Origin of the sequence: Phytopseudomonas dryadis, assembly GCF_004327355.1 — a bacterium.
In the GTDB taxonomy this organism is placed as follows: Bacteria; Pseudomonadota; Gammaproteobacteria; order Pseudomonadales; family Pseudomonadaceae; genus Aquipseudomonas; species Aquipseudomonas dryadis.
In genome coordinates this window covers 110,957-167,366 of sequence record NZ_QJUM01000009.1, presented here as the reverse complement: position 1 = coordinate 167,366, position 56,410 = coordinate 110,957, and the positions used below count along the sequence as shown (strand labels likewise).

The 56,410-nt window shown below is 64.7% G+C and carries 53 protein-coding genes and 1 tRNA gene (2 of these 54 cut by a window edge); 17 read left to right on the top strand and 37 right to left on the bottom strand.

The window, feature by feature from the left end:
* The 4 genes from DNK34_RS10015 to DNK34_RS10000 form a co-directional block, all read right to left on the bottom strand.
* Positions 1–1,745: the 5' portion of a DNA internalization-related competence protein ComEC/Rec2 gene (locus tag DNK34_RS10015; RefSeq protein WP_207401580.1), read on the bottom strand. 478 nt of this gene lie to the left of the window's left edge; only the first 1,745 of its 2,223 coding nucleotides appear in the window; it begins with the start codon at positions 1,743–1,745; its stop codon lies beyond the left edge, outside the window.
* Between the two features lie 84 nt (positions 1,746–1,829).
* Positions 1,830–3,074, bottom strand: a complete 1,245-nt coding sequence (locus DNK34_RS10010; RefSeq protein WP_131173721.1) for a lipoprotein-releasing ABC transporter permease subunit — start codon at positions 3,072–3,074, stop codon at positions 1,830–1,832.
* A gap of 1 nt (position 3,075) precedes the next feature.
* Positions 3,076–3,780: a lipoprotein-releasing ABC transporter ATP-binding protein LolD gene (gene lolD / locus DNK34_RS10005; protein ID WP_131173722.1), complete on the bottom strand. Its 705-nt coding sequence runs from the start codon at positions 3,778–3,780 to the stop codon at positions 3,076–3,078.
* Positions 3,773–5,023 (bottom strand): lipoprotein-releasing ABC transporter permease subunit, encoded by a 1,251-nt coding sequence (locus DNK34_RS10000; RefSeq protein WP_131173723.1) that lies wholly within the window; start codon positions 5,021–5,023, stop codon positions 3,773–3,775. Before DNK34_RS10000 ends, lolD begins: the two co-directional genes overlap by 8 nt.
* Before the next feature lie 95 nt (positions 5,024–5,118).
* Between DNK34_RS10000 and DNK34_RS09995 the strand changes: the two genes are divergently transcribed.
* Genes DNK34_RS09995 through DNK34_RS09985 form a run of 3 tightly spaced genes read left to right on the top strand, consistent with a single transcriptional unit; the run spans position 5,119 to position 6,715 of the window.
* Entirely contained in the window at positions 5,119–5,697 is a 579-nt protein-coding gene (locus tag DNK34_RS09995) for a PilZ domain-containing protein (protein WP_131173724.1), read from the top strand.
* On the top strand, positions 5,694–5,999 hold the full coding sequence (locus tag DNK34_RS09990; protein ID WP_131173725.1) for a phosphodiesterase: 306 nt from the start codon (positions 5,694–5,696) through the stop codon (positions 5,997–5,999). The genes DNK34_RS09995 and DNK34_RS09990 overlap by 4 nt, the downstream gene beginning before the upstream one ends.
* Positions 5,996–6,715 (top strand): glycerophosphodiester phosphodiesterase, encoded by a 720-nt coding sequence (locus tag DNK34_RS09985; RefSeq protein ID WP_131173726.1) that lies wholly within the window; start codon positions 5,996–5,998, stop codon positions 6,713–6,715. Before DNK34_RS09990 ends, DNK34_RS09985 begins: the two co-directional genes overlap by 4 nt.
* 603 nt (positions 6,716–7,318) lie before the next feature.
* On the opposite strand, the gene sthA is transcribed toward DNK34_RS09985, so the two are convergent.
* The 10 genes from sthA to DNK34_RS09935 all read right to left on the bottom strand — a co-directional run bounded on the left by sthA (position 7,319) and on the right by DNK34_RS09935 (position 18,068).
* Positions 7,319–8,713, bottom strand: coding sequence for a Si-specific NAD(P)(+) transhydrogenase (sthA, locus tag DNK34_RS09980; protein ID WP_131173727.1), 1,395 nt, complete (start codon positions 8,711–8,713; stop codon positions 7,319–7,321).
* A gap of 126 nt (positions 8,714–8,839) precedes the next feature.
* Complete coding sequence (gene nqrM, locus DNK34_RS09975) at positions 8,840–9,073, bottom strand: (Na+)-NQR maturation NqrM (RefSeq protein WP_131173728.1); 234 nt, start codon at positions 9,071–9,073, stop codon at positions 8,840–8,842.
* Positions 9,070–10,104 (bottom strand): FAD:protein FMN transferase, encoded by a 1,035-nt coding sequence (locus tag DNK34_RS09970; protein WP_131173729.1) that lies wholly within the window; start codon positions 10,102–10,104, stop codon positions 9,070–9,072. The genes nqrM and DNK34_RS09970 overlap by 4 nt, the downstream gene beginning before the upstream one ends.
* Positions 10,101–11,324, bottom strand: a complete 1,224-nt coding sequence (gene nqrF / locus DNK34_RS09965; RefSeq protein WP_131173730.1) for an NADH:ubiquinone reductase (Na(+)-transporting) subunit F — start codon at positions 11,322–11,324, stop codon at positions 10,101–10,103. Before nqrF ends, DNK34_RS09970 begins: the two co-directional genes overlap by 4 nt.
* Before the next feature lie 10 nt (positions 11,325–11,334).
* Entirely contained in the window at positions 11,335–11,943 is a 609-nt protein-coding gene (nqrE, locus tag DNK34_RS09960) for an NADH:ubiquinone reductase (Na(+)-transporting) subunit E (protein WP_131173731.1), read from the bottom strand.
* Complete coding sequence (locus tag DNK34_RS09955) at positions 11,943–12,611, bottom strand: NADH:ubiquinone reductase (Na(+)-transporting) subunit D (RefSeq protein WP_131173732.1); 669 nt, start codon at positions 12,609–12,611, stop codon at positions 11,943–11,945. The genes nqrE and DNK34_RS09955 overlap by 1 nt, the downstream gene beginning before the upstream one ends.
* A 3-nt stretch (positions 12,612–12,614) precedes the next feature.
* Complete coding sequence (locus tag DNK34_RS09950; RefSeq protein ID WP_131173733.1) at positions 12,615–13,400, bottom strand: Na(+)-translocating NADH-quinone reductase subunit C; 786 nt, start codon at positions 13,398–13,400, stop codon at positions 12,615–12,617.
* The gene (locus DNK34_RS09945; RefSeq protein ID WP_131173734.1) at positions 13,393–14,604 is read right to left on the bottom strand and encodes an NADH:ubiquinone reductase (Na(+)-transporting) subunit B; all 1,212 of its coding nucleotides are present in this window, start codon (positions 14,602–14,604) and stop codon (positions 13,393–13,395) included. The genes DNK34_RS09950 and DNK34_RS09945 overlap by 8 nt, the downstream gene beginning before the upstream one ends.
* A 2-nt stretch (positions 14,605–14,606) precedes the next feature.
* Positions 14,607–15,944, bottom strand: a complete 1,338-nt coding sequence (locus DNK34_RS09940; RefSeq protein WP_131173735.1) for a Na(+)-translocating NADH-quinone reductase subunit A — start codon at positions 15,942–15,944, stop codon at positions 14,607–14,609.
* 675 nt (positions 15,945–16,619) lie between these two features.
* On the bottom strand, positions 16,620–18,068 hold the full coding sequence (locus tag DNK34_RS09935) for a glyceraldehyde-3-phosphate dehydrogenase (protein ID WP_131173736.1): 1,449 nt from the start codon (positions 18,066–18,068) through the stop codon (positions 16,620–16,622).
* Positions 18,069–18,220: 152 nt separating this feature from the next.
* On the opposite strand from DNK34_RS09935, the gene mfd reads away from it, so the two are divergent.
* The gene (mfd, locus tag DNK34_RS09930; RefSeq protein WP_131173737.1) at positions 18,221–21,664 is read left to right on the top strand and encodes a transcription-repair coupling factor; all 3,444 of its coding nucleotides are present in this window, start codon (positions 18,221–18,223) and stop codon (positions 21,662–21,664) included.
* 142 nt (positions 21,665–21,806) lie between these two features.
* Here mfd and nagZ read toward each other — a convergent pair whose 3' ends face one another.
* From nagZ to DNK34_RS09915, 3 genes are read right to left on the bottom strand one after another with little or no spacing between them, the layout of a single operon-like run.
* Positions 21,807–22,817 carry a beta-N-acetylhexosaminidase gene (gene nagZ / locus DNK34_RS09925; protein WP_131173738.1) on the bottom strand — a complete coding sequence of 337 codons (1,011 nt, stop codon included), beginning with the start codon at positions 22,815–22,817 and terminating at the stop codon, positions 21,807–21,809.
* A gap of 12 nt (positions 22,818–22,829) precedes the next feature.
* Positions 22,830–23,354: a L,D-transpeptidase gene (locus tag DNK34_RS09920; protein WP_131173739.1), complete on the bottom strand. Its 525-nt coding sequence runs from the start codon at positions 23,352–23,354 to the stop codon at positions 22,830–22,832.
* 33 nt (positions 23,355–23,387) lie between these two features.
* Positions 23,388–24,092, bottom strand: a complete 705-nt coding sequence (locus tag DNK34_RS09915; protein ID WP_131173740.1) for a TetR/AcrR family transcriptional regulator — start codon at positions 24,090–24,092, stop codon at positions 23,388–23,390.
* A gap of 237 nt (positions 24,093–24,329) precedes the next feature.
* Here DNK34_RS09915 and lexA point away from each other — a divergent pair, with 237 nt between their 5' ends.
* Complete coding sequence (gene lexA, locus DNK34_RS09905; protein ID WP_131173742.1) at positions 24,330–24,935, top strand: transcriptional repressor LexA; 606 nt, start codon at positions 24,330–24,332, stop codon at positions 24,933–24,935.
* A gap of 11 nt (positions 24,936–24,946) precedes the next feature.
* Complete coding sequence (gene sulA, locus DNK34_RS09900) at positions 24,947–25,408, top strand: SOS-induced cell division inhibitor SulA (protein WP_131173743.1); 462 nt, start codon at positions 24,947–24,949, stop codon at positions 25,406–25,408.
* A gap of 375 nt (positions 25,409–25,783) precedes the next feature.
* Here sulA and DNK34_RS09895 read toward each other — a convergent pair whose 3' ends face one another.
* From DNK34_RS09895 to fadB, 6 genes are all read right to left on the bottom strand, one after another.
* Positions 25,784–26,017 carry a hypothetical protein gene (locus DNK34_RS09895; protein ID WP_131173744.1) on the bottom strand — a complete coding sequence of 78 codons (234 nt, stop codon included), beginning with the start codon at positions 26,015–26,017 and terminating at the stop codon, positions 25,784–25,786.
* A gap of 108 nt (positions 26,018–26,125) precedes the next feature.
* A complete protein-coding gene (locus DNK34_RS09890; RefSeq protein WP_131173745.1) occupies positions 26,126–26,647 on the bottom strand; it encodes a DUF6586 family protein in 522 nt (173 codons plus the stop codon).
* Between the two features lie 53 nt (positions 26,648–26,700).
* Entirely contained in the window at positions 26,701–29,307 is a 2,607-nt protein-coding gene (gene topA, locus DNK34_RS09885) for a type I DNA topoisomerase (protein ID WP_131173746.1), read from the bottom strand.
* Positions 29,308–29,549: 242 nt separating this feature from the next.
* Positions 29,550–29,786 (bottom strand): DUF1653 domain-containing protein, encoded by a 237-nt coding sequence (locus DNK34_RS09880; protein ID WP_131173747.1) that lies wholly within the window; start codon positions 29,784–29,786, stop codon positions 29,550–29,552.
* Between the two features lie 154 nt (positions 29,787–29,940).
* Entirely contained in the window at positions 29,941–31,116 is a 1,176-nt protein-coding gene (fadA, locus tag DNK34_RS09875) for an acetyl-CoA C-acyltransferase FadA (RefSeq protein ID WP_131173748.1), read from the bottom strand.
* Between the two features lie 30 nt (positions 31,117–31,146).
* Entirely contained in the window at positions 31,147–33,294 is a 2,148-nt protein-coding gene (gene fadB, locus DNK34_RS09870) for a fatty acid oxidation complex subunit alpha FadB (RefSeq protein WP_131173749.1), read from the bottom strand.
* Between the two features lie 444 nt (positions 33,295–33,738).
* Here fadB and DNK34_RS09865 point away from each other — a divergent pair, with 444 nt between their 5' ends.
* Positions 33,739–34,551 carry a hypothetical protein gene (locus DNK34_RS09865; protein ID WP_131173750.1) on the top strand — a complete coding sequence of 271 codons (813 nt, stop codon included), beginning with the start codon at positions 33,739–33,741 and terminating at the stop codon, positions 34,549–34,551.
* Between the two features lie 134 nt (positions 34,552–34,685).
* Here the strand turns inward: DNK34_RS09865 and DNK34_RS09860 are convergent, their stop codons facing one another.
* On the bottom strand, positions 34,686–35,123 hold the full coding sequence (locus DNK34_RS09860) for a hypothetical protein (RefSeq protein ID WP_131173751.1): 438 nt from the start codon (positions 35,121–35,123) through the stop codon (positions 34,686–34,688).
* Positions 35,124–35,209: 86 nt separating this feature from the next.
* Between DNK34_RS09860 and DNK34_RS09855 the strand changes: the two genes are divergently transcribed.
* Positions 35,210–35,650 (top strand): universal stress protein, encoded by a 441-nt coding sequence (locus DNK34_RS09855; RefSeq protein ID WP_131173752.1) that lies wholly within the window; start codon positions 35,210–35,212, stop codon positions 35,648–35,650.
* Positions 35,651–35,713: 63 nt separating this feature from the next.
* Here DNK34_RS09855 and DNK34_RS09850 read toward each other — a convergent pair whose 3' ends face one another.
* Entirely contained in the window at positions 35,714–36,403 is a 690-nt protein-coding gene (locus DNK34_RS09850; RefSeq protein WP_131173753.1) for a DUF6901 family protein, read from the bottom strand.
* A gap of 109 nt (positions 36,404–36,512) precedes the next feature.
* On the bottom strand, positions 36,513–38,438 hold the full coding sequence (locus DNK34_RS09845) for an ATP-binding cassette domain-containing protein (protein ID WP_131173754.1): 1,926 nt from the start codon (positions 38,436–38,438) through the stop codon (positions 36,513–36,515).
* 375 nt (positions 38,439–38,813) lie between these two features.
* Here DNK34_RS09845 and DNK34_RS09840 point away from each other — a divergent pair, with 375 nt between their 5' ends.
* Positions 38,814–40,739: a transglycosylase SLT domain-containing protein gene (locus DNK34_RS09840; RefSeq protein ID WP_131173755.1), complete on the top strand. Its 1,926-nt coding sequence runs from the start codon at positions 38,814–38,816 to the stop codon at positions 40,737–40,739.
* Positions 40,740–41,022: 283 nt separating this feature from the next.
* On the opposite strand, the gene DNK34_RS09835 is transcribed toward DNK34_RS09840, so the two are convergent.
* The 5 genes from DNK34_RS09835 to moaB form a co-directional block, all read right to left on the bottom strand.
* Positions 41,023–41,823: an MOSC domain-containing protein gene (locus tag DNK34_RS09835; RefSeq protein ID WP_131173756.1), complete on the bottom strand. Its 801-nt coding sequence runs from the start codon at positions 41,821–41,823 to the stop codon at positions 41,023–41,025.
* 76 nt (positions 41,824–41,899) lie between these two features.
* Positions 41,900–42,829 carry a chemotaxis protein CheV gene (locus tag DNK34_RS09830; protein WP_131173757.1) on the bottom strand — a complete coding sequence of 310 codons (930 nt, stop codon included), beginning with the start codon at positions 42,827–42,829 and terminating at the stop codon, positions 41,900–41,902.
* Positions 42,830–42,904: 75 nt separating this feature from the next.
* Positions 42,905–43,831, bottom strand: coding sequence for a lipid kinase YegS (gene yegS, locus DNK34_RS09825; protein WP_131173758.1), 927 nt, complete (start codon positions 43,829–43,831; stop codon positions 42,905–42,907).
* Positions 43,832–44,074: 243 nt separating this feature from the next.
* Positions 44,075–45,283 carry a molybdopterin molybdotransferase MoeA gene (locus tag DNK34_RS09820; protein ID WP_131173759.1) on the bottom strand — a complete coding sequence of 403 codons (1,209 nt, stop codon included), beginning with the start codon at positions 45,281–45,283 and terminating at the stop codon, positions 44,075–44,077.
* Positions 45,280–45,819 (bottom strand): molybdenum cofactor biosynthesis protein B, encoded by a 540-nt coding sequence (gene moaB / locus DNK34_RS09815; protein ID WP_131173760.1) that lies wholly within the window; start codon positions 45,817–45,819, stop codon positions 45,280–45,282. The genes DNK34_RS09820 and moaB overlap by 4 nt, the downstream gene beginning before the upstream one ends.
* 69 nt (positions 45,820–45,888) lie before the next feature.
* Here moaB and mobA point away from each other — a divergent pair, with 69 nt between their 5' ends.
* The 4 genes from mobA (at position 45,889) to DNK34_RS09795 (ending at position 48,014) form a co-directional block, all read left to right on the top strand.
* Complete coding sequence (mobA, locus tag DNK34_RS09810; protein ID WP_131173761.1) at positions 45,889–46,512, top strand: molybdenum cofactor guanylyltransferase MobA; 624 nt, start codon at positions 45,889–45,891, stop codon at positions 46,510–46,512.
* Positions 46,513–46,569: 57 nt separating this feature from the next.
* The gene (locus DNK34_RS09805; protein ID WP_131173762.1) at positions 46,570–46,791 is read left to right on the top strand and encodes a YgdI/YgdR family lipoprotein; all 222 of its coding nucleotides are present in this window, start codon (positions 46,570–46,572) and stop codon (positions 46,789–46,791) included.
* Positions 46,792–46,910: 119 nt separating this feature from the next.
* A tRNA-Pro gene (locus DNK34_RS09800) sits at positions 46,911–46,987 on the top strand.
* A gap of 343 nt (positions 46,988–47,330) precedes the next feature.
* Positions 47,331–48,014 carry a LuxR C-terminal-related transcriptional regulator gene (locus tag DNK34_RS09795; protein WP_278248864.1) on the top strand — a complete coding sequence of 228 codons (684 nt, stop codon included), beginning with the start codon at positions 47,331–47,333 and terminating at the stop codon, positions 48,012–48,014.
* Between the two features lie 10 nt (positions 48,015–48,024).
* Here the strand turns inward: DNK34_RS09795 and DNK34_RS09790 are convergent, their stop codons facing one another.
* The 4 genes from DNK34_RS09790 to DNK34_RS09775 all read right to left on the bottom strand — a co-directional run bounded on the left by DNK34_RS09790 (position 48,025) and on the right by DNK34_RS09775 (position 52,331).
* On the bottom strand, positions 48,025–49,656 hold the full coding sequence (locus tag DNK34_RS09790; RefSeq protein ID WP_131173763.1) for an ATP-binding response regulator: 1,632 nt from the start codon (positions 49,654–49,656) through the stop codon (positions 48,025–48,027).
* Between the two features lie 50 nt (positions 49,657–49,706).
* Positions 49,707–50,591, bottom strand: a complete 885-nt coding sequence (locus tag DNK34_RS09785; RefSeq protein WP_131173764.1) for a chemotaxis protein CheV — start codon at positions 50,589–50,591, stop codon at positions 49,707–49,709.
* 302 nt (positions 50,592–50,893) lie between these two features.
* Complete coding sequence (locus DNK34_RS09780) at positions 50,894–51,136, bottom strand: glutaredoxin family protein (RefSeq protein WP_131173765.1); 243 nt, start codon at positions 51,134–51,136, stop codon at positions 50,894–50,896.
* Positions 51,137–51,197: 61 nt separating this feature from the next.
* On the bottom strand, positions 51,198–52,331 hold the full coding sequence (locus tag DNK34_RS09775; RefSeq protein WP_131173766.1) for a DUF5610 domain-containing protein: 1,134 nt from the start codon (positions 52,329–52,331) through the stop codon (positions 51,198–51,200).
* A gap of 566 nt (positions 52,332–52,897) precedes the next feature.
* On the opposite strand from DNK34_RS09775, the gene DNK34_RS09770 reads away from it, so the two are divergent.
* From DNK34_RS09770 to DNK34_RS09755, 4 genes are read left to right on the top strand one after another with little or no spacing between them, the layout of a single operon-like run.
* Positions 52,898–53,227, top strand: coding sequence for an ElaB/YgaM/YqjD family protein (locus tag DNK34_RS09770; protein WP_131173767.1), 330 nt, complete (start codon positions 52,898–52,900; stop codon positions 53,225–53,227).
* A gap of 12 nt (positions 53,228–53,239) precedes the next feature.
* The gene (locus tag DNK34_RS09765) at positions 53,240–53,623 is read left to right on the top strand and encodes a phage holin family protein (RefSeq protein WP_131173768.1); all 384 of its coding nucleotides are present in this window, start codon (positions 53,240–53,242) and stop codon (positions 53,621–53,623) included.
* Between the two features lie 50 nt (positions 53,624–53,673).
* Complete coding sequence (locus tag DNK34_RS09760) at positions 53,674–53,991, top strand: hypothetical protein (protein WP_242675162.1); 318 nt, start codon at positions 53,674–53,676, stop codon at positions 53,989–53,991.
* 59 nt (positions 53,992–54,050) lie between these two features.
* The gene (locus tag DNK34_RS09755; protein WP_131173770.1) at positions 54,051–55,211 is read left to right on the top strand and encodes an EAL domain-containing protein; all 1,161 of its coding nucleotides are present in this window, start codon (positions 54,051–54,053) and stop codon (positions 55,209–55,211) included.
* 303 nt (positions 55,212–55,514) lie between these two features.
* Here DNK34_RS09755 and DNK34_RS09750 read toward each other — a convergent pair whose 3' ends face one another.
* Together DNK34_RS09750 and DNK34_RS09745 are read right to left on the bottom strand one after the other, a co-directional pair.
* Entirely contained in the window at positions 55,515–56,039 is a 525-nt protein-coding gene (locus DNK34_RS09750) for a DUF2937 family protein (RefSeq protein WP_131173771.1), read from the bottom strand.
* A 43-nt stretch (positions 56,040–56,082) separates the two neighbouring features.
* Positions 56,083–56,410: the 3' portion of a class II glutamine amidotransferase gene (locus DNK34_RS09745; protein WP_131173772.1), read on the bottom strand. It continues 449 nt past the right edge of the window; 328 of the gene's 777 nt are visible here — the last part of the coding sequence; its start codon lies beyond the right edge, outside the window — the gene reads right to left on this strand; it ends in the stop codon at positions 56,083–56,085.

Below are 56,410 nucleotides of genomic sequence, written 5' to 3'. Positions count from 1 at the left end.
AGCGCGTGTGCTTCGCCGCTGAGCACACGGCTCACCGGCAGGCCACGGGCCACGGCCTCGGCGCCGCCGGAATGGTCGTTGTCCGCATGACTGAGCAGCAACAGATCCAGCCTGCGCACGTCGAGGGCGCGCAGCGACGGCAGCACCACCCGCTCGCCGCTGTCGAAGTCGCCAACCCGGGGGCCGGCGTCGTACAGCAGCGCGTGCCGCCGGGTGAGCACCAGCATCGACAGGCCCTGGCCGACATCCAGCATCCATACCTGCGCCCGCTGTTCGGCGGGTCGCTGCGGCACGGTGAACAGCAGGGGCAACAACAGGATCAAACCCAGCGCGCGCAGCGGCACGCCGCCGGGCAGCAGGATCAGCACGCTACCGAGCGCCACCAGCAACCAGGCCCAGAACGGCAGCGCACTGGGCAACCAGGCCGGCAGCCAGGTGGCCATCAGCGCCAGCAGGCGGAACAGCCACTCCAGGGCGAACCCCGCCCACCACAGCAAGGCCTCGCCCAGCCAGGGCACCGGCAACAACAAGGTGCCGAGCAGCGCCGGCGGCACCACGGCGAAGCCGACCCAGGGTACCGCGATCAGATTCGCCAGCGGGCTGCTGGCGCTGATCGGCAAGCCCAGGCCCAGCAACATCGGCAGCAGCCCGAGCGCCATGGCCCATTGCGCCCGGCCGAGGCTGCGCCACCAGGCCCAGGCGCCCAGGCGACCGGCGAAGATCAGCAACAGCAGGCCCACCGCGCCGAAGGACAGCCAGAACCCCGGTTGCAGGCTGGCCAGGGGCTCCAGCAGCAGAACCGCGACCAGCGCCGCCAGCAACGGCAGGCTGAGACCGAGATGGCGGAAACGCCAACGCCACAGCAGTACCAGGCCGATCATCGCGCAGGCCCGCTGCACCGGCACCTCGAAACCGGCCAGCAGGCCATAGCCGAGCGCCCCGGCGAACGCCAGCAGGCAGGCCACCGGCAGCCAGGGCACGGCCCGCGGCCACCAGCCCAGGCGGGCCAGCCAGAACACCAGGCCGTAGAGCAGCCCGGCCAGCAGCGACACGTGCTGCCCGGAGATCACCAGCAGGTGCACCGTGCCGGTATCCTGCAGAATCCGCCAGTCGGCCACCGACAGGCCCGAGCCATCGCCGAGTACCAGCGCCGCCAGGGCGCCGGCCCGGCCGTGGGCATCCCTGGCCAGCATGTGCTGGCGCAGGCGGTCACGCCAGGCCGCCGCCCCGCCCGCCTCGCTCAGCCGGTGCCCGGACTTGATGGTACCGACGCCACCGATGCGCTGCGCCAGCAGCCAGGCCTCGTAATCGAAGGATTGCGGATTGACCAGCCCGTGGGGCCGCTTGAGATTGACCGCCAGGCGCCAGGTTTCGCCAGCCTGCAACGCCGGGCCGCCGTACCAGGACAAGCGCAGGCGCTGCGGCAAGACGGCGCGCCGCGAATGCGCCTGCTCCAGTTCGAACCGGGTGACGCCTTCACGCACATCCGGCAGGCCCACCACCCGCCCCTGCAGCCACAGCGTGCGGCCATCGAGTTCGGCAGCCAGGCGATCGTCCAGCGCCCACTGCGCGGACAGGCAGGCCCAGCTGAAACCGAGCAGCGCCAGGCCGAGCGGATAGCTGCGCAGCGGCAGCAAGGCCAGGCCGAGCAGCGCCAGCGGTGGCAACAGCCAGGCCGGCGGCAATGCCGGCAGAAAGCGCAATAGCAGCAGCCCTGCCGCCAGCGCCAACATCCCTGTGCGCATGCTTCTCCCTCGCGCCCATCCATGGGCTCGTGCGCGTTACCCCGGTAACGGCCTTTCAAGACTAGCAGCCAATTGCCAGGCCGTTTACTCGTAACGCAGGGCCTCGGCCGGCTGGGTGCGCGAGGCGCGCCAGGACGGGTACAGGGTGGCGAGGAAACTCAGGGTGAAGGCCGCGCTGCAGATCAGCACCACGTCGCCCATCTGCAGTTCCGAGGGCAGGTTGCTGATGAAGTAGACATCGGAGCTGAACACATGCTGCCCGCTGACACGCTCGAACCAGCCGACCAGTTGGCTGACGTTCAGCGCCGCCAGTATGCCGAGCACACCACCGATGACCGTGCCGATCACCCCGATCACCGTGCCCTGCACCATGAAGACGGCCATGATCTGCCGCGGCGTGGCGCCCAGGGTCCGGAGGATGGCGATATCCGCGCCCTTGTCGGCGACCACCATGATCAGCGTGGCGATGATGTTGAACGCGGCCACCGCGACGATCAGCAGCAACAGCAGGCCGATCATGGTCTTTTCCATCTTCATCGCACTGAACAGGCTGCCCTGGGTCAGCGTCCAGTCACTGGCGCGGTAGCCATCGCCCAGTTTCGCCGCCAGCGCGGCGCCGACCTGGGGCGCCTGGTACAGATCCGTCAGCTTGAGCCGCACACTCTGCACCTGCCCCGGCTGCAACCGCTGGATCTGCGCTGCATCGGCGACATTGATCAGGGCCAGGGAACTGTCCAGGTCGGCGCCGACCTTGAACACCCCGACCACGTTGAGGCGCTGCATGCGCGGCGTGATGCCGCCCGGCACCGAACTGACCTCGGGCACGATCAGCGCCAGCTTGTCGCCGACCCGCAGCTGGAAGCGCCGCGCGGTGATCTCGCCGATGACCACGCCGAACTCGCCTTCGCGCAGGTCGCTCAGGCGGCCCTGCACCATGTGCTCGCCGATGATGGAGACCTTGGGCTCCAACTGCGGATCGATACCGTGCAACTGGATCGGCTGCATCGACCCCCGGTAGGAGAGCATGCCCTCGAGTTCGGCGAACGGCACCGCCGCTTCCACCTGCGGCTCTTCGAGCGCCACCTTGGCCAGCGCCTGCCAGTCATCCAGGGCCGGCACGCCGGCGATGCTGGCGTGGGGCACCATGCCGAGAATGCGCGAGCTCATCTCGCGGTGGAAGCCGTTCATCACCGAGAGCACCACGATCATCGCCAGCACGCCCATGGCCAGGCCGATCATCGAGGTCAGCGAAATGAACGAGATGAAGTGGTTGCGCCGCTTGGCACGGGTGTAGCGCAAGCCGATGAAGACGCTCAGTGGCCGGAACATATCAGGCGCCCACCAGCTTGCCGTCTTCCAGGCTCAGCACCCGATCCATCTGCCGCGCCAGTTGCAGGTCGTGGGTCACCACCAGGAAAGCGGTCTGCGAGGCGCTGCTCAGCTCCTTCATCAGATCCTGGATGCCCTGGGCGGTATGGGTATCGAGGTTGCCGGTGGGCTCGTCGAGCAGCACCAGGCCCGGCCGGTTGACCAGGGCACGGGCAATGGCCACCCGCTGGCGCTCGCCCCCGGACAGCTCCGCCGGCTTGTGCGCCAGGCGATGGCCGAGCCCGACGCGCTCGAGCAGTTCGGTGGCACGCTGGCGGGCCTCGCTGATGGCGGTACGGCCGATCAGCAGCGGCATGCACACGTTCTCCAGCGCGGTGAACTCGGGCAACAGGTGATGGAACTGGTAGACGAAGCCCAGCGCACGGTTACGCAACAGGCCGCGCTGCTTCTCGTTGAGCGCCGACAGCTCCTCGCCGGCGAGCCAGACGCTGCCGCTGCTGGGCGTATCCAGACCGCCAAGCATGTTCAGCAGCGTGCTCTTGCCCGAGCCGGAGCTGCCGACGATGGCCACCCGCTCGCCCGGGTGCAGCTCCAGCTGCAGGCCATCGAGCACCACCACCGACTGCGGGCCCTCCTCGTAGCGCTTGCCCAGGTTGCGACAGCTGAGCACGGCGCGCCCCTGCGCCTGCATGACCGGATCACTCATAACGTAATGCCTCCGCGGGCTGGGTGCGCGCCGCGCGCCAGGCCGGATAAAGAGTGGCGAAGAAACTCAGGATCAACGCCGCCGCGCAGACCTGCAGCACGTCGGCGAGCATCAGCTGCGACGGCAGGTAGTCGATGAAATACACATCGGCGTTGAGGAACTTGATGCCCAGCAGGCGCTCGACGCCGGCGATGATGGCGCTGATGTTCAGCGCCGCGAGTATGCCCAGCACGGCGCCGATGGCGGTCCCGATCACGCCGATCACCGTGCCCTGGACCATGAAGATGGCCATGATCTGCTGCGGCGTGGTGCCGAGGGTGCGCAGAATGGCGATATCGCCCTTCTTGTCGGTGACCACCATCACCAGGGTGGAAATGATGTTGAACGCGGCCACCGCGACGATCAGCAGCAACAGCAGGCCGATCATCGCCTTTTCCATGCGGATGGCCTGGTACAGGTTGCCGTGGGTACGCGTCCAGTCGCGGGCCTGGTACTCGCGCTCGCCGAAGGTCTGCACCAGTTGCCAGGCGGTGCGCGGCGCCTGGAACAGGTCGGCGAACTTGAGGCGGATGCCCTGCACCTGATCGGCCTGATGGCGCTGCAGGCGGGCCAGATCCTGGACATGGGTCATGGCCACGAAGCCGTCGATCTCGCCGGCGCCGACATGGAAGATACCGACCACGGTGAAGCGCTTGAGCCGCGGGAACATCCCCGCCGGGGTGACGGTGACTTCCGGGGCGACGAAGGTGACCTTGTCGCCGATGCCGACACCGAGCTTCTCGGCCGCCTTGTCGCCGATGACGATACCGAAGGTGCCGGGCTGCAGATCGCTCAGGCTGCCTTCGCGGAAGAAATCGCCGATGATCGACACCTTGGGCTCCTCGACGGGGTCCACGGCGTTGATCAGCACCTTCTGCACCTTGCCGTCGTTGGTCAGCAGGCCCTGCATCTGGCTGAAAGGCGCGACCGCGACCACCTGGGGATTCTCCAGGGCCCGCTCGGCGAGAGCGCGCCAGTCGCTGATCGGCGTGGCGCTCTCGACCGTGGCATGGGGCACCATGCCCAGTACGCGGGTGCGCATTTCATGGTCGAAGCCGTTCATCACCGACAACACCAGGATCATCACCAGCACGCCCAGCGCCAGCCCGATCATCGAAGTCAGGGAAATGAACGAAACGAAGTGGTTGCGGCGTTTGGCCCGCGTGTAGCGCGTGCCAATGAAAATGGACAGGGGTCTGAACATGTAGGGGGCTTGTTCGAGGGAAAGAGGAACGTCCTTGTGGCGGGGTCTGGCGAGCAGCCTTACACTCTGACCATCACTGCTGCCATGGGTTCGCCATGCCGACTCAAGATGAAAACGATCGCCGCGAATACTACCGTATCGACGACACGATCGCACTGGATTTCACCCCCCTGGCAGGCGCCGAAGCCCTGGCCAGCGATGAGCTTCACGACGGCTCGCCGCTGTTCAACCTGCTCAGCGAACTGCATGTGATGGATTTCGAATCGCAGCACCTGCTGCGCCACATCAGCGAACGCGACCGCACGCTGGCCAACTACCTGAAGGTGGTCAACAAACGCATCGACCTGCTCGGCCAGGCCATGGCCCAGAGCCTGCTGCGCGATATCGGCCCACCCAAGCGGGTCAGCCTGTCCGAGGGCGGGATCAGTTTCCAGACCGCTCAGCCACTGGCGGTGGACAGCCATCTGGCGCTGAAGATGGTGCTCATGCCCCAGGCCCTGGGCCTGTTGCTGCGCGCCAGGGTCATGCATTGCCGGGAGTTGCAGGGCCAGTTCGAGATCGGCGCCGAATTCGAAGCGCTGACTGACGCACAGCGCCAGTTGCTCGCCCGGCATATCCTGCAACGCCAGGCGCTGGAGCGCCGTCAGGCTCGAGAGGAGTCACCGCTACCATGAACGCACGACGACTGCTGCCGCTGCTCCTGCTGCTGCCCCTGGCAGCCCGGGCCGATACCCTGCAGATCCCCATCGGCGCCCAGGGCGCGGGGCACGACCTGCTGCCCCAGCACGGGCAATCCAAGCGTTCGGTACTGGAACGCTTCGGCCTCGCCGACGAGGAACACCCCGCCGTGGGCAAGCCGCCGATCACCCGCTGGGATTATCGCGAGTTCAGCGTGTACTTCGAGTACGACCACGTGCTCGACAGCGTGCGCCATCACCAACCCCGTACAGCCACCCCGAGCAAGGAGCAGCCGTGACCCTGATATACGGCCACCGTGGCGCCAAAGGCGAAGCGCCGGAAAACACCCTGGTCAGTTTCCAGCAGTGCCTGGCGCATGGCGTGCGCCGCTGCGAGCTGGATCTGCACCTGTCTCGCGATGGCGAACTGATGGTCATCCACGACCCGACCCTCAAGCGCACCGCCGGCCACCGCGGCAAGGTGGTCGAGCACGACGCCAGCGAACTGGTCGGCTACGACGCGCGCCGCGGCGGCCCCGGCTGGCGCCACCCCTGCCCCATCCCGCGCCTGGCCGAGCTGTTCGAGCAATGCGCGTTCGAGCACTGGCAACTGGAGGTCAAGAGCGCCTCACGGGTTCGCGCCGCCCGCACCGTGGAAGCCATCGCCACGCTGGCCGAACGTTTCGGCCTGGTCGACAAGGTCGCCATCACCTCCAGCTCGCGCGAAGTCCTGAGCGCCGCGCAACAGCTGACGCCGCATATTTCCCGGGGCCTGGTGGCCGAATACGCCTGGCTGGACCCGCTCAAGGTCGCACACAACTACGGCTGCGACCTGCTGGCCCTGAACTGGACGCTGTGCACCCCGGAACGCCTGCTCAAGGCGCAGAAGGCCGGCCTGCACGTATCGGTGTGGACGGTCAACGAGCCAGCGCTGATGCGCCGCCTGGCCGACTTCGGCGTGGACAGCATCATCACCGACTTCCCCGGTATCGCAGTGAGCACACTGCAAGGTTAGGGTCTGGAATTCCGTAGATACCGTCTCGGTCCTTGGCCTGCAGGAGCCCGCTCGCAGTCAGGATTGACCAGCAGCAGCGTCGCCCCCGGCGTGGGCATGCCGCAGAAATCGCGGTATGCCCACGATTCGCCGCGAGGGCGCGGCTCCCACATGAATGTGGCCGTTCTGCGCGCCTGTTGCTGAATCCCGTGCAGGGCGGATCAGCCACAGGTGGAATCCGCCGAACGTCTCGGCAGGAACGCTATCCTTGCGTAGCCCGGGTCGAGCGCAGCGACACCCGGGAAACCGCACCCTGGGTATCGCTGCGCTCAACGCCAGGCTACAGGGCAAGCCATACTCTGTAGGGTGCAGATGCCGCCCATAAAAAATGGCCGGGAGCCATTTTTAACGTCGCTTGCGACGGCCCGAAGGGGGTTGCCAGGGATGGCAGGCCATAAAAAAGCCGATCCGCCAGGGATCGGCTTTGCGCTTGCCTCTACTTGCCGCTCGAGGCTTGCAGCTGCTTTGGGCCTGTCTAGAGGCTCTCCCGGTTTGGCCAGCGCCATTCCCGGGAGTCGCCGAAAGGGTCTCCCCCGACCGGCTCAGGCCACCGGCCGGAGTCGCTCAAAAAAGTCGGTTGAGCCCATCGAACGCCGCGACCCGATAGGCTTCGGCCATGGTCGGGTAGTTGAAGGTGGTGTTGACGAAGTACTTGATGCTGTTCGCCTCGCCCTTCTGGTTCATGATCGCCTGGCCGATGTGCACGATCTCCGAGGCCTGGTAGCCGAAGCAGTGCACGCCCAGCACTTCCAGGGTCTCGCGGTGGAACAGGATCTTCAGCATGCCCACCGGCTCGTGGGAAATCTGCGCCCGCGCCATGCTCTTGAAGAAGGCCTTGCCCACTTCGTAGGGAATCTTCGCCTTGGTCAGCTCGCTTTCGTTCTGGCCGATCGAGCTGATCTCCGGAATGGTGTAGATGCCGGTCGGCACGTCATCGACGAAGCGCCAGGTGTCGTTGTCGACGATCTTGCCCGAGGCCGAACGGCCCTGGTCGTAAGCGGCGCTGGCCAGGCTCGGCCAGCCGATCACGTCGCCGGCGGCATAGATATTGGCCACCTCGGTACGGTAGTTCTCGTCGACCGTCACCTGACCACGGCTGTTGACCTTGATGCCGATGTTCTCCAGGCCGAGCTTGTCGGTATTGCCGGTGCGGCCGTTGCACCAGAGCAAGGCATCGGCCTTGATCTTCTTGCCGGACTTGAGGTGCAGGATCACCCCGTTGTCCAGCCCCTCGATGCGCTCGTAGTCTTCGTTGTGACGGATCAGCACGTTGTTGGTACGCAGGTGGTAGCTCAGGGCATCGGAGATTTCCGAGTCCAGGAAGCTGAGCAACTGGTCACGGTTGTCGATCAGGTCGACCAGCACGCCCAGGCCGCTGAAGATCGATGCGTACTCGCTACCGATCACCCCGGCGCCGTAGATGATCAGCCGGCGTGGCGTATGGCTGAGGGTGAGGATGGTGTCGCTGTCGTAGACCCGTGGGTGGTTGAAATCGATATCCGCCGGACGGTACGGCCGCGACCCGGTGGCGATGACCACCTGCTTGGCCGACAGGGTTTCCACCACGCCGTTGGGGCAGACCACTTCGACGGTCTGCTCGTCGGCGAAACTGCCGGTGCCGAAGAACACGTCGATGCGGTTGCGCGCGTAGTAGCTGGTGCGCGAGGTCACCTGCTTGGCGATCACCCGCTCGGCGCTTTTCAGCACGTCGGGAAAGGAGAACCAGCGCGGCTCGCCGATCTGGCGGAACATGGGGTTGGTGTTGAACTGCATGATCTGCCGCACCGAGTGGCGCAGCGCCTTGGACGGGATGGTACCCAGGTGGGTGCAGTTACCGCCGACTTCGCGGCGATCATCCACCACCGCCACCTTGCGCCCGGCCTTGGCCGCGTTCATCGCCGCCCCCTCCCCCGCAGGACCGGAACCCAACACCACTACATCGTAGTTGTAGACCGCCATGTTCACTCCTCAGATCACACCGGAACGCTTATCGAACGTTCTCGGCAGAACCAGGCCGAACGGGCGGCCTGATACGCAACATTTCGCAACAGCGCATAGCCTACCGGGCCAGACCGCAAATGGCGATCAGCGCTTGCTCGCGTCGAAGGTCTGTACGCCAGGGGCGCCCTTGCCTTCGGCCTCTCGCGTCACCTCTTCACAGACCTCACGGTCACCGCCGCAGATCGAACACTCCTTCTCGATGCCCAGACTGGCGATGCCGCCACAGGAACCGGCGATCGGCTTGCGGCCCATCATCACGCCCACGGCCATCAGGCCGACGACCGTCAGCATGATCAGGAAAACCATTACGAATGTCATTGTTTGCCTCCCGCAGCGAACAGCTGCTCGAAAGTGGCGGTACTGCGTGTGACGAAACCGTCACCCTCACGGGTCACGAAGAACGCCGCTATGCCTTCACGCTCTGCGTACTCATAGCCCTTCTCGGGGCCGAGCACCAGCAGCACGGTGGACAGGCCGTCGGCCATCAGCGTCGATGGCGCGGCCACGGTGACCGCCGCCAGGGTGTGCTGAATCGGCGCGGCGGTCTGCGGATCGAGGGTATGGGAGTAACGTACGCCCTGCTCCTCGAAATAATTGCGGTAGTCACCCGAGGTGGAAATGCCGTAACCATCCAGCTCGATGACGCGGGCAATGGCCCGCTGATCATCGCGGGGCGCCTCGAGGGCGATGCGCCAGGGCTGGCCATCGGGCTTGCGCCCTACCGCCTTGAGTTCGCCGGTGGCCTCCACCAGATAACTGCGCACTCCCAGTTGGACAAGACGCTCGATGATTCGATCAACCGTATAGCCGGCAGCGATGCTGTTGAAGTCGACCTGCAGATCGAGATCCTTGCACAGGCGATCGCCATCGACATGCAGATGCTCCTGACCGATGCGCCCGCGCACCTCTTTCAAGGCCTCGGCATCCGGCACCTGGCGCTCGCCGTTACCGCGCGGGCCGAAGCCCCACAGATCGAGCAAGGGCTCCAGGGTCAGGTCGAAAGCCCCGCCGCTGTCGCGGTGCAGCTCATCGCCGGTCCGCACCAGTTTCAACACGCCTTGCGGCATGGGCATGCAGGTGCCCGCTGGCGCGCGGTTGAACCGCTCGATCAGCGAGTCGTCACGGTAGGTGGACATCTGCTGGTCGATCTCGGCGAGGATCGCCTCGGTCTCGGCCTTGAGCGCCGCCTTGTCCGGCACGGACCCTGTCTTGACGTACTTGACCGAATAGGTGCTGCCCTGGGCCGGGCCGCCGAATTCCTCGACGCTTTCGGAAAAGCCGCAGCCCGCCAGTGCCGCCGCCAGAACGGCGACAAGGGCGGGCTGCAGCAATGGGGCTCCGTGGATCATCCGCCGAAGTCGTCGAGAAGGATGTTCTCCTGCTCCACACCCAGGTCGGTGAGCATCTTGATCACCGCGGCATTCATCATGGGCGGACCGCACATGTAGAACTCGCAGTCCTCCGGGGCCGGGTGGTCCTTGAGGTAGTTCTCGTACAGCACGTTGTGGATGAAGCCCTTGAGCCCCGTCCAGTTGTCTTCCGGCTGCGGGTCGGACAACGCCAGGTGCCATTCGAAGTTCGGATTCTCCGCCTGCAGCTGATCGTACTCCTCGACATAGAAGGCCTCGCGCATGGAACGCGCGCCGTACCAGAAGCTGATCTTGCGCTTGGACTTCAGGCGCTTGAGCTGGTCGAAGATGTGCGAACGCATCGGCGCCATGCCCGCGCCACCGCCGATGAAGACCATCTCGGCGTCGGTATCCTTGGCGAAGAACTCGCCGAACGGCCCGTATACCGTGACCTTGTCGCCCGGCTTGAGGCTGAACACCCAGGACGACATCTTGCCCGGCGGCAGATGATCCTTGCCCGGTGGCGGCGAGGCGATACGGATGTTGAACTTCACCAGGCCGACTTCCTCGGGATAGTTGGCCATGGAATAGGCCCGGATCACCGTCTCGTCGACCTTGGACACGTACTTCCACTGGTTGAACTTGTCCCAGTCGCCGCGGTACTCCTCCTGGATGTCGAAGTCCTTGTAGTGCACGGTGTGCGGCGGGCACTCCAGCTGCACGTAGCCGCCGGCGCGGAAGTCGACGTTCTCGCCTTCCGGCAGCTTGAGGGTGAGCTCCTTGATGAAGGTGGCGACGTTGGGATTGGACTGCACCGTGCACTCCCACTTCTTCACGCCGAAGACTTCTTCCGGCACTTCGATCTTCATGTCCTGCTTGACCGGGGTCTGGCAGGACAGGCGCCAGCCCTCGCGGGCCTCGCGGCGGTTGAAGTGGGTTTCCTCGGTGGACAGCATCTCGCCGCCGCCGCTCTCGACGATGCACTTGCACTGGGCACAGGTGCCGCCGCCACCGCAGGCGGACGAGAGGAAGATCTCGTTCTCGGCCAGGGTCTGCAACAGCTTGCCGCCAGCCGGTACGGTGATGGTGCGCTCGCCGTTGATCTCGATGTTCACGTCGCCGGCGGAAACCAGGCGCGCGCGCGCCATCAGGATGACCGCCACCAGGGCGATGATCACCCCAGTGAACATGGTCACTGCAACAACAATTTCAAAAGCCATTGGCAACCCCTTACAGCTGTACGCCGGAGAACGACATGAAGCCCAGCGACATCAGGCCGACCGTGATGAACGTCAGACCCAGACCGCGCAGACCGGCGGGCGGATCGCTGTACTTGAGCTTCTCGCGGATGGCCGCCAGGAGCACGATGGCCAGTGCCCAGGAAACCCCGGCGCCGGCACCGTAGACCACGCTCTCGGTGAAGTTGTAGTCACGCTCGACCATGAACAGGGTGCCGCCGAAGATGGCGCAGTGCACGGTGATCAGCGGCAGGAAGATACCCAGCGCGTTGTAGAGCGCGGGCAGGTACTTGTCGAGGATCATCTCCATGATCTGCACCACCGCGGCGATCAGACCGATGTAGCAGATCAGGCCGAGGAAGCTCAGGTCGGTATCCGGCATGCCGGCCCAGGCCAGTGCGCCCTCCTTGAGCAGGTAGACGTACAGCAGGTTGTTCAGCGGCACGGTGATGACCATCACCACGATCACCGTCAGACCCAGCATCAGCGAGGTCTCGACCTTCTTGGAGATGGCCAGGAAGGTACACATGCCGAGGAAGAACGCCAGCGCCATGTTCTCGATGAACACCGCGCGGACGAACAGGCTGATGTAATGCTCCATTAGTAGGCCTCCTCGTTCTTGACCTGCGGCGCCATGCGGTACTCGACCTTCTCCACCTGCTCGGTCTTGTAGCTGCGCAAGGCCCAGATGAACAGGCCGATCAGGAAGAATGCCGAAGGCGGCAGCAGCAGCAGGCCATTGGGCTGGTACCAGCCGCCGTTGTTGACGGTATGCAGGATCTGGTAACCGAGCAGCGAGCCGGCGCCGAACAGTTCACGCACCACACCCAGGGCGACCAGCATGGCGCTGTAGCCCAGCCCATTGCCGATGCCATCCATGAAGGAGGCGACCGGCGGGTTGGACATGGCGAAGGCTTCGGCCCGGCCCATGACGATGCAGTTGGTGATGATCAGGCCGACGAATACCGACAGCCGCTGACTCAGGCTGTAGGCATAGGCCTTGAGGAACTGGTCGATGACGATCACCAGCGAGGCGATGATCACCACCTGGGCAATCATGCGGATCGACCCCGGGATCTGATGCCGCACCAGGGAAATGAAGAAGTTGGAAAACCCCGTGGTCAGCGTCAGGGCGATGGACAGCACCAGCGCCGTGCTCAGGCTGGAAGTGACCGCCAGCGCCGAGCAGATGCCGAGGATCTGCAGGCCGATCGGGTTCTTGTTGAGGATCGGATCGAGCAGCAGTTCCTTGAACGTTACTTTGGACATGGATCAAGCCTCCCCTGCGGCCAGCTTCTTGAGGAACGGGCCGAAGCCGTCCTCGCCAAGCCAGAACTGAATCATATGAGTGACGCCGTTGCCAGTCAGTGTCGCGCCGGCGATGGCGTCGACCTGGTAATCGGCCTGCGGGTTCTCCGGATTGACGCTGCCCTTGATCACCCGCAGGGTGGGCTCGCCGTTCTCGTAGACCTTCTTGCCGATCCACCTGGCCTGCCAGTTGGGATTGTCGATCTCGCCGCCCAGGCCCGGGGTTTCGCCGTGCTGGTAGAAGCCCAGGCCGGCGACGGTTTCCAGGTCGCTCTGCAAGGCCACGAAGCCATACATGGTCGACCACAGGCCATAACCGCGAACCGGCAGGATCAGCCGGTCCATCTGACCTTCGTGCTCGATCTGGTAGACCACCGCGTAGTGCTCCAGGCGACGGATGGAGGCGATGTCACGCCCCTCACCGATGGCGCTGGACTGGGCCGAGTCCTTCGAAGCCTTGTCCTGGTCATAGGTGTGCGGATCGTGCGCATCGCTGTATTCGCCGGTGCGCAGATCGACCAGACGCGGAGTGACCTTGGCCGAGAAAACCTCGCGGATATCGTCGCTGGACATGCCGGGCTGCCACAGCTCGGCGATCACCAGCACCGAACGCTGACGGTCGACCAGCGCATTCTCCTGCTGGGTCGGACGCAGGATCAGCGCCGCCGCCGACACCGCGATCGAGCACACCAGGCACATCACCAGGGTCACGACCAGGGTGCGTGCCGGAGTTTCTTTGATCTTAGACATTACGCGCCAGCCTCCGCTTGATGTTGGCCCGCACCACGTAGTGGTCGATCAAGGGCGCACACAGGTTGCCGAACAGGATCGCCAGCATCATGCCCTCGGGGAATGCCGGGTTGACCACACGGATGATGGTTACCAGCAGGCCGATGAGGATGCCGAAGATCCACTTGCCGGTATTGGTCATGGACGCCGACACCGGGTCGGTGGCCATGAAGATCATGCCGAAGGCGAAGCCCCCGGTGACCAGATGCCAGTACCAGGGCATGGCGAACAGCGGGTTGCTGTCGGAGCCGAGGGCGTTGAACAGGGTGGCGGTGGCGATCATGCCGAGCATCACCCCGGTGACGATGCGCCAGGAGGCGATCTTGCTCAGCAGCAGCACGGCGCCGCCGAGCAGGATGGCCAGGGTGCTGGTCTCGCCGATGGAGCCCGGCATCAGGCCGATGAAGGCCTGCGTCCAGGTCACGCCATTGTCGATCACCGCTTGCACACCGCCGGCTGCAGCGCTGTTCAGCGCGGTAGCGCCGACGAAGCCGTCGACCGACGTCCAGACTTCCTCACCGGAAATCTGCGCCGGATAGGCGAAGAACAGGAAGGCACGGCCGACCAGCGCCGGGTTGAGGAAGTTCTTGCCGGTGCCGCCGAAGATCTCCTTGCCGATCACCACACCGAAGCTGATGCCCAGCGCCACCTGCCACAGCGGGATGCTCGGCGGCAGGATCAGGGCGAACAGCACCGAGGTGACGAAGAAACCTTCGTTCACCTCATGACGACGGATCGAGGCGAACAGCACTTCCCAGAAGCCACCGACGATGAACGCCGTGAGGTACACGGGCAGGAAGTACGCCGCCCCCTGGATGAAGTTGTCCCACAGGCTGTTCGGGTCGAAACCGCCCAGCGCGCCGATCAGCGCGAAGCGCCAGCCCTCTTGAGCAGCCAGCAGTTCCGGGCTCTGCGCGTAGATCAGGTTGGCCTGGTAACCGGTGTTCCACATGCCGAACAGCATCGCCGGGAAGGTACAGGCCCAGACGGTGATCATCATGCGCTTGAGGTCGATGCCGTCACGCACGTGAGCGGTGGTCTTGGTCACGCTGGCGGGACGGTAGAAGAAGGTGTCCACGGCCTCGTAGAGGGCGTACCACTTCTCGTACTTGCCGCCTTTTTCGAAATTGTGCTCGATCTTGTCGAGGAATTGGCGAATGCCCACGCTTAACCCTCCTTCTCGATGAGGGCCAGACTTTCCCGCAGGATAGGGCCGTATTCGTATTTACCCGCACAGACATAGGTGCACAGGGCCAGATCCTCTTCGTCGAGTTCCAGGCATCCCAGTTGCTGGGCCATCTCCGTGTCACCGACGATCAGCGATCGCAGCAACTGCGTTGCCAGGATATCCAGCGGCATCACCTCTTCATAGTTGCCGACCGGCACCATCGCCCGCGGGCTACCGTTGGTGGTGGTGGAGAAGGCGAAGCGCTTGGCGGCCATCAGCTTGGAAACGAAGATATTCATCACCGAGTGCTTGTTAACCCCGGCACGCAGGTAGTGCAGCATCTCGCGGTCGCTGCCTTCGGCCAGGCAGGACACCTGCACGTGATAGCGGCCGAGGTAGGCGCAGGCGCCCCGGGACGTGCGCCCGCCCAGCACCGAACCGGAAATCACCCGGTTCTCGCCCGGCAGCAGCTCCCCGGCGGTCAGCTCGGTCAGGCTGGCGCCCAGCCGGGTACGCAGCAGACGCGGACGCTCGACCACCGGGCCGGCCAGCGACACCACGCGCTCGACCCACAGCTCGCCCGTGGCGAACAGCTTGCCGACAGCGATGACGTCCTGGTAGTTGATCGTCCACACGCTCTTGCGGGCGCTGACCGGATCGAGAAAATGGATATGGGTGCCAGGCAGCCCGGCAGGATGCGGCCCGGCGAAGGACTCGCTGCGCACGCTGGGCAGTTGCTCGCCGGGCAGGCTCGCGCCTTCGGCCTTGCACAGGAAGACCCGGGCCAGATTGCCGAGTACCTTGAGGCCGCGCTCGAAATCGGCGGCGTGTTCGGCGATGACCACGCTCGGGTCGACGGCCAGCGGCTGGGTGTCCATGGCCGTGACGAAGATGGAACTGGGCACCGCGTCGACGGCCGGCACCTTGCTGAAGGGCCGCGTGCGCAGGGCCGTCCACAAACCCGACTGCAGCAGGTTCTCGCGTACGAGCGCGTCGTCCAGGCTGTCCAGCTGGGTGTCGGCATAGTGGGCGAAGGTCAGCTGCTCGTCGCCATCCAGATCGATGACCACCGATTGCAACACGCGCTTCTCGCCCCGGTGGATCGCGCTGACCACACCGGCGCCGGGCGCCGTGTAGTGAATCCCCTCGGATTTCTTGTCAGAGAACAGAATCTGGCCCAGCTTGACCCGGTCCCCCACCTGTACGGCCATGGAAGGTTTCATGCCGTGATAATCGAAACCGATGACAGCAACGCTGCGCACCGGCCTCGATGCTTCGATCTGCTGAGCCGGCGCGCCTGTTATGGGCAAATCGAGCCCATGTTTTATTTTGATCATAGGTTGCCTAACCACTGATTTTATAAGCTTTTTTTAGAATACGCCCGACAGGTGAAAGCCAAATAGCTAGACGCACGCCGATAAAAGCTTATTGGCATGGTGTCGATGTCGAACGCAGGTAAGAAATCGTCGTGATTATAAAGTTGTGCGACAACTGGACGCCACCCAAGCGCTTGCTTTTTTTAGCTTTTCCGTTACAGGACGCAACAGAGCAAGAGGTGACGCGGAGCAGTAACGGCGCAAGACAGGCTCTGTACGCCGCCGGCATCCAACGACGCCCGATCATGACCGTTCGTCCTTTTCTCGCGCCCGAGGCAAGGCAGCCCTACCCTTCACGCGCAAAACGCTGCACACCCGCAAGGGAGCAGAATTTTTCAGAACATCGTTGCACAGAGCAGAATTCGCGTCCAGCGCGAAACAGTCGCGCCTGCCGATCTAGCGCCGCCCGCTCAAGTCAATCCACCCAGCCGCTGATGAGCAGCACGCCGGTCCGGCCGGCGAACGAGCCTGTTCCCTCGCGACTGACAAGGCCGCCCTGGTCATGGCCCGCAGGGTGGCCATCAGGGATGGCAGGCCAAAAAAAATCCGATGCCCAACCCAGGCATCGGATTCTGCTGTCGAGCCCAAGAGCCCGACTGACTGGCAGCCAGGCTCCCGTTGCTCATTGTCCCGCGATCAGCGCGGGAAGGCAGGCGGGTTGACCCCGGCCATCTCTTCCATCACGCGAACCACCTGGCAGCTGTAGCCGAACTCGTTGTCGTACCACACGTAGAGCACCACGCGGTTGTCGTTGACGATGGTCGCCTCGGCATCCACCACGCCAGCGTGACGGGAACCGACGAAGTCGGTGGACACCACTTCCTGGGACTGGACGAAGTCGATCTGCTTCTGCAGATCCGAGTGCATGGCCATCTGGCGCAGGTACTCGTTGATCTCTTCGCGGCTGGTGGCCTTTTCCAGGTTGAGGTTGAGGATGGCCATGGACACGTTCGGCGTCGGCACGCGAATGGCGTTGCCGGTCAGCTTGCCCTTGAGCACTGGCAGCGCCTTGGCCGCGGCAGTGGCGGCGCCGGTCTCGGTGATCACCATGTTCAGCGGCGCGCTGCGGCCACGGCGATCGCCCTTGTGGAAGTTGTCGATCAGGTTCTGGTCGTTGGTGTAGGAGTGCACGGTTTCCACGTGACCGTTGAGGATGCCGTACTGGTCGTTGACCGCCTTGAGCACCGGGACGATGGCGTTGGTGGTGCAGGAAGCGGCGGAGACGATCTTGTCCTCGGCGCCGATCTCGCCATGGTTGATGCCGTGCACGATGTTCTTCAGCGCACCCTTGCCCGGCGCGGTCAGCACCACGCGGTCGACGCCCGGGCACTTGAGGTGCTGGCCGAGGCCTTCGGCGTCGCGCCATTTGCCGGTGTTGTCGACCAGCAGCGCATCCTGGATGCCGTACTGGGTGTAGTCGACGGAGGCCGGATCGTTGGAGTAGATCACCTGGATCAGGTTGCCGTTGGCGGTGAGGGTGTTGTTCGCCTCATCGATGGTGATGGTGCCATCGAACTTGCCGTGCACCGAGTCGCGGCGCAGCAGGCTGGCGCGCTTGACCAGGTCGTTCTCCGCGCCCTTGCGCACGACGATGGCACGCAGACGCAGGCCGTCGCCGCCACCGGTCTTCTCGATCAGGATGCGCGCCAGCAGGCGACCGATACGGCCGAAACCGTAGAGCACGACATCGGTGCCCTTGCGCGGCGAGCTGTTCTGCTGGCCGGAAACCTCGGCCAGTTCGTCACGCACGAACTGCTCGATGCTGCGGCCCTGGCCGTCGGCCTTGAACTTGCCGACCATCTTGCCCAGGTCGATGGACGCGGCACCCAGCTTGAGCTCGCTCATGGCCTTGAGGACGGCGAAGGAATCGTGCACGGCCAGACCGTTTTCGTCGGCCTGACGATGACGCGCGAAACGGTGAGCCTTGAGGATCTCGATAACCGAACGGTTGATCAGGCTGCGGCCGTAGATCGAGGTCACCACATTGTTATTGCGGTAGAGCTGACCGATCAGCGGAATCATCGCCTCGGCGAGCGCTTCACGATCAATCCATTCACCAAGACACTGGTCGGGCTTCTGAGTCACGGCAATACCTTCCACATGTAGGAGCTGAAAAAAGGGGCTACATTATGACGACGCAGGCAATGGTCGGCAATCTGCAGCGGACGAAACACTGACAGCAGACAGCGCGGATAGTTACAATCGACGACCAAGTCGTTACCAATCGCGAGCCATCCGTGCCTGTACTGCGTCTGCCGTCTCTGCCGGCCACCGCCGGTAAACAACACTGGGGCAACCTGCCCGGAGCCGCGCTGAGCCTGGCCGTCGCCGAAGCCGCCAGCGCCGCCAAGCGCTTCACCCTGCTGCTCACCGCCGACAGCCAGAGCGCCGAGCGCCTGGAGCAGGAGCTGAGCTTCTTCGCTCCCGAACTGCCGGTGCTGCATTTCCCTGACTGGGAAACCCTGCCCTACGACCTGTTCTCGCCGCACCAGGACATCATCTCCCAACGCATTTCGGCGCTGTACCGCCTGCCGGAACTCAGGCACGGCATTCTGGTAGTGCCGATCACCACCGCCCTACACCGCCTGGCGCCGACCCGCTTCCTGCTCGGCAGCAGCCTGGTCCTGGACGTCGGCCAGCGCATCGACGTCAACGACATGCGCACACGCCTGGAGGCGTCCGGCTATCGCTGCGTCGACACCGTTTACGAGCATGGCGAATTCGCCGTCCGCGGCGCCCTGATCGACCTGTTCCCCATGGGCAGCAAGCAGCCGTTCCGTATCGACCTGTTCGATGACGAGATCGAAACCCTGCGCACCTTCGACCCGGAGACCCAGCGTTCGATCGACAAGGTCGACTCGATCAAGCTGCTGCCGGCCCGCGAATTCCCCCTTGAAAAGAAGGCCGTCACCGACTTTCGCGGACGCTTCCGCGAGCGCTTCGACGTCGACTTCCGTCGCTGCCCGATCTACCAGGACCTCTCCACCGGCATCACCCCGGCCGGTATCGAGTACTACCTGCCGCTGTTCTTCGAAGACACCGCGACGCTGTTCGACTACCTGCCCGAGGACACCCAGGTGTTCTCCCTGCCCGGCGTGGAAAAGGCCGCCGAGCAGTTCTGGAGCGATGCGCGCAACCGCTATGAAGAGCGCCGGGTAGACCCCGAACGCCCGCTGCTGCCGCCAAGCGATATCTTCCTGCCGGTGGAAGACTGCTTCGCCCGCCTCAAGGACTGGCCACGGGTGGTGGTCAGCCAGGACGACATCGAACCCGGCGTCGGCCGCAGCCGCTTCGAGGCCCGCCGCCTGCCCGATCTGGCCATCGAGGCCAAGGCCAGCGAGCCACTGGCCGCGCTGCGCCGCTTCATTGAGGAATACCCCGGGCGGGTGCTGTTCTGCGCGGAGTCTGCCGGGCGTCGTGAAGTGCTGCTGGAACTGCTCGCCCGGCTCAAGCTCAAGCCCAGGGAAGTCGAGGGCTGGCCGCAGTTCTGCGCCGGCCAGGAGCGCCTGGGCATCACCATCGCCCCGCTCGACGACGGCCTGCTGCTCGACGACCTGGCGCTGGTCGCGGAAAGCCCGCTGTTCGGCCAGCGGGTGATGCAGCGTCGGCGCCGGGAAAAGACCCGCGACGCCGGCGACAACGTGATCAAGAACCTCACCGAGCTGCGCGAAGGCGCGCCGGTGGTGCACATCGACCACGGCGTCGGCCGCTACCTCGGCCTGGTGACCATGGAGTTCGACGGCCAGGCCGCCGAATTCCTCGCCCTGATGTACGCCGAGGAGGCCAAGCTCTACGTGCCGGTCGCCAGCCTGCACCTGATCGCCCGCTACACCGGCAGCGACGACGCCCTGGCGCCCTTGCACCGACTGGGCTCGGAAACCTGGCAGAAGGCCAAGCGCAAGGCCGCCGAACAGGTGCGCGACGTCGCCGCCGAACTGCTCGACATCTATGCCCGCCGCGCGGCCCGCGAGGGCTACGCCTTCAACGATCCGAAAGCCGACTACGAGACCTTCAGCGCCGGCTTCCCCTTCGAGGAAACCCCCGACCAGCAGAGCGCCATCGATGCCGTGCGCCAGGACATGCTCGCCGCCAAGCCGATGGATCGCCTGGTCTGCGGCGACGTCGGCTTCGGCAAGACCGAAGTGGCCATGCGCGCGGCCTTCATCGCCGTGCACGGCGGACGCCAGGTGGCCATCCTGGTACCCACCACCCTGCTCGCCCAGCAGCACTACAACAGCTTCCGCGACCGCTTCGCCGACTGGCCGGTGACGGTCGAGGTGATGAGCCGCTTCAAGAGCGCCAAGGAAGTCAACGCCGCCGTGCAGCAACTGGCCGAAGGCCAGATCGACATCGTCATCGGCACCCACAAGCTGCTGCAGGACGACGTCAAGATCAAGAACCTGGGCCTGGTGATCATCGACGAAGAGCACCGTTTCGGCGTACGCCAGAAAGAAGCGCTCAAGGCCCTGCGCAGCGAAGTGGACATCCTCACCCTGACCGCCACGCCGATTCCGCGCACCCTGAACATGGCCGTATCGGGCATGCGCGACCTGTCGATCATCGCCACGCCGCCGGCCCGGCGCCTGTCGGTGCGCACCTTCGTCATGGAGCAGAACAAGCCGACCATCAAGGAAGCGCTGCTGCGCGAACTGCTGCGCGGCGGCCAGGTGTACTACCTGCACAACGACGTGAAGAGCATCGAGAAATGCGCCGCGGAGCTGGCCGAGCTGGTGCCCGAGGCCCGCATCGGCATCGGCCACGGGCAGATGCACGAGCGCGAGTTGGAACAGGTGATGGGCGACTTCTACCACAAGCGCTTCAACGTGCTGATCGCCTCGACCATCATCGAGACCGGCATCGACGTGCCCAGCGCCAACACCATCATCATCGAGCGTGCCGACAAGTTCGGCCTGGCCCAGTTGCACCAGTTGCGCGGCCGGGTCGGGCGCAGCCACCACCAGGCCTACGCCTACCTGCTGACGCCGCCGCGCAAGCAGATGACCGACGATGCGCAGAAGCGCCTGGAGGCCATCGCCAATGCCCAGGATCTCGGCGCCGGCTTCGTCCTGGCCACCCACGACCTGGAAATACGCGGCGCCGGCGAGTTGCTCGGCGATGGCCAGAGCGGGCAGATCCAGGCGGTCGGCTTCACCCTGTACATGGAAATGCTCGAACGCGCGGTCAAGTCCATTCGCAAGGGCGAGCAGCCGAACCTCGACCAGCCCCTGGGCGGCGGCCCGGAGATCAACCTGCGGGTCCCGGCGCTGATTCCCGAGGATTACCTGCCGGACGTGCACGCCCGGCTGATCCTCTACAAGCGCATCGCCAATGCCGCCGACGAGGACGGCCTGAAGGAACTGCAGGTGGAAATGATCGACCGCTTCGGCCTGCTGCCGGAACCGACCAAGCACCTGGTGCGTATGACCCTGCTCAAACTGCAGGCCGAACGCCTCGGTATCCGGAAGGTCGACGCCGGCCCCCAGGGCGGACGCATCGAGTTCGCCGCGGAAACGCCGGTCGATCCGCTGACGCTGATCAAGCTGATCCAGGGCGCACCGAACCGCTACAAGTTCGAAGGCGCCACGCTGTTCCGCTTCTCCGTTGCGATGGAGCGCGCCGAGGAACGCTTCAATACCCTGGAAGCCTTGTTCGAGCGCCTGCTGGCAACCGTCAAGGATTGACGCCGCAGAGGGCGGCTACCCCGTAGATAGCCGCCCTGCCCTGGGTATCGCTATGCTCAACCCAGGCTACGTGTGGTCGTCTCTGTAGCCCGGCGTTGAGCGAAGCGATACCCGGGACTCTACATAGCCCGAAGCAGAACCATCACTCGACCAGCTGCGCGGCACGCAGGGCCGACAGCGCCTGCGCCCAGCGTGGATCCTGGCGATAGTCGATACCGGGGAACGCACGGCGGCGCATGCCGGCCAGGCCCCTGGGCGCGATCACGCCAAGGCGCTGCACGGCCGAGAGCGCCAGCTCCGCGGCCGCCCGGTCGTTGCACACCAGGCCCATATCGCAACCGGCCGTCAACGCCGCCTCGATGCGACACGCCGCGTCGCCGACCACATGGGCGCCGGCCATGGACAGGTCGTCGCTGAAGATCACGCCCGCGAAGCCCAGCTCGCCACGCAGGATGTCCTGCAGCCAGCGTCGGGAAAAACCGGCCGGCTGGTCGTCCACCTGCGGATAGATGACGTGGGCCGGCATCACCGCCGCCAATTCCCGGCTCAGCGCGGCGAAAGGCTGCAGGTCGTGTTGACGGATCTGCTCCAGGCTGCGCTCGTCGGTGGGAATGGCTACGTGGGAGTCGGCCTCGGCCCAGCCGTGCCCTGGGAAATGCTTGCCGGTGGCCGCCATGCCCGCCTCGGCCATACCGCGGATGAAGGCGCCGGCCAGTTGCGTGGCGCGCTGCGCATCGCCCTCGAAAGCGCGGTGCCCGACCACGGCGCTGCGCCCGTGGTCGAGATCCAGCACCGGCGCGAAACTCAGGTCGAGCCCTGCCGCCAGCACCTCGATCGCCATCACCCAGCCGCAGTAGCGCGCCAGGCGCTCGGCATCCGCGCACTGGCCAATCGCCCGCATCGGCGGCAGACGCACGAAGCCCTGGCGCAGACGCTGCACGCGTCCGCCTTCCTGATCCACGGCCAGCAGCAGATCCGGGCGCAAGGCACGGATGGACGCGCACAGCTCGCGCACCTGGCGCGGATGCTCGATATTGCGCGCGAACAGAATCAGGCCGCCCACTTCGGGCTGGCGCAACAGGTGGCGGTCTTCGGCGGTCAGCCAGGTGCCGGCGATATCCAGCATCAGGGAGCCATACAGGGGAGCACTCACAACGGACAATCCTTAATTGAGGGGCAGCGCCGCCCAGGCCGGGCACGGCGCCTCGTCGATCCGCACCGCGCATTGCACGGGCACCAGGGGAAACAGTTGCAACAGGTCGGCGTTGCGCAGACGCACACAGCCATGGGAAAGCGCCACTCCCATCGGCTCGGTGTCCGGCGTACCGTGCAGGTAGATGTAGCGACGGAAGGTGTCGACGGGGCCCAGGCGATTGCGCCCGACCTCGCAGCCACTCAGCCAGAGAATACGTGTCAGGATCCAGTCGCGCTCGGGAAAGGCACGGCCCAGCGCCTCGCTCCACACCTCCCCGGTCCAGCGCCGCCCGCGCAACACCGCCGCCTCCGGCAAACCGGCGCCAATCTTCGCCCGCACCCGGTGCAGACCGCGCGGCGTACAACCGGAGCCACGGCGTTCGCCGGCGCCGTTCAAGGCCGTGGAAACCGGGAAACGCAGCAGCAGTCGCCCGTCGGCGAAAGCGTACAGGCACTGATCGGCGAGGGAGATATGCAAAAGATCGAGGACAGGCATGGCCGCTAGCTTATAGCCCAATGGCCAGGCACATCAAACCTTGGCGGCAGGCGTACTCTTGGCGCGCGGCCTGAGCTGGGCGGTGGCCAGCGCTTCGTCGCTCACCCCGCTTTCCGAACGCATGCCGGCGGCGAGAAAAGGCACCATCAGGCGCATGACCTGCTCGATGGTGGTATCCACGCCGAAATCGCTCTCGGCCATGGCCCGCAGCGCCTTGATACCCGACATGCTGAAGGCCGCGGCGCCGAGCATGAAATGCACGCGCCAGAACAGCTCCAGAGGCGGGATACGCGGTGCGGCCTCGTGCACCAGCAGCATGTAGCGGCGAAAGACCTTGCCATAGACCTCTTCGAGGTACTTGCGCAGGTGGCCCTGGCTCTGGCTGAAGGCCAGCCCCAGCAGGCGCATGAAGATCGACAGGTCGTTGCCGCTGCGCGGCTTCACCGCCAATGCCTGCTCGACCAGCAACTCGAGCAGCTCTTCCAGGGTGAAGGTGGTTCCGGGCTTGCCTTGCCGGCGATCCAGCTCGCGCTCGAGGCTGGTGCAGAACGGCCCGAGGAAGCGCGAGAAAACCGCCTGGATCAGCGCCTTCTTGGAACCGAAGTGATAGTTGACCGCCGCCAGGTTGACCCCAGCCTTGCTGGTGATCAGACGCAACGAAGTCTCGGCGAAGCCCTTTTCCGCGAACAGCTGCTCTGCCGCATCCAGAATACGCTCAACGGTTTCCGATTGTGCCATGACACCCATCCGACAAACACCCGTTTGAAACATACGTTTCAATATGCCCTTCTGTCAAGAAGCACGGGCCGTATTCTGGCCGCCCGGTCAGCGATTGGCGAACGCGTCACGGCCAATGATCCGCAGCCCCCTGAAAATAGCAAGAAGGAAATGCGCGGACGGACAGGAACAAGGATTGCCAAGACGCTCGTACTGTATATAATCCCAGTCACTGTATAAAAAGACAGAGCCACCCACATGATCAAACTGACGCCCCGCCAAGCCGAGATTCTTGCCTTCATCAAGCAGTGCCTGGAAGACAACGGCTACCCGCCCACACGGGCGGAAATCGCCCAGGCGCTCGGTTTCAAATCGCCGAATGCGGCCGAAGAGCACCTCAAGGCCCTGGCCCGCAAAGGTGCGATCGAGATGACGCCCGGCGCCTCGCGCGGCATTCGCATCCCCGGCTTCGAGGCCAACGACGACGAGGGCCTGCCGGTCATTGGCCGCGTAGCGGCGGGCGCGCCGATCCTGGCTCAGCAGCACATAGAAGAAGCCTGCCGCATCAACCCGGACTTCTTCCGCCCCAAGGCCGACTACCTGTTGCGTGTGCGCGGCATGAGCATGAAGGACATCGGCATCCTCGACGGCGACCTGCTGGCCGTGCACACCACGCGCGAGGCGCGTAACGGCCAGGTGGTGGTGGCGCGCATCGATGACGAGGTCACGGTCAAACGCTTCAAGCGCGAGGGCAATACCGTCTGGTTGCTGGCGGAGAACCCCGAATTCGCCCCGATAGAAGTCAACCTGGAAGAACAGGATCTGATCATCGAAGGCTTGAGTGTCGGCGTCATTCGCCGCTAAAAGGAGGCTTTATGCAGTTCCCGCAGTCGCTGAGCCGTACCCAGTTGCCGCTGTTCGAGGCGTTCCTGGCCTCGACCGCCCCGCTGGCTGAAAAAGCCTTGATTCCCGACGAGCCGCAAGCTTTCAGCGAAATCTCGCTGCGTGGCGCGGCCGGGCACTGCCTGACGCTGCTGGCCCCCATGCTGCGGGAACTCAGCGAAGGCAACGACGAGCGCTGGCTCAGCCTGATCGCACCGCCCTCCAGCCTGACCCAGGCCTGGCTGCGCGATGCCGGCCTGAACCGCGAGCGCATCCTGCTGCTGCATCCGCGCGGTGCGCAAAGCGCCCTGCAGCTGGCTCAGGAAGCCCTGAAACTGGGACGCAGCCATACCGTTGTCAGTTGGCTGCACCCACTCGAACAGCCTGCCCGGCAGTTGCTGGAACGAGCAGCCCGGCAAGGACAGGCGCAAAGCCTGAATATCAGCCTGGGCTGAGGCTGGAGGCTGGAGGCTGGAGGCTGGAGGCTGGAGGCTGGAGGCTGGAGGCTGGAGGCTGGAGGCTGGAGGCTGGAGGCTGGAGGCTGGAGGCTGGAGAGGGTTGTGGTCGGCCTCGCCACCGTCAAGCTTTTTCGTCCAGCCTTCAGCCTTTAGCGCCTTTATCGGCTTCTGCCCGTAGCCTGGGTTGAGCGCAGCGATACCCAGGCGGCGCCTCCCCGGGTGTCGCTACGCTCGACCCGGGCTACCCAGCTTTTTCGTACAGCTTTCAGCCTCCAGCGCTGTTCTCGGCTTCTGGCCTTTCTCCTCCAGCGCTTTTTCGGCTTTGCGCCTTGCCCGCGGCTGGCCGAACCAGGCATTGCGCAAAGCGAGGCGTCAGTGCAGAACGCGCGGGCCGTCTTCCTGGACGAAATCGCCTTCGGCCATTCGCCCGGCCATCTGCACGCCGACATTGAGCATCGCCTTGGCCACCTCGACGTGCTGGCCCTGCAGAAAGGCCTTGGCATCCTCGGAGAAATCCAGCACTACCAGCGCTTCCTCATCATCCGCTCGACGCAGGGCAATACGCCCATCGGGCAATTCGACGATTTCAAGGAAGGATGTAGGCATAGGTTGGTTCTCCACGAAAGGCCGGCATTGTAACAGCCGGTACGCCCGGTCGCTCATGGAAAAACCGCAAGGCGCCGAACGGACTCGCGATTTGCACAAGCATCGCCTCTACCACTCGCTCAGACCGACCCGGAAACGCTGCGCCAAGCCCTTCAATTCCTGACGCCAGCTTTCCAGGGTCTGCCGATCCAGTGGCGGCTCTTCCTGCCCATCCAGGCTGACGGCCTCGATCAGCGGCAGGCTCGGATCGACTTTCGCCTCCCGTGTCGCCCGGGGCGGCTGGAACAGCGCGGCATAGGCGCCGAGCAGTTGCCCGAGCCAGGTATGCGGATGCTCGGCGAGTTCGATCAGTTCGGCCAGTTCCGGGCTCGGCGCAGCAGCCTGCAACTGACGATCGAGCAGTAGCTCGACCCGCGGCGCATTGCCCTGCGGCAGCCGGTAGTAGCCGGCGATCTCATGGCACAAGCCGAGCAGTGCGCCGTACAGATGGAACAGGGCGGCTTCACGCTCGGCCTGCACCAGCGCCTGGGCGTTCATCGCCCGCCCCTCCTCGGCCTTGCGCCAGGACTCCAGCGACAGCCCGGCATAGAAGATCTTCTGATTGGTACGGGTATAGGGTTCGCCAGCCATTGCTTCGTCCTCCACGTCGCCACGGGCACGCCAGGCAGCGTGCCCGCTGCCGATCAGCGCTTGTCTTCGACCTTCCACTTGCCGCCGTCGTAGAACGCCTTCCAGCCCGTGGGCTTGCCGTCCACTTCGGTCTGCACGTACTGCTCCTTGGTCTTGCGACTATAGCGGATGACCGCCGCGCGACCTTCCGGGTCCTTCTGCGGCGCATCGAACAGGAAGTGATACTTCGGATCGATTTCGTCCTTGTGCGGAATCAGCTCGATGACCAGTGGCGCGCGGGTTTCCCGGTTCTTCGGAAACTGGCTGGCGGCCAGGAACAGACCGGAGGCGCCATCACGCAGCACGTAGGTATCGTTGACCTTTTCGCACTTGAGCTCCGGCATCTTCACCGCGTCCATCTTGGGTGGCGCCGGCTCGCCGCTGCGCAGCAACTTGCGGGTGTTCTTGCACTCGCTGTTGGTGCAGCCGAAGAACTTGCCGAAGCGCCCGGTCTTGAGCTGCATCTGGCTGCCGCACTTGTCGCATTCCAGGCTCGGCCCTTCGTAGCCCTTGATGCGGAACTGGCCCTGCTCGATCTCGTAGCCCGGGCAGTCCGGGTTGTTGCCGCAGATATGCAGCTTGCGGGTTTCGTCGAGCAGGTAGGCATCCATCGCCGTGGCGCAGATAGGGCACCGGTGCTTGCCGAGCAGCACGCGCGACTCGGACTCGCCCTCGTCGTCGGCGGCGATCTCGTCGCCGGGCACCAGGTTGACGGTGGACTTGCAGCGTTCCTTCGGCGGCAGGGCATAGCCCGAGCAGCCGAGGAACACGCCGGTGGACGCGGTACGGATCATCATCGGCCGGCCGCACTCGCGGCAGGGAATGTCGGTCAGCGTCGGCGTGTTGGCGCGCATGCCGCCCTCACCGGCCTCGGCCACCTCGAGCTTCTTCTTGAAGTCGCCGTAGAACTCGTCGAGCAGGTGCTTCCACTCGCGCTCGCCCTGGGCGACGTCGTCGAGGTTTTCTTCCATGCCGGCGGTGAAGCCGTAGTCCATCAGGTTGGCGAAGCTCTCGCCCAGGCGCTCGGTGACGATGTCGCCCATCTTCTCCGAATAGAAACGGCGGTTGTGCAGCGCGACGTAACCACGATCCTGGATGGTGGAAATGATCGCCGCATAGGTCGACGGCCGGCCGATACCGCGCTTTTCCATTTCCTTGACCAGGCTGGCTTCGGAATAGCGCGCCGGCGGCTTGGTGAAGTGCTGGCTGGGATCGAGCTTGATCAGCTTGAGCAGCTCGCCTTCCTTCATCTCCGGCAGCACAGCGTCATCGCCCGGTTTGCTCACCTGGGGCAAGGCGCGGGTGTAACCGTCGAACTTGAGGATCCGGCCCTTGGCACGCAGCTCGAACTGCGCGGCCTTGACGGTCACGGTAGTCGACAGGTACTCGGCCGGTGGCATCTGGCAGGCGACGAACTGGCGCCAGATCAGGTCGTACAGGCGCTCGGCATCACGCTCCATGCCGGACAGCTGGGTCGGACGCAGGTTGACGTCGGACGGACGAATGGCTTCGTGCGCTTCCTGGGCGCCTTCCTTGCTGCTGTAGGCGATGGGGTTGGCCGGCAGGTATTTCTTGCCGAACTCGCCCTCGATGAAATCGCGCACCATGCTCACCGCGTCGACCGAGAGGTTGGTCGAGTCGGTACGCATGTAGGTGATGTAGCCGGCCTCGTACAGACGCTGGGCCATCATCATGGTTTTCTTCACGCCGAAGCCCAGGCGGTTGCTCGCGGCCTGCTGTAGGGTCGAGGTGATGAACGGCGCCGACGGCTTGCTGCTGGTCGGCTTGTCCTCGCGCTTGACGACGCTGTAGCTGGACGCCTTGAGCGTGGCCAGGGCGACCATGGCCTGGGCTTCGTTCAACGGCTTGAACGCGGCGCCGTTCTCGCGGGCCACTTCGAAACGCACGGTGGCGTCCTTGGCGGTGCCCAGGTCGGCGTGCACTTCCCAGTATTCTTCCGGCACGAAGGCGCGGATTTCCTTCTCGCGCTCGACCACCAGCTTCACCGCAACCGACTGCACGCGACCGGCGGACAGGCCGCGGGCGATCTTCGACCACAGCAGCGGCGAGACCATGTAGCCCACCACGCGGTCGAGGAAGCGCCGCGCCTGCTGTGCATTGACCCGGTTGATGTCCAGCTCGCCCGGGGCGGAAAACGCCTCCTGGATGGCCTTCTTGGTGATCTCGTTGAACACCACGCGCTTGTAGCGGCTGTCATCGCCGCCGATGGACTCGCGCAGGTGCCAGGCGATCGCTTCCCCCTCTCTATCCAAGTCGGTCGCGAGATAGATGGTGTCGGCTTCCTTGGCCAGGCGGCGCAGTTCCTCGACCACCTTTTCCTTGCCCGGCAGGATTTCATACTTGGCTTTCCAGCCGTGCTCCGGATCCACGCCCATGCGGGCGACTAGCTGACGCTTGGCCTTTTCCTTGGGCGACAAGGCAGGCGCCTCGCCAGCAGCGGCCTTGCCGCGCTTGGCCGGCTCCTTCGCGGCCGCCCCACCACTGGTGGGAAGGTCGCGGATATGGCCGATGCTCGACTTCACCACGTACTGGCTGCCCAGGTACTTGTTGATGGTCTTGGCCTTGGCCGGGGATTCCACGATGACCAGCGATTTACCCATGGATTGGAAAATTCCTGAATTCGGTAAATGAAAGGCGAGAAAGCGCCTGAAAAACTGTTGGGCGGCGCAGAGCGCCGGATGTGGAAGGAGTCGAACGCTCGACAGAACGCACTCCCGGTAAACCTTGCGCTGCAGTTGGCGGGCGACGAATCGCGTCAAAGCCGAGCGGCACCTGCTTCGGCACCGCTATATATAGTGGCGGTCAAGGTGAGGTCAAGGGCGAGCCTGACAAAGGACAGGCCTCAAGGCTGCTGGAACAGGCTCTCTTCGGACTGAACCAGAGCAAAGCGCGGAACCGTCTCACCGTCCAGCTCGACGCTGCCGGTGAACATCTCCAGCGGCCGTACCCATAGGCCGTAATCGCCATACAGCGCCTGGTAGACGACGACCTGCTGCTCCGTCTCGGAGTGCCGGGCCACACCCAGCACGCGGTACTCGGGGCCCTTGTAATGACGATAAAGACCGGGTTGCAAGGACATCATTCACTTTCCTGGAAATATTTTTCGACCGACAGACAATTTTCGGGAGACATCCTCCGCCTCGCATCGCGACAGCCCCAAGGCTGATCGCCATGAATGGCGGGGCAAAAACAAAAACCGGGGCATGAGCCCCGGTTCCGTTACCGCCAGAACGTCAGATGCGTTCGAAGACGGTAGTGATGCCCTGGCCGAGGCCCACGCACATGGTGGACACGCCCAAGGTACCACCGTTCTGTTTCATCACGTTGAGCAGGGTACCGGAGATACGCGCTCCGGAACAACCGAACGGATGGCCCAGGGCGATGGCGCCGCCATGCAGGTTGACCTTTTCCTCCATCTTGTCGAGCAGCTTGAGATCCTTGAGCACAGGCAGGGCCTGGGCGGCGAAGGCCTCGTTGAGTTCGACGAAATCGATGTCGGCGATGCTCAGGCCGGCACGCTTGAGCGCCTTCTGCGTGGACGGCACCGGGCCGTAGCCCATGATCGCCGGGTCCACCCCGGCCACCGCCATGGCCCGTACCACGGCCATGGGCTGGATACCCAGATCCTGGGCCCGCTGCGCCGACATGACGATCATGCAGGACGCGCCGTCGGTGATCTGCGAAGAAGTACCGGCGGTGACGGTACCGCCTTTCGGGTTGAAGGCCGGCTTGAGCTGGGCCAGGCTCTCGATGGTGGTCTCGGGACGAATGGTTTCGTCGAAGTCGAAGACCTTGAGGAAACCGTTCTCGTCATACCCCTGCATGGGAATGATCTCGTCCTTGAAATTGCCCTCCAGCGTGGCCTTGTGCGCCAGGCGGTGGGAACGCTCGCCGAAGGCGTCCTGCTGCTCGCGGGTGATGCCGTGCATCTTGCCCAGCATCTCGGCGGTCAGGCCCATCATGCCCGAGGCCTTGGCCGCGTACAGCGACAGGTGCGGGTTGGGATCGACGCCGTGCATCATGCCGACGTGGCCCATGTGCTCGACGCCACCGACCACGAACACGTCGCCGTTACCGGTCTGGATCGCCTGCACGGCGGTGTGCAGGGCGCTCATCGACGAACCGCACAGGCGGCTGACCGTCTGCCCGGCACTGGTGTGCGGGATCTGGGTCATCAGCGAGGCCATGCGGGCGATGTTCCAGCCCTGCTCCAGGGTCTGGTTGACGCACCCCCAGATGACGTCTTCGACTTCCTTGGGATCGACCTTGTCGTTGCGCTCCAGCAACTTGCTGATCAGCTGCGCCGACAGGGTCTCGGCACGGGTGTTACGGTGCATGCCGCCCTTGGAACGCCCCATGGGGGTACGGCCGAAGTCGACGATGACTGCATCTCTTGGATTCAGGCTCATAAATTCACTCTCGCTCCAATCGTTGCGCGATTAACCGAAGAAGGTCTGGCCGTTCTTGGCCATTTCACGCAGTTTCTCGGTCGGCTGATACAGCGCGCCCAGGTCGGCGTACTTGTCGCCCAGGGCCACGAATTCGGCTACGCCGACGCTGTCGATGTAGCGCAGCGCGCCACCGCGGAACGGCGGGAAGCCAATGCCGTAGATCAGGCCCATGTCCGCTTCGGCCGCGGTCTCGACGATGCCGTCTTCCAGGCAGCGCACGGTTTCCAGGCACAGCGGGATCATCATGGTGTTGATGATGTCCTCGTCGCTCAGTTCACGCTGCTCGACCACGATCGACTTGAGCAGTTCGTAGGCCTCGGGATCGACGACCTTCTTCGGCTTGCCACGCTTGTCGGTCTCGTAGGCGTAGAAACCCTTGCCATTCTTCTGACCGAGGCGGTTGGCCTCGTACATCACGTCGACCGCGGTTCTGCCCTCGACCGCCATGCGGTCCGGGAAGCCTTCGGCCATCACGTCGCGGCCGTGGTGGCCGGTGTCGATGCCGACCACGTCGGACAGATACGCCGGGCCCATGGGCCAGCCGAACTTCTCCATGACCTTGTCGATGCGCACGAAGTCGACGCCAAAGCTCAACAGCTTGGAGAAGCCGCCGAAGTACGGGAACAGCACGCGGTTGACCAGGAAGCCCGGGCAATCGTTGACCACGATCGGGTTCTTGCCCATCTTCTTGGCGTAGGCCACGGTGGTGGCAATCGCCACGTCGCTGGACTTCTCGCCACGGATGACTTCGACCAGCGGCATCATGTGCACCGGGTTGAAGAAGTGCATGCCGACGAAGTTCTCCGGACGCTTGAGCGCCTTGGCCAGCAGGCTGATGGAAATGGTCGAGGTGTTGGACGCCAGGATGGTGTCCTCCTTGACCGCGGCCTCGACTTCGGCCAGCACGGCCTGCTTGACCTTGGGGTTCTCGACCACGGCTTCGACGACGATATCGACGTTGCCGAAATCGCCATAGGACATGGTCGGGCGAATGGCATTCAGTGCATCGGCCATCTGCGCGGGGGTCATGCGGCCCTTCTCGACCCGCTTGCCGAGCAGCTTGGAGGCCTCGTTGAGACCCATCTGGATACCCTCTTCACGGATATCCTTCATCAGGATCGGCGTGCCCTTGGACGCCGACTGGTAGGCGATGCCGCCGCCCATGATGCCGGCGCCGAGCACGGCGGAGAGCTTCACGTCCCTGGCGATTTCGTCATGCGCCTTGGCTTTCTTCTTCAGTTCCTGGTCATTGAGGAACAGGCCGATCAGGCTTTCGGCGACCGAGGTCTTGGCCAGTTTGACGAAACCCGCGGCCTCGACCTCCAGGGCCTTGTCGCGGCCGAAATTGGCGGCCTTCTGGATGGTCTTGATCGCTTCGACCGGCGCCGGGTAGTTGGGGCCGGCCTGGCCGGCGACGAAACCCTTGGCGGTTTCGAAGCTCATCATCTGTTCGATGGCGTTGAGCTTGAGCTTTTCCAGCTTGGGCTGACGCTTGGCGCGGAAATCCAGTTCGCCGGAAATCGCCCGCTTGATCAGGTCGAGGGCCGCGGCCTGCAGCTTGTCGCCACTGACCACCGCATCGACCGCGCCCACCTTGAGGGCGTCATCGGCGCGGTTTTCCTTGCCGGCGGCGATCCACTCGACCGCGTTGTCGGTACCGATCAGGCGCGGCAGGCGCACCGTGCCGCCGAAGCCCGGGTAGATGCCCAGCTTGACTTCCGGCAGGCCGATCCTGGCGCTGTCGGCCATGACCCGGTAATCCGCTGCCAGACACATTTCCAGGCCGCCGCCCAGGGCGATGCCATTGATCGCGGCGACGGTCGGCACGTCGAGGTCTTCGAAGTCGCTGAAGATCTTGTTGGCTTCGAGGTTGCCCGCCACCAGCTCTTCGTCGGGCAGTTTGAAGTTGTCGACGAACTCGGTGATGTCGGCACCGACGATGAACACGTCCTTGCCACTGCTGACGATCACGCCCTTGATCGAGGCATCGGCCTTGATCGCATCCACGGACTGACGCAATTCATTCAGGGTCAGACGGTTGAATTTGTTGACGGACTCACCCTTGAGGTCGAATTTCAATTCGACGATGCCGCTCTCAAGAGCCTTAACCGTGATGGCTTTACCTTCGTAAATCATCAACTGATCTCCACGCTAGGGAAGCTGAACAGTACACATCGGAGCCAGCCGGCTGGTTCGCGCCACGGCAAGGCCGCGAGCCTGGAACCCGTGAGCCTGGCACACCCACCGATGCGATAGTCGGGCTGCATTGGGCATTGCCGACGAGGCAAACACTCAATTCATACGACCGTTTGATTTGGGTAAGCACACCTTCACGGAAAAGCCGTGAATTGTCAATTGGCGTTCTGTAGCGTTATTCAGCCGCCACTACCCACATGCCATGAAAACCGCGGCATGTTGCGAAAAGTCGATCATCGCCGTCGATAACGCATCATTCGGCCGACATGCGTCGCCTTTCGGCGAACGGCTAGCCAAATCATTTCGCCGCGCGTACAGTCGGCCCGATTCGGCGAAGTCCGAAGCGACTACAACAAGAACAACAAGTCCCCACGGAGTCCTCCCATGTCGAGCCGCCTGCTTGCCATTACCCTGAGCGCCCTGTTCGCGATCCTCCTGCTGCCCGCGCCCGCGGACGCCAGCGAAGCATCCGCCAACCTGCAGGCCCTGCATCGCCTGCACCTGGCCGCGCAGAAAAGCCTGGGCGATTTCTACATGTACAACGGCATGGAGGGCGACCAACGCTATGCGCGCATGATTGCCGATTCCCTGCGCGTGGCCAATCAACAACTGCAGCAGTTGACGAACATGCCCGGCGAGCGCTCGACACGGTTGAATGCTCAATTGAAGCAGAGCTGGAGCGACTACGAAGGGCAACTGACCACCTTGATGAACGCGCTCAAGAGCCAGGGCTATACCGACCTGCAGCCGGTGGCGGACATGGCGTCGCGTAACCGGCAGGTGCTCGATGACAGCCTGGCGCTGCAACTGGCCCTGCAACGGGAAGGCGCCTTCCAGGCGCCGCCATTGGTCGCCCGCAGCCGCCAGCAGAGCCTGCTGATGCAGGCCATCGCGGTGAATTACGCGGCGCGCAGCGCCTCGGTGGGCGCGACCTTTTTCGGCGGCAACAGCGAGCAGCCGATCGAGGAACTGGTCGGCGAATTCGCCAGGCAGTTGGCAAGCCTGCGCGAAACACCGCAGAATACCCCGCAGATCGCCAGCACGCTGGCCAGCGTCAGCAGCAAGTGGCGCTATATCGAGAAGTCGCTGCAGAACTACAACGAGAACAGCGTGCCCTTTCTGGTGAACAAGTATTCCGACAGCATCATCGCAGGGCTGGAAGAGGTTTCCAGCCAGTACGCCGCGGTACAGCCCTGACGATGCCGCCCCTGGTTTTCCCGGCCTGCCTGGCCGTTGTCCCCGCCCGGTGTTCGCACCGGGTTTTTCTTTATCCGCTCAGTCCGGTTGCCCATGACGGGGCTGAGCGGCGCTTGACAGGCTGTTACCGGGCCTCAGGCGCGCGCCTGCAGAAACGCGGCAATGTTCTGCAACGATTCGGCCTGCGCTCGCTCGCCCCAGTACAAGGCGATCATCTGCGCCGTGGCCTCGACCTTGTAGACGTCGGCGGGCAGGGTTGCGAGCTGCGCCGCGAGGGGCTCTTCGGCGCAGGGTTCCTGCCACCTGTTCAGCCATTTTCCCGGCTCGCTCTGCCAGTAGCACCAACTGTCCTCACGCCCCCGGCGCCGCGGCCGGTGGTACTGCGGGCATGGGCTCGGCGGCGTCTTGCTCAGCCAGTACGGCCACTGCTCGCGCGTCAGTTGCATGGCCAGGCCCATGCGGCGCGCCTGCAGACGCACATCCATCTGCCCGCGCTGACGCCGCGACGGCACCAGCCACACCAGTGGACTGAGCGCCAGAACCAACAATGCCAGGATGATCCAACCCGTCATTTTTTTATCTCGCAAGCCGCAACCTGTGGTAAATGCTCAAACCAGTCATACTCACTATCACTGGTTACCCTTAAGGAGACACCCTCATGTCCTATCAGCACATTCTGGTCGCCGTCGACCTGACCGAGGAGTGCGACCCGGTAATGAAACGCGCCCAGAGCCTGGCCGGCAGCACCCAGGCCAGGCTTTCCGTGGTGCACATCGTGGAACCCATGGCCATGGCCTTCGGTGGCGACGTGCCCATGGACCTGTCCATGCTCCAGCAGCAACAGTTCGAACAGGCCAAGGAGCGTCTCGACGCCTTCGCCGTCAAGTACCCGCAGCTCAGCGCCGAGCATCGCCACCTGGCCTACGGCCAGCCGCGCCAGGAAATCCACCGCCTGGCCGCCGAGCAGGGCTGCGACCTGATCATCGTCGGCAGCCATGGCCGCCACGGCCTGGCCCTGCTGCTCGGCTCCACCGCCAACGACGTGCTGCACGGCGCGCCCTGCGACGTACTCGCGGTCAGCCTGAAAAAACCGGCCTGAGGCCGCTGCCCCTCCTCTCCCTGGCGCGCCGGCGATGCCTTCCGGCGCGCAACGGGCCATGCCCTACCAGTCCAGGCCGTCTCCCGCACTCATGACCTGGGGCCGGATCTTCTGCAGCTGGGTTTCCAGCGAGTAGGTCATGCTCGACGACATCGAAAAGAAGGTCAGAAACGCCTTGAGGTTCGAATCGCCTTCACAGGTCGCGTGGATACGCTGCCAGAATGCCTGATTGACCAGCTGCAATTGCTGGAACATGCGCACCAGTCCCTTGAGCTCCCAGTCCGCATGGCGCCCTTCACGGAAATTGAAGTACTGCCGCGACAGGTACAGCGAGAAGGCGCGCAGGATGAACTCCTGATTGCTGGCGAAGGGCAGATGGTTCTTGGCCATCGGCTTGAGCCGGGCCAGCATCGGGCAGGCGCTGGTGGCCATGATCACCCCGAGCAGCGCGCGCAGGCCCTCTTCCAGCCCGGCATGCTTGGTGTATTCGCGCTCCGGGGTGCGGACCCAGACGAACGCCCGGGTAAAGGCCGGCAGACCGCGAAAATCCTCGATGACCCGGTGCAGGTCCACCGCCGCCGGGCAGTGGCTGTAGTCGGCCTTGCTCAACGGGCAGTTGCTGCACTGCTGGTGACCCAGCGCCGTCCACTTCGGAGCGGCCGTGGTCACACTGGGGTCATAGTGGCGATCCAGCTCGATGCGGTAGCTGAACTCATGATCGTCATCCAGGGTAATGCGGTACTCGATTGCCATTTTCCGCCTGCATGGTTGAAATTCTGCCTATCACCCCGGAGCGAACTCCGCGGCCGACCCATCACGCTCCAAAGCACTGAAACCTCGTCCCGGCTGTCCGCCCGTGACGTCAGCCTTCCAGCTCGGCCCAGCGCTCCAGCAATTGCTCCAGCTCATCCTGCAGGCTCTGCAGGCGCGCCAGCACCTCGGCGGTGCGTTCGACCGGCTGCTGGTAGAACGCCGGATCAGCGACCTGCTCCTGCACCGCGGCGATCTGCTGCTCGAGGGCATCGATCTGCCCGGGAATGGCCTCCAGCTCACGCTGCAGCTTGTAGCTGAGTTTCTTCCTGGCCACCGGTGCGCTGTCCACAGGCTGCGGCTCGGGAGCTGGCGCCGGGGCCTCGACCACGGCAGACGCCAGCTCGGCCTTGCCCGACTTGCTTTCGCCAACGCCGAGCAGGCGCGGCGAACCGCCCTGACGCAGCCAGTCCTGGTAACCGCCGACGTACTCGCGCACCCGGCCCTCGCCCTCGAACACCAGGGTGCTGGTCACCACGTTGTCGAGGAAGGCCCGGTCGTGGCTGACCATCAGCACAGTGCCCTGGAAGGTCAGCAACACCTCCTCGAGCAATTCGAGGGTTTCCACGTCGAGGTCGTTGGTCGGTTCATCGAGCACCAGCAGGTTGGCCGGCTTGCTGAACAACTTGGCCAGCAGCAGGCGCGCACGCTCGCCACCGGACAGCGCCTTGACCGGGGTGCGGGCACGCTGGGGGCTGAACAGGAAGTCGCCGAGGTAGCTGAGCACGTGGCGACTCTGGCCATCGATCTCGATGAAGTCGCGGCCCTCGGCAACGTTGTCGATCACGGTCTTTTCCAGGTCGAGCTGGTGACGCAACTGATCGAAATAGGCCACGTCGATACGCGTGCCCTCCTGCACCGTGCCGCTGGTCGGCTGCAGGCCACCGAGCATCAGCTTCAGCAGCGTGGTCTTGCCGGTGCCGTTGGCGCCCAGCAGGCCGATGCGGTCGCCGCGCTGCAGGACCATGGAGAAATCGTTGACCAGCAGCGGACCGCCCGGATGGGCGAAACTGACGTTCTCCAGCACCATGACCTGCTTGCCGGACTTGTCCGCGGTCTCCAGCTGGATGGAGGCCTTGCCGGTGCGCTCGCGCCGCTCGCTGCGTTCCACACGCAGGGCCTTCAGCGCCCGTACGCGCCCCTCGTTGCGGGTGCGCCGGGCCTTGATGCCCTGACGGATCCACACCTCTTCCTGGGCCAGGCGCTTGTCGAACAGCGCATTGGCGGTTTCCTCGGCGGCCAGCATCGCTTCCTTGTGCACCAAGAAGCTGGCGTAGTCGCCATTCCAGTCGATCAGCCCGCCGCGGTCCAGTTCGAGGATGCGCGTGGCCAGGTTCTGCAGGAAGGAACGGTCGTGGGTGATGAACAGCACGGCGCCCTGGAAGTCCTTCAGCGCCTCTTCCAGCCAGGCGATCGCGCCGATGTCCAGGTGGTTGGTCGGTTCGTCGAGCAGCAGCAGATCCGGCTCGCTGACCAGCGCCTGGGCCAGCAGTACGCGCCGGCGCCAGCCGCCGGAGAGCTCGGCGAGGGTCTTGTCGGCGGGCAGCTGCAGGCGGCTCAGGGTACTCTCGACCAGTTGCTGCAGGCGCCAGCCGTCGCGGGCTTCGAGGTCCTGCTGGACGTGCATCAGTTGGTTCAGATCGTCTTCGGTGACGCAGTTCTGCGCTAGGTGGTGATACTGCGCCAGCAATTCGCCGACGCCATCGAGCCCCTGGGCCACCACATCGAACACGGTACGGCCATCGGCGACCGGCAGTTCCTGCGGCAACTCGCCGATCTTCAGGCCCGGCGCGCGCCAGACGGAACCGTCGTCGGGCTTCTGATCGCCCTTGACCAGCTTCAGCATGCTCGACTTGCCGGTGCCGTTGCGCCCGATGATGCACACCCGCTCGCCGCGGGCGATCTGCCACGCCACCTTGTCCAGCAGCGGCATGGCGCCGTACGCCAGGGAAACTTCGGTGAACTTGAGCAGGGTCATGGTACGCCTCGACAATACGATGGGTGATGAGCGCGGAGCCGCACGCGCGGCGATCACCACGGAACTGATCGGCTGGCGCGCACGCCAGCAAAAACCGGGCGCGCATTCTAACCGAGATGCACCGCCGAGTCTGTCGGACTGTGCGCAGAGGCGCAGACATAAACTGACATGGGCCGATCGCTAACGGTGCTTTCGCCGCGCCCGGGCAAAAGGCTAAGCTAGGAGCCGTTGGCCTTGCCGCGTCAGGCGCGCAAGACACCGTTTGCATAGGTGCCCGTTCGGGCCGCGGTGAAACGCCAACCAAACCCCAGGGCGCATCGGGCGGCCGGCATCGGCCAGATCGCGCTCGCTCACCAGATCACCTCCGGAAGAGCCATGCGCTGTCGTCTGCTAAGCCTGCTGTCCTGCCTGCTTCTCTGCTCCACCGCGGCTTCGCTGGCCCAGGCCGCGACCCTGAGCCAACAACGCCAATACTACGACGAGGCCAAGGCCGCCCTGGCCAAAGGCGACAAGGGCCCCTACCAGCGCTACGCCAGCGCCCTGCGCGACTATCCGCTGGAGCCCTACCTGGCCTATGAGGAACTCACGGCGCGGCTGAAGTGGGCGAGCAACGACGAGATCGAGGCGTTTCTCGCCGCCCACGGCGACCTGCCCCAGGCCAACTGGATGAAACTGCGCTGGCTGCGCTGGCTGGCCGAACGCGGCGAATGGCAGACCTTCGCCAGATACTACGATCCCGGACTCAATTTCACCGAGCTCGACTGCCTCAATGGCCAGTATCAGCTCAACCACGGCCTGACCGCCGAAGGCTATGCCAGCGCCGAGAAACTCTGGCTGGTGGGCAAATCCCAGCCCGAGGCCTGCGACCGCCTGTTCGACCGCTGGGCCGCCGAAGGCCAGCTCACCGAACAGCGCCGCTGGCAACGCACCAAGCTGGCGGCCGAAGCGCGCAACTACGGCCTGGCCAACTTCCTGATCAAGAACCTGCCGACCCTGGGCAACCACGGCAAGCTGCTGGCCGAAGTGGCGCAGAAACCGCAGATCCTCAGCCAGACGGCGCGCTTCATGCCGGCGGACGACGCCATGGGCGATGTCGTCGGCCTGGGCCTGCGCCGGCTCGCCCGCCAGGACCCGGAGCAGGCCCTGCAACTGCTCGAAGGCTATGCCCAGCGCATGCATTTCTCCCAGCAGGAAAAGGTCTCCATCGCCAATGAGATCGGCCTGACCCTGGCCCGGCGCTTCGACGCCCGCGCACTGGACGTCATGGCCAAGTACGACCCCGATCTGCACGACGACACCGTCAGTGAATGGCGCGCGCGCCTGTTGCTGCGCCTGGGCCGCTGGGACGAAGCGCACAAGCTGATCCTGCGCATGCCCGAATCCCTGGCCAGCACCAACCGCTGGCGCTACTGGCAGGCCCGCAGCCTGCAACTGGCGCAACCCAACGGCAACGCCGCCCAGCCACTGTTCCAGAGCCTGGCCAAGGAACGCGACTTCTATGGCTTCATGGCCGCCGACCAGGTCAAGGTGCCTTACCACCTGAACAACGCGCCCCTGGCGGTCAATGCCAGCGTCGTGCAGAAAGTGCGCAACACCGCCGGCATCCGCCGCGCCATGGAATTCCACGATCGCGGCCAGATCGTCGACGGCCGCCGCGAGTGGTACCACGCCAGCCGCCAGTTCAATCGCGACGAGCTGGTTGCCCAGGCGCGCCTGGCCTACGACATGGAGTGGTATTTCCCGGCCATCCGCACCATCAGCCAGGCCCAGTACTGGGACGATCTGGACGTGCGCTTCCCCATGGCCCACCGCGAGCCGCTGACCGCCGAAGCGAAGAAACGCGGCCTGCACTCCAGCTGGGTGTTCGCCATCACGCGCCAGGAAAGCGCTTTCATGGCCGATGCCAAGTCCCACGCCGGGGCCATGGGCCTGATGCAGGTGATGCCGGCCACGGCCAAGGAAACCGCGCGCAAGTTCGGCATTCCCCTGACCAATCCCAACAACGCCCTGCTGCCCAGCGTCAACATCCAGCTCGGCGCCGCCTACCTGAGCCAGATCTACGGCCAGTTCAACGGCAACCGGGTGCTGGCCTCGGCCGCCTACAACGCCGGCCCCGGCCGCGTGCGCCAGTGGCTGCGCGGCGCCGATCATCTGGCCTACGACGTCTGGGTGGAGAACATCCCCTTCAACGAGACCCGCCAGTACGTGCAGAACGTGCTGTCCTACGCGGTGATCTATGGCGACAAGCTCAATGCGCCGCAACCGCTGGTGGCCTGGCACGAGCGTTACTTCGACCAATGAAGCAGCGGCAAGCTGCAAGCCTCAAGCGGCAAGCTGAACATGCCAGTCAGCGCGCAAAACGGCGGCTTGCCCTGTTCCCGCAGGAACCGCGACCCCGCGGCGAATGGCGGCCACACCACGGACTCTGCGCGATGGCCACCATCGCATCGCGTCGAGGTCGACGCTCCTACACGGTAGGCGGTTTGCCGATCTTCCGTAGGCGCCCTGCCTCTGATCGGCATCAGGCACAATGCCGGTGCTTTTGCTTTTGCTTGAAGCTTATGGCTTGTAGCTTACTTACGGCTTACTCCAGCACCTCGACCTGCATGCCCTCGCGCAGTTCGCCGCTGCCGTGGTTGATCAGGTTCTGGCCGAAGAACACCTCGCCCTCGCGCTGGCGATAGGTGCGCAAGGTGGTCAGCGGTTCGCGGTCGGCGCTACGTTCGCCGGTCCGTGGGTCGATGGTGATGAGGATGCAGCGTGAACAGCCCTTGGCGACACTGAACTCGACAGCGCCGATACGGATGCGCTTCCACTCGTCCTCGGCATAGGGCGCACTGCCCTGCACCACCAGGTTGGGCCTGAAACGCAGCATTTCCAGGGGCCGCCCGACCCGGGCGATCAGGTCATCCAGCGAGGCCTGGCCGATCAGCAGCAGCGGAAAGCCATCGGCGAAACCGACCCTTTCCTCGCCCGTCACGTTGCCGTCGATAAAGCGCGCCCGCTCGGCCGGCACATGCACCAGGCGGCAGGCCTTGCCCATGAAGGCGCTGAGCCAGGCCGCGGCCTCGTCACCGGCATCCGGCACGCGCATGCTGTCGCGCCAGATGATCACGCCACGCAACGCCTGATCGGGAGCGGGCAGCGCCACCTCCAGCGTCGGCATGGCGGGCGCCGCCAGGGTCAGCCCGCCCGACGGACTCCAGCGGGCCTGCAACTGGCTCATGCGCGGGAAGGCACGCTGGGTGATGAAACGGCCATTGTCGGCATCCACCAGCATCCAGCGCCGGTCGCCGACCACCCCGAGGCCGTCGAGCTGCAGGCTCGGCAATCGCTCGCCGACGGCGGACTTGAGGGGGAAGCGATAGAGCGAGGCAAGGTGCATGGCCGGCGTCCTGAAGCGAAACAGCGGTTATACGTAAACCGCTGTGAACCCTCAAGCCCGGCGCCTGCGGCACGGATCAATCGGCGTCGAGCAGCAAGCGTTCGCGGATCACGTCGACCAGTTTGTCCGGCTGGAACTTGGACAGGAAGTTGTCGCAGCCGACCTTTTTCACCATGGCCTCGTTGAAGCTGCCGGACAGGGAGGTGTGCAGCACCACGTAGAGCCCCTTGAGGCGTGGGTCCTGGCGGATCTCGGTGGTCAGGCGGTAACCGTCCATTTCCGGCATCTCGGCATCGGTGAAGACCATCAGCAGCTTGTCGGTCATCAGGTTGCCGGCATCGGCCCATTTCTTGAGCATCTGCAGGCCCTTGAGGCCATCGGTGGCCACGTGCATCTTCATCCCCAGTTGCGACAGGGTGTCACGCAATTGCGCCAGGGCCACGCTGGAGTCGTCGACCAGCAGCACTTCGCGACCACGGGCCTTCTCCAGTACCGGGTCGGCCAGCCGCTCGCTGGAGATGCGCGCGTTGTAGGGCACGATTTCGGCCAGCACCTTCTCCACGTCGATGATCTCCACCAACTGCTCTTCGACCTTGGTGATGGCCGTCAGGTAATGCTGACGACCCGCCCCGCCGGGTGGCGGCAGAATGGATTCCCAGTTGAGGTTGAGGATGCGGTCCACCCCGCCAACCAGAAAGGCCTGCACCGAGCGGTTGTATTCGGTGACGATGATGGTGCTGCGCTCGTCCGGCACGATCGGACGCATGCCGATGGCCTGCGACAGGTCGATGACCGGCAGCGTCTGCCCCCGCAGGTTGACCACGCCGCAGACGAAGCGGTGCCGATGGGGCATCAGCGTCAGCTTGGGCATCTGCAGCACTTCCTGAACCTTGAACACGTTGATCGCGAACAGTTGCCGACCGGCCAGGCGGAACATGAGGATCTCCAGGCGGTTTTCCCCCACCAACTGCGTCCGCTGATCCACTGTGTCGAGAATGCCAGCCATGGTGCGCTCCTGTGATGCGTCGAGTTCAAGCTGCTGATGCGAGGCTATCGGCCAGTCGCGACTTTACTGAAGGCGTCATGGCTCCTGGCCATCTTGCACCAGCGCCCGCCGCGACACCAGCGGCGAATCGCCGGGCAGGTGCACGCGCAGCACCCCCGGGCGGGCACGGAAGCGCATGCTGTGGCCCGTTCGTGGCTCGCCATCGAGGTTCAGATCCAGGCCTTCCGGCGCCTCGATCTGCAGCCAGGGCAGACGAGCGCTGACCGACACCCCCTCGACCCCTTTCAGGCCACCGGAAAACAGCGTGCTCAAGGTGCCGACCACATCCTGAGCCGCCGGCACGATGCACACGTCGAGCAGGCCATCGTCGACCCGCGCCTGCGGGCACAACACATGGCCGCCACCGGCCTGGCGGCCATTGCCGATGCCCAGGGCAAGAAATTCGCCCTCCCAGGCAAAATCCGGCCCACTGAAGCGACCGAACGCCGAACGCACGTCGGCGAAACGGCTCAGCCCGGTCAGCAGATAGGCCGCCCCCCCGAGCACGCGCTTGAGGTCTTCCGGCGTACTGGCGGTGACTGTGGAACCGAAGCCGCCAGTGGCCATGTTGAGAAACAGCTGGCCATCGACCTCGCCCAGATCGATGGCGCGAGCGGGAGTCTCGAGCAGCGCCAGCGCCTGCCGCGGCGCGACCGGCACCCCGGCGGCCATGGCGAAATCGTTGGCGGTGCCGAGCGGCAGCAGGGCCAGGCTGGCATCCGTCTGTGCCTGCGCCATAGCCTCGGCCACATCGCGCAGGGTGCCATCGCCACCGCCGGCGATCAGCGTCGGATAGCCCGCCTGCAAGGCCTCCGCGACCAGGCGCTGGGCATCGCCGGGCTCCCAGGTGAGGCGCACGGCCAGCTCCCAACCGCGCTCGCGCTGCGCCCTGACCGCCGCTCTCACCTCCTCGTTGAGTGCCTGCTTGCCATGAAGAATCAACAGCGCTCTACGCTCTTGCATATAGGTTTCCCTGGTTCGGGGTTGGAAAAACAATATTCTGCCCATGCAGACAGTGGATAGCGGCATTCGTCCTGCTCGACGAATCGATATCGGGCCAGAGGCATGGCCGGGATGAAACGCTGGCAGCCCTACCCCACCTGCTGCACAGCGAACTGGCGGTACCTGATACCGCCAGCGACCCGGGCCTCAGCGACGCACGCCCCTTTCAGCGCGGCTGCAAGGCCTTGGGGCGGATGCCGGGCATCAGCCGAGCAGCTCGCTCAGTGGAATGAAGCGCAGGCTGTCGCCCTCTTCCAGGGTGGTGCCCTCCAGTACCTCGGCCAGGCCCTCGGCCCAGGCGGCGCTGCGCAACACCCCGGAACTCTGGTTCGGATAGGCCACCACGCGCCCCTTGTCCAGGCGCGCACGCAGGTATTCACGACGCTTGCCGGCCTTCGCCCAGGTGAAGCCGGCCGGCACCGGGAAACCCAGCGGCTCGACCCGTTCGACGCCGAGGCGGCGCAACAGGTACGGGCGGGCCAGCAAACCGAAGGTCACCAGGGTGGAGGCCGGGTTACCCGGCAGACCGATCACCGGCCGACCACGAAACTCGCCGAAGGTCAGCGGCTTGCCCGGCTTGATCGCCAGCTTCCACAGCGCCAGCTCGCCCTCCTCACGCAAGGCGATGCCGAGAAAATCCGCCTCGCCCACCGATACGCCACCGGTGGAAAGGATCAGATCGGCGTCGTGCAAGGCGCCCAAGGCGGCGCGAGTCAGCGCGAGGTCATCGGCGAGGATGCCGGCGTCGATCACCTCGCAACCCAGGCGCTGCAACCAGGCGATCAGCAGGCGCCGGTTGCTGTTGTAGATCTGCCCGGCGGCCAGGGGCTGCCCTGGCTCGACCAGTTCGTCGCCAGTGGAGAGCACCGCCACGCGCGGCTTGCGCCGTACCGTCAGTTCGGCCATGCCGATCGATGCCGCCAACCCCAGTTCCACCGGCCCCAGGCGTGTCCCGGCCGGCAGCAGGGTTTCGCCCTTGCGGTTCTCCTGTCCCTGGGGACGCACGTTCTGAGCGAGCCGCAACGGCTCGCTGAAGGTGATGCGCCCGTCGGCTTCGACCACGACGTTCTCCTGCATCTCCACGCTATCGGCGCCGGCGGGCAAGGGGGCGCCGGTGAAGATTCGCGCACAGGTACCCGGTTCCAGTGCCTGCGGCGCGCAGCCGGCGAGGATGCGCTGACTCACGGGCAAGGGCTCGCCCTGCCAGTCGCCCAGGCGCAGGGCATAACCGTCCATGGCACTGTTCGGCCAGGGCGGCAGATCCAGCCCGGCGATCATCGGCTCGGCCAGCACGCGGCCGTCGGCAGCGGCCAGGCCGACCCGCTCCAGACCATCGATGGGGGCCGCCTCGGCCAACGCCAGCAAACGCGCCTGGGCGACCTCCAGCGGCATCAGCGTCTCGCCAGCGTTCATCCGCGGCTCTCGCAGGGTGCGGCGAGCTTGAGATGCGGCACGAAATTGCAAGGGCGATGCCGAGCGTCCAGTTGCTCGGCGAGAATCCCGTCCCAGCCGGTGCGGCAGGCATTGGTCGAACCCGGCAGGCAGCACACCAGAGTGCCATTGGCCAGGCCCGCCAAGGCGCGGGACTGAAGGGTCGAGGTGCCGATATCGGCCACGGATATCTGCCGGAACAGCTCGCCGAACCCGTCCACCTGCTTGTCCAGCAGGCAGGCCACGGCTTCGGGCGTGCTGTCGCGGCCGGTGAAGCCGGTGCCGCCGGTGATCAGCACCACCTGCACCACGTCCTCGGCGATCCAGCTGGCGACCTGGGCGCGGATCTTGTAGAGATCGTCCTTGAGCAGCACCCGCTCGGCCAGGTTGTGGCCGGCCGCGCGCAGGCGATCGACGAACAGCTGTCCAGAGGTATCGGTTTCCAGGGTGCGCGTGTCGCTGACGGTCAGAACGGCGATATTCAGCGGCACGAACAGCGTCTCGGCCTTGTGGCTCATGGCAGGCTTCCAGTTGTCGTGAACAATGGCCGGTGTTATACCACAGCCCTACCGCCGGAGACGCCCGCCATGCCTATCGTTGCCGCCCCCAGGACCTGCTCGGTACTGCTGCTCGCGGGCGGGCGCGGGCAGCGCATGGGCGGGCGCGACAAGGGCCTGGTGCACTGGCGCGGCCGGCCCCTGATCGCCTGGCTGCATGACCTGGTACGGCCCCTCACCGATGACCTGATCGTTTCCTGCAATCGCAACCTGGCGGCCTATGCCGACTACGCCGATCGCCTGGTCAGCGACGACAACGACGACTTCCCCGGCCCGCTGGCCGGCATTCGTGCCGGGCTGCACGCCGCCCGTCATGCACAGTTGCTGGTACTGCCGTGCGATGCGCCGAAACTCGATACGCCACTGCTCGACGGGCTGCTGGCGCTGGCCGGAACCCGCCCGGTCATGGTCACTCAGGGCGGCCACTGGGAACCCCTGTTCGCGGTCATTCCCAGGAACCTGCTGGCGTCGCTGGAGCAGGCCTGGCAGGCGGGGCAGCGCAGCCCGCAACGCTGGCTGCGCGATCACCAGCCGCTGGCGCTGGCATGCGAGCCAGGCGATCCGCGCCTGGCCAACATCAATACGCCGCAGTTGCTCGAACAGGACGGGCGTGCGGACAGCGGCAACAGGACGCACAAAAGTGGCGGAACTTGAGCCGATCGCGCTCGTCATAGCCTGAGTACACATAAAGCCCCATTAAGGAGACACGTCATGAAGCAACGGACTATCGCCGCATTCTTGCTGGCCTTCGGCCTGGTCGCCCTGGCCGGTTGTTCCACTCCGTCGGTGATCACATTGAACGATGGCCGCGAGATTCAGACAGTGGATCGTCCGGACTTCGACGATGAGACCGGCTTCTACGAATTCGAACAACTTGACGGCAAACGCACCAAGGTCAACAAGGATCAGGTACGTACCGTCAAGGAGCTCTAAGCGCTCCTGGGCCAGGCGGGCGCCTGCACCGCCCGCCACCCGCTCGATTCGCTTCAGCCGAAATTTTTTTAGCCTAACCCCTTGTGCTGCAAAACTTTTTCAGTACAATTTGGCGCATTCGGAGTGTAGCGCAGCTTGGTAGCGCGTCTCGTTCGGGACGAGAAGGTCGCAGGTTCGAATCCTGTCTCTCCGACCAAATCCCTTCGATGGAGATGCCCCAGGGTATCGAAAATCGACAGAAGCCCGCTTTCAAGCGGGCTTTTTTGTGGCCGCCAGGCACCACGGAAACCGCTCTCGGCAATGTCCTGCGGCGGCCATGCGGCCGCTCAGGCTGGCGACCGCCCATCGAAAAAAGCGGCTCGCCGCGGATCGGTGGCGCAAACTCCCATTGCCTCTCAGTTCAACCGATGCTGCGTGGTCGATGCTGTTCTGCGCCAGTGCGCGATCTTGCTAAGATCACCAGCCCGGATGCTCCACAATACAAAATCGAGCAAAGCATCTGCGTCCGCATGCGGGCGTCCGACTGAAGCGAGACAGCCGTGTCCTCTACCGTTGCGCCCAATACCCCTGCCCTGCCGCGTCGCGAACGCGTGATAGTCGCTGACGACCACCCGTTGTTTCGCGACGGCATGCTGCGCATCGTCCAACGCATCATGCCGGACGCCGAGATCGTCGAGGCGGCCAGCCTCGACGAAGTATTGCTGCTTGCCCGGGCACCACAGGCGCCGGATATGCTGGTGCTCGACCTGCTGTTTCCCGGCTGCGAAGGGGCTGCCAGCGTGGCCGGCCTGCGCCAGGAATTTCACCGCACCTCCCTCGTCGTGGTATCGATGGTCGACGACCAGCAGGTGATAGGCGAGGTCATGGCGGCCGGTGCCGATGGCTTCATCAGCAAGGCGGCGACCCCGGATGCGATAGGCCAAGCCCTCCTGCAGGTGCGCAACGGCGAGTTCGTGACCCTGTACGGCTCATCCGGCGTGCGTAGCGGCTATGAGTCGCAGGAACAGCTCACGCCACGCCAGCAGGATGTGCTGCGTCTGCTCGTCGAAGGGCTTTCAAACAAGGAAATCGCCAGGCAGCTGGATATTTCCCCCTTCACCGTGCGCATCCACGTTTCGGCCCTGCTGCGCACACTGAACGTCAGCAGCCGGGCCGCGGCAGCGGCCAAGGGCGCGCAGAAGCTGTTCCGGCTGAGCCTGGGCACGCACAGCGGCGAATCCTGAGGCGCGCCGCTCAGTCGACCGCCGCCTTCAGTTGCAGACGCAGGCTGCTCAACAACGAACGCAACTCCGCAGGCCGCACCGGCTTGGCCAGCACCGGCACGTCCACATCACCCACCCGCTGCTGAACCGCCACGACATCGTGACCGGTCATGACCAGCGCCGGCACCCGCCGGCCGCTCAGTTCGCGCAGGTAATCGATGCAATCGGCACCGGAGGCCCCGCTGCCGAGATCGAAATCGGTGATGACCAGATCGCAGGGCACGTTCGCCGACGGGATCGAGGTGGCCGTACTCACCTGACAACCCCATTTTTCCAACAGGGTGGCGGTCGCGGCCAGTACATTGCGGTCATCCTCGATCAGCAATACATGCAAGCCATCGAGCGGAGTGGGCGGCTGGCTGCGAGGGCTCCCGAGCGTTTTCATCTCGGCGGCAACCAGTTGCAAGCCCTCGATGGAGACACGGGTTCCCCGACCCAGGCGGGAACGAATGGATACCTGCAAGCCGGCAAGTCCGGCCAGACGCCTGACGATCGTCAGGCCCAGACCCAGCCCTTCGATATCCCTGTCGCGGTCTTCCCGAACCCGGTAGAACTCCTCGAACACCTTGTCCAGCTGCGACTCGGCGATTCCCCTGCCGCGATCATGGACCTCGACCGCCAGCGCCCCCCGACGCCGACGGCAACCGATCAGCACCTCGCTGCCCTGGGCATATTTGAGGGCATTGGAAACCAGGTTCTGCAGCATGATGCCGAGCAGATGCGGATCGGTGCTCACCCGGCAACGGGTGCGATGTACACGCAGGGTCACGCCGGCCCAACGCGCCGCCTCGGCGTGCTGCTGCAGCAGATCGTCGATCAGCCCCTGCAACTCGACGGTTTCGCACTGCGCCACGACCTTGCCGTTGTCCAGCGTGTAGATATCGAGAATCGAGCGGAACAACTGCGTCACGCTGTGCAGCGACTTGTCGATGTTCTCCACCATGCGCTGCTCCTGCGGGCCCAGTTGGGCATCGCGCAGGCAGGCGGTGAACAGACTGATGGAATGGATCGGCTGGCGCAGGTCGTGGCTGGCCTGGGCGAGGAAACGCGACTTGGCCAGGTTGGCCGCCCTCGCCTCCTGTACGGCCTCACGGCTGCGCTTGAGCAGGATGTAGGCGTAGGCCGGCACCAGCACGGTGGTGATCACCAGGGTCAGCACCCAGTGCACTTCACGGTGCAGGTAGGGGCTCATCCAGGTGATCACGCCAATGGAAACCAGCGCCATGGCCGTGGCCGCCAGCAGATAGCGGGTGCCGAAGCGCATGCCATTGCCCACCGTGACCCACAGCAGCAAACCGTACAACGGCAACAGAGGCTCGCCGCCAGCGATCATCGCCACGCAGATGGCGAAGTAATCGCAGCTCATGGCGAACACCCGGCGCCCGACGAAGACGCCCGGGCGCCGGGAGATACGAATGAACAGTACCGCGGCCACCAGCAGGAACAGAACGATATCGGCCAGGATGATGAGGAACTGCGAAAGCGCTACGGCGCCCATCAGCAATACCACCACGACGTAGACGACAGCGCTGGAAGACACCAGCAAGCGTACCAGCGCCTGGGATCGCTCCACGTCCTTCACTGCGCCCAGTATCCTGGCCATCGTCTTACCTTGATTGGCGAAGCCTCCGGGCCGTGCTATCGCCCGGCGCCTCAGGCCAGGGTCTGGAAGGCACGCACGATGGCCTTGCTCAGATCCACGGTGGAGAACTTGGTCAACACGTCGTTGGCACCGACCGCACGGGCCTTCTCGGTATTCATGGTGCTGTCGAGCGAGGTGTGCAGCAGCACGTAGGTCTGGCCTATGGCGCTATCCTTGCGGATCTGCTGCACCAGGGTGTAGCCGTCCATCTCCGGCATCTCGATGTCCGACACCAGCACCTCGATCGGCTGGCCGGCCTGCTGCGCCCCCTGCAACAGCTCCAGCGCACTGGCGGCGCTGCGCACGGCCTGACAGTCCAGATCGAGCTTGCGCAGGGTGATCAGGGTCTGCTGCAGCGCCACATGGGAGTCATCCACCACCAACACACGGCGGCCCTGCAACAGCTGTCGTTCGTCAGGGCTGAGCAGTTGCTCATCGACCTCCTCGACGGCGGCCGGAGCGATCTCGTGCAGCACTTTTTCGATGTCGAGGATCTGCACGATGGTGCCGTCGATCTGCGTCACCCCGGTGATGAAGGCCCGGGTACCGGAGCCCGGCGGTGGCGGACGTACGTCGCGCGTCGAACACTGCACGATGCGCTCGACGCTCTGCACGTGCAGTCCCTGGCGCGAACGACTGACTTCGGTGACGATCAGGCAGCCATCCTGACTATCGCCGCCACCGCGTTCGCCGATCGCCCGCGCCAGGTCGATGACGGTCAGCGCCGCGCCGCGCAAGGTCGCCACGCCACGCACATGGGGATGGCGATTGGGCAGGCGGGTCAGCGCCGGACAGGGAATGATCTCATTGACCTTGAGCAGGTTGATGCCGAGCAGACGGCCACTGTGCAGACGGAACAGCAGCAGGGACAAGGTATCCCCCAGCACGACACTCATTGAAATCACTCCCCTTCACACTTGCCAGCAAAGAATTGCAGCACACCGGACGACGCCGGAATCATTATTGGTTTGATCTGCGAACGCAGCTCAGCTTAGCCAGCCGTTGAAAAACTACCTGCGTTGCCATCGCGGCGTTGAAAACAGGCTCGTGTGCGAGCCCAGTCCGTTTTGACTCACTTCGTTCGCCCTGCGGGCCAGCCTTCGGCTGTTACTCCGCTGCGCTACGTTTCGCCGGGGGCGCCTAGCCTGTTTTTGCGGGGCCGCCATCGGTATTGCGCTGGCTGCCTCGCTAACGTTTTTCAATAGCCTGTCAGAAATGCCGCCACCTGGGGCGCCTCGAATGGCCAGGCCAGCTCAGCACCGGTATCGGTGCGCAACAATACCGGAATCAGCAGCGCATAGCGCTCCAGCCACTCTTCACGGTCGGCGATGTCCACCAGCTCGACCAGCAGTCCACGCTCGACGAATGGCATCAGCACCGCCTCGGCCTGCTCGCACAGGTGACAACCGAGGGTACCGAACAAACGACATTCAGGGAGCATGATCCAGGCCTCCGCGACTCAGGAAGGCGGAAGTCTAGCATCCGCCCGCCCCCGCTCGCACTCAGGCCCCCGCCGAATCCTCCGCGGCCTTGGGCGCCAAGGTCGACGACAGTATGCCTTGCAGGCCCTCGAGCAGGCGCCCGTTGAGCTGCTCGGCCTTGTCCAGGCGCGCCGTATCGAAACGCTCATCCAGGGAGAAACCACCCTTGAGCAGATCCTGCAGCAGCCCCTTGCCGTCATTGCTCAGGCCATCGGCACTGCGCAACGCATCGAGCAGGGCCTGGGCATAATCCATCAGCGCACCACTCACCGCGCTGGCGGACTGTCCGCCCTGCTGGGAAACCGAGCTGTAGGCATCCGTGGCCTGACGCACACTGGTCTGGGTGAGACGCAGGGACATGGATGCCAGCTGCGAGCCATCCATGTCGAGCGCCATGGCCCGGTCGAAGGCGCCTGAGAGGTCACCGGAATAGAAGGCGTTGGACAAGTCCTGCACCTGGGTGAAGAGTTTTTCCAGGGCGGCACGTTCATCGTCATCCAGCTCGCCGTCGACCTCCACCTGCCAGGCACCGATCTGCACGCTGCCGGACTGGCTGCTCAGCGCGCCCTTGCCATCCACCGCCGCGCTCGACCAGTTGGCCGACGCCTGGGCGATGGAAACCCGCAGGCGATCGCCGTCACGGGTGGTGATGGACAATTCGAAGCTTTCCGCCACCGCCGCGAAGCGCCCGCCCGCGGCCGTCACGCCAGCGCCGCTGCCCGCAGCGGGAGTACCGCCATAGAGCTTGTCCAGTCCGGCAAAACCGTCCTGGATGCGTTGGTAGGTCTCGTCGATATCGGCAGCGACCTTGCCTTGCAGAACGCCCAGGCCGTCGAGAATCTTGCGCGCCTCGTCGAAGCCCTTCTCCACGCCGGCCCGCGCCTGCTCCAGCAGCGTCTGCAGCTTGGCCGGGTCGGCACCGGCAGCCGCCTCGCTCTGCAGGCGCTGTTCGATGAAGCCGAGTACCCGGCCGGCGACCTTCTCCGGGCTGAAATCGTCACGCTTGGCCGTCAGCGCATCGGCCGGCAATCCCAGCCGCTCGGCCAGCCGGTTGGACAGCGCGGCCTGGGCATCCGCCGCGTTACGGATGGTCGCCTGATTGCCGACCAGCGGGGTGCGGGTGGTCGAGGAGGACAGCGGGAAAGGAGAAGTCATGACAGGTCACCGGAACTGGACATGTGAAGGGTTGACGGCAGCTCCCGGCAAAAGTTTAGCGTCAACCGCCGGCGGATCGACCAGAGGCATCGCCCCCGCTCGGCTCTGGCCGACGACCTCCAGCCAGCCCCGAAACGCAGAAGCGGATGATCCTGAACCCGGTATCGATGTGATCGTTCTAGCGGGCGCATGGGCTGCGGGGCTTTCCATCGGCGAGAAAGACGCGGCCGGCACAACGCACCACAAATGAGCACTGCAAAAAAGCACGCCTCATAATGATGAGCCAATACCGAGCCAGGCTCTTTCATTGCCGGCACCAGGCACCGTTCTGGCGCTTTCAGCACCGTCAACCATTGGAATTTATCTTTATTTATCAAACCATTGGCAATGCACCGGAAATCGCTTGCAAGCACCACGGAAAGGCATTCGGCTGTAAACGCCCCACGAGCCTTGCCTACAGCCACGCCTGACCCGCGACACGCAGAGCAGCGCAGATAGACTGAACCTGACCAACCACCGACCACTCGAACCCTTGACACCGCCTTCCCCCTACAGGAGAACGATCCATGGCACGCACACTTTCTTCCCTATCCAGCACGCCCGCGAGCAAAGAAGAACTGCTCGAAGAATTCCAGGCCCTGGTACGCGATACCGAAACCCTGCTGCAGCATTCGGCCAGTCTGGTCGGCGATCAGGCCGAGGAACTGCGCACGCAGATCCGCAGCAGCCTGGGCCGCGCCCGCTCCACCCTGAAGAACGCGGAAGAGACGGTGGTCGAGCGCGGCAAGGCAGCCGTAGGCGCCACCGAGGACTATGTGCAGACACATCCGTGGCAAACCATCGGAATCGCTGCGGGAATCGGCCTGCTCATTGGTATGCTTATCACCCGACGTTGACCGAGACACGACATGGAAGCCAGCCAGACCCCACCGCCTCCCAGCCGCGGCCCTTCGCCGCGGCGTCTGGCCGGCGCCCTGCTCGGCCTGATTCACGGCCATGCCGCCCTGTTCAGTGAAGAGCTCAAGGAACAACAGGCGAGAACCCTGTCGTTGCTGGTGCTGACCGGCCTGAGCCTGGTGTTCGCCCTGTTGCTGGTCATCGCCCTCTCGGCCGCCCTGCTGATCATCTTCTGGGACAACCGCTTGCTGGTCATCGGCTTGCTGTGCCTGTTCTACGCATTGGGACTGGCGCTCTGCGCGATCAACCTGATTCAGCGCCTGCGCCATGCCCCTGCCCCTTTCAGTGCCAGCCTCGAAGAACTGGCGCGCGACCGCGAGCAGTTGCTGCCATGAACCCGCCGCCTCTTTCGTCCAAGTCGTCCCCTCGGGAACTGCGCAAGGCCATGCTGCGCATGCGCCTGGAAATGCACCGCCAGGAGCTGCGCCACGAAACCCTGGTGATGCTGCAGCCGCTGCACAAGGCACAGGATTTCGGCCGTCACTGGCGCACGGAGCTGAAAAACAGCAACGCACCGTTATGGATCACCGGCGGCGCCTTTCTCATGGCTCTGGTGGGACTGCGCGGCGGTCACTGGCGGCGCTGGCTGCGCATCGCGCTGATCGCCTTTCCGGTGCTGAGAAAACGCCCTGCGCGAGCGGATCGCGGCAAAGAGACGAGCAAACCGAGCGATACCGCGGACACTGGCCACGATCTTGCTTAGTTGAGCGGCTTGCTGCGTTTACGCAGTATTACCGTTCTCTTTGACTAAGGATGTGTTCGGTGCTCGACGGTCAACCGCTAGCCGTCTTTCAACCCTTTATCGACACTGCCACCGGCCAGATAGCCGGCGTCGAGGCGCTTGCCCGGCTGCGCGACAAGGACGGTCGCCTGCATTCGGCCGGGCCTTTGTTCGCCGACCCGAAAACGCCGCCGGCCGCCTTGCGGCGCCTGGACCGACAGATACGCGAACAGGCCCTGAGACGTTTTCACGCGGCCCCGCAGCAGTGGTTTCTCAGCCTCAATATTTCGCCGCGCTGGATCAGCCGCCTGCGCCCCGAGCAGCCATTGCCCAGCCTCAAGCAACTCGAGCGCAGCGGTATCGATCCCAGGCGCATCGTCTTCGAAATCACCGAACTGGGTGGCGCCAGCCAGCGCCTGCCCGGCGTCGTGGCCCGGTACCGCGAGGCCGGGGCACGCATCGCCATCGACGACTTCGGTGCCGGCTACTCGCAACTCGACCGGGTACTGGCCCTGCAACCCGACATCCTCAAGCTGGACATGCGCCTGTTCCAGGAAGCGGCGCGCGGCGGCCCCAGTGGCGAGGTGGTCAAGGCCCTGGCCCAGATGGCGGAGAAGACCGGCTGCTGGATCATCGCCGAAGGCGTGGAGACGGAAGCCGAGCTGGATTTCGCCCTGGAGTGCGGCGCGCGCTATGTACAGGGTTATCTGTTCGCGCAACCGGAACAGACGTTCTTCCACAACGATGCCTTCGTCAAACGCTTCGCCCAGTTGCGCGACCGCTACGTCCAGCAAAAGCTGGCCGAACGTGTCCGGTTGATGGGGCTGCGCCGACAACTCGGCGAACTGTTCGGCCAACTGAGGACCTGGATAACCAGCGGATCAGCGGACGATCTGCCGGCACCTGGTCCCTACCCCTGGCTGCTGCGCCTCTATCAGTGCGACCGCCATGGCACCCAGATCAGCCCCAACCTGGAGTGGCGTGACGGCGGTTGGTGCGCCGACACCCGCTACGTAGGCCACAACTGGTCGTGGCGCCCGTACTTCTACCAGTTGCTCGCCGAAGGCTGGGAGGAGCGCCGGCTGATCCTGTCCAGCACCTACCGCGACGCCACCAGCAACCAGTACTGCCTGACCGCCGGCCAGTTCATCGACAACGGCAAGCGCCTGCTGCTGGTGGATATCGACGCCAATGGGCTCTAGGGTCTCTGTTGACGTTTCAGCACGACCGCGCCGGAGCCCGTTTTGCCGCGAGGCAAGGCACGAGCCGCGAAGTTTGGCGGGCCAAATGAGCCGGCGAGAAACGCCGCATCGCGGCAAAACGGGCCTGGCCCTTCGGGTTGCGCGGGAAATCTCGCCATGCGTCGTTGGAGGACTTGGCAAGGGAACAACCATTACCGGCGTCCTCCGCCTAGCCTGGCGAGATTTCTCGCGGCAACGCGGTTTGCGCTGAAACGTCAACAGACCCTAGGGCCTGTTGCCGACACGGGCGTGCCCGGGAAGCCGCTAACGCCAGTGGCGCTCCGGCGCTGTCCGGCGGCGCCTGCCGACGAAAGGCATCGACAGCAGCACCAGCAGGCCTTCGACCAGCCAGGCCAGCAGCAAGGCGCTGACGATGCCCCAGGCGATGGCCTCGGGGGCCAGCAGCACCTGGTAGCGATAGGCGCCGTAGGTCTCCTTCAGCAGCGTGCTGTCCGCCGCCGTGCCGAGGTGCCAGATCTGCCGATACCAGGGGCCCTGCATGGCCTGCCACTCGTTTTCCAGCAGCTCGGCACGCTCGACGAGGTAGGCGACGCTCTGCGCATCGCTCTGCATCACCGCATCGCTGCTGGCCCGGTAGTGGCCGACCAGCGCCTGCAGATCGCCGTCGAAAAAGCGCCGGGCGGTTTCGCGGAACCCTCTCAGGCTCTGCTCGGACTCGAGGCGGTGGGCCTCCACGCGCTTGCTGTAGTCGTCGATGAATCCCGGCACCTGAACGCCGACCAGCAGGCCCAGGGCGAACAACGCCAGGCGCAGATAACTTCTAAACATCCATCCCTCACTACCCGTCGCCGGGTGTCGCTGCCTGTGGCCATCAGTTGGCGGTGCCCTGGGCGATACATTCGCCGCTGCGCCACAGCCGCCACTCGCCGGGCTGGTAGAGCGTCCATCGTTCGTTGTCGGTCAGGGGCTCGGTGGCCAGCACCGAGACCACGTCCTTGGGCGTGGTCTCGGCGTGAAAATCCACACTCATGTCGGCATCACGCAAATGCGCCGGGCCGAACGGTGCCCGTCGGGTGATGTGGGCCAGCTTGCTGGAACAGAAACTGAACAGCCAGTCGCCATCGCTGAGCAGGCAGTTGAACACGCCCTGTTGTCGATAGGCAGCGCAAGCGACAACCAGTTCCGGCAACAGCACCTCC

Excerpts from the sequence above, each read along its gene's own strand:
- sthA (WP_131173727.1), bottom strand. The coding sequence starts at position 8,713 with ATGGCGGTCTACAACTACGATGTAGTGGTGTTGGGTTCCGGTCCTGCG.
- DNK34_RS09860 (WP_131173751.1), bottom strand. The coding sequence starts at position 35,123 with ATGACGGGTTGGATCATCCTGGCATTGTTGGTTCTGGCGCTCAGTCCA.
- DNK34_RS09845 (WP_131173754.1), bottom strand. The coding sequence starts at position 38,438 with ATGACCCTGCTCAAGTTCACCGAAGTTTCCCTGGCGTACGGCGCCATG.
- DNK34_RS09805 (WP_131173762.1), top strand. The coding sequence starts at position 46,570 with ATGAAGCAACGGACTATCGCCGCATTCTTGCTGGCCTTCGGCCTGGTC.
- DNK34_RS09840 (WP_131173755.1), top strand. The coding sequence starts at position 38,814 with ATGCGCTGTCGTCTGCTAAGCCTGCTGTCCTGCCTGCTTCTCTGCTCC.
- DNK34_RS09950 (WP_131173733.1), bottom strand. The coding sequence starts at position 13,400 with ATGTCTAAGATCAAAGAAACTCCGGCACGCACCCTGGTCGTGACCCTG.
- DNK34_RS09955 (WP_131173732.1), bottom strand. The coding sequence starts at position 12,611 with ATGTCCAAAGTAACGTTCAAGGAACTGCTGCTCGATCCGATCCTCAAC.
- DNK34_RS09880 (WP_131173747.1), bottom strand. The coding sequence starts at position 29,786 with ATGTCCTTGCAACCCGGTCTTTATCGTCATTACAAGGGCCCCGAGTAC.
- DNK34_RS09775 (WP_131173766.1), bottom strand. The coding sequence starts at position 52,331 with ATGACTTCTCCTTTCCCGCTGTCCTCCTCGACCACCCGCACCCCGCTG.
- DNK34_RS09820 (WP_131173759.1), bottom strand. The coding sequence starts at position 45,283 with ATGAACGCTGGCGAGACGCTGATGCCGCTGGAGGTCGCCCAGGCGCGT.
- fadB (WP_131173749.1), bottom strand. The coding sequence starts at position 33,294 with ATGATTTACGAAGGTAAAGCCATCACGGTTAAGGCTCTTGAGAGCGGC.
- lolD (WP_131173722.1), bottom strand. The coding sequence starts at position 3,780 with ATGAGTGATCCGGTCATGCAGGCGCAGGGGCGCGCCGTGCTCAGCTGT.
- fadA (WP_131173748.1), bottom strand. The coding sequence starts at position 31,116 with ATGAGCCTGAATCCAAGAGATGCAGTCATCGTCGACTTCGGCCGTACC.
- lexA (WP_131173742.1), top strand. The coding sequence starts at position 24,330 with ATGATCAAACTGACGCCCCGCCAAGCCGAGATTCTTGCCTTCATCAAG.
- nqrE (WP_131173731.1), bottom strand. The coding sequence starts at position 11,943 with ATGGAGCATTACATCAGCCTGTTCGTCCGCGCGGTGTTCATCGAGAAC.
- topA (WP_131173746.1), bottom strand. The coding sequence starts at position 29,307 with ATGGGTAAATCGCTGGTCATCGTGGAATCCCCGGCCAAGGCCAAGACC.
- DNK34_RS09995 (WP_131173724.1), top strand. The coding sequence starts at position 5,119 with ATGCCGACTCAAGATGAAAACGATCGCCGCGAATACTACCGTATCGAC.
- DNK34_RS09835 (WP_131173756.1), bottom strand. The coding sequence starts at position 41,823 with ATGCACCTTGCCTCGCTCTATCGCTTCCCCCTCAAGTCCGCCGTCGGC.
- DNK34_RS09760 (WP_242675162.1), top strand. The coding sequence starts at position 53,674 with ATGCTGCGCATGCGCCTGGAAATGCACCGCCAGGAGCTGCGCCACGAA.
- DNK34_RS09765 (WP_131173768.1), top strand. The coding sequence starts at position 53,240 with ATGGAAGCCAGCCAGACCCCACCGCCTCCCAGCCGCGGCCCTTCGCCG.
- nqrM (WP_131173728.1), bottom strand. The coding sequence starts at position 9,073 with ATGACATTCGTAATGGTTTTCCTGATCATGCTGACGGTCGTCGGCCTG.
- DNK34_RS09895 (WP_131173744.1), bottom strand. The coding sequence starts at position 26,017 with ATGCCTACATCCTTCCTTGAAATCGTCGAATTGCCCGATGGGCGTATT.
- mobA (WP_131173761.1), top strand. The coding sequence starts at position 45,889 with ATGCCTATCGTTGCCGCCCCCAGGACCTGCTCGGTACTGCTGCTCGCG.
- DNK34_RS09750 (WP_131173771.1), bottom strand. The coding sequence starts at position 56,039 with ATGTTTAGAAGTTATCTGCGCCTGGCGTTGTTCGCCCTGGGCCTGCTG.
- DNK34_RS09830 (WP_131173757.1), bottom strand. The coding sequence starts at position 42,829 with ATGGCTGGCATTCTCGACACAGTGGATCAGCGGACGCAGTTGGTGGGG.
- DNK34_RS09785 (WP_131173764.1), bottom strand. The coding sequence starts at position 50,591 with ATGAGTGTCGTGCTGGGGGATACCTTGTCCCTGCTGCTGTTCCGTCTG.
- DNK34_RS09780 (WP_131173765.1), bottom strand. The coding sequence starts at position 51,136 with ATGCTCCCTGAATGTCGTTTGTTCGGTACCCTCGGTTGTCACCTGTGC.
- DNK34_RS09770 (WP_131173767.1), top strand. The coding sequence starts at position 52,898 with ATGGCACGCACACTTTCTTCCCTATCCAGCACGCCCGCGAGCAAAGAA.
- DNK34_RS09970 (WP_131173729.1), bottom strand. The coding sequence starts at position 10,104 with ATGATCCACGGAGCCCCATTGCTGCAGCCCGCCCTTGTCGCCGTTCTG.
- DNK34_RS09940 (WP_131173735.1), bottom strand. The coding sequence starts at position 15,944 with ATGATCAAAATAAAACATGGGCTCGATTTGCCCATAACAGGCGCGCCG.
- sulA (WP_131173743.1), top strand. The coding sequence starts at position 24,947 with ATGCAGTTCCCGCAGTCGCTGAGCCGTACCCAGTTGCCGCTGTTCGAG.
- DNK34_RS09850 (WP_131173753.1), bottom strand. The coding sequence starts at position 36,403 with ATGGCAATCGAGTACCGCATTACCCTGGATGACGATCATGAGTTCAGC.
- yegS (WP_131173758.1), bottom strand. The coding sequence starts at position 43,831 with ATGCAAGAGCGTAGAGCGCTGTTGATTCTTCATGGCAAGCAGGCACTC.
- nqrF (WP_131173730.1), bottom strand. The coding sequence starts at position 11,324 with ATGGCTTTTGAAATTGTTGTTGCAGTGACCATGTTCACTGGGGTGATC.
- DNK34_RS09865 (WP_131173750.1), top strand. The coding sequence starts at position 33,739 with ATGTCGAGCCGCCTGCTTGCCATTACCCTGAGCGCCCTGTTCGCGATC.
- DNK34_RS09990 (WP_131173725.1), top strand. The coding sequence starts at position 5,694 with ATGAACGCACGACGACTGCTGCCGCTGCTCCTGCTGCTGCCCCTGGCA.
- DNK34_RS09790 (WP_131173763.1), bottom strand. The coding sequence starts at position 49,656 with ATGGCCAGGATACTGGGCGCAGTGAAGGACGTGGAGCGATCCCAGGCG.
- DNK34_RS09890 (WP_131173745.1), bottom strand. The coding sequence starts at position 26,647 with ATGGCTGGCGAACCCTATACCCGTACCAATCAGAAGATCTTCTATGCC.
- DNK34_RS10010 (WP_131173721.1), bottom strand. The coding sequence starts at position 3,074 with ATGTTCCGGCCACTGAGCGTCTTCATCGGCTTGCGCTACACCCGTGCC.
- DNK34_RS10000 (WP_131173723.1), bottom strand. The coding sequence starts at position 5,023 with ATGTTCAGACCCCTGTCCATTTTCATTGGCACGCGCTACACGCGGGCC.
- DNK34_RS09855 (WP_131173752.1), top strand. The coding sequence starts at position 35,210 with ATGTCCTATCAGCACATTCTGGTCGCCGTCGACCTGACCGAGGAGTGC.
- DNK34_RS09915 (WP_131173740.1), bottom strand. The coding sequence starts at position 24,092 with ATGGCACAATCGGAAACCGTTGAGCGTATTCTGGATGCGGCAGAGCAG.
- moaB (WP_131173760.1), bottom strand. The coding sequence starts at position 45,819 with ATGAGCCACAAGGCCGAGACGCTGTTCGTGCCGCTGAATATCGCCGTT.
- DNK34_RS09920 (WP_131173739.1), bottom strand. The coding sequence starts at position 23,354 with ATGCCTGTCCTCGATCTTTTGCATATCTCCCTCGCCGATCAGTGCCTG.